The following is a 56,596-nucleotide window of genomic DNA, read 5'->3' on the forward strand; positions in this document are numbered from 1 at the left end:
CCGAACATTTCGTGTCAGCTGGATGATCGCCTGATACTCCGGACTCAAGAGGGAAATATCTTGGTATTCCGACGTCACGGAGGAAACCAGCGCCTCCATGGCGAACTTCATCCGCGGAGCGGTCCGCCCCCCGGTCACGGCATAGGGCCGTACCAGAGAGCTCGGCTTCTGCGGACGGGGCGCCGACGGATGCGGCGGAGTGCTATCACCAGCCCAACCCTGACCTGACACCATGATCTCCTGTCACCGCCCGGCTAGCGGGGGCGGGCCGCCTGCAGCTCCGCCCGTACGGCGGGCGTCAGCACCTGACCGGCCCGCTCCACGAGGAGCGTCATCTGGTAGGCCACCAGGCCCATGTCGCAGTCGGGCGAGGCGAGCACCGCCAGACACGATCCATCACTGATCGACATGATCATCAAAAGGCCGCGTTGCATCTCGATCACCGTCTGGGTGACCATGCCGCCCTCGAAGACGCGGGCCGCGCCCTGGGTCAAGCTGATCACACCGGAGGCGACCGCGGCGAGCTGGTCGGCCCGGTCCTTGGGGAACCCCTCGGAGAAGGCCAGCGGCAGACCGTCCGACGACACGACAACGGTGTGCGCCACACCGGGCACGTTGTTGACGAAATCGGTGATCAGCCAGCTGATGCCACGCGCTCCCTGGCTCAGTTCTCTCATTCCTTCTCCTTCAGATCCTCACGGCCCTGCCGTACACCCTGCTGGAAGCTGGAGAGCCTGCTGCGCAGGCGCTCGGGTGAGATCGGCGGTGCCGGTGACGTCAATGGGGGCTCGGCGGAGCCCGCCGTGCCCGGCACCAGGTTGGCCTTGGGCACCCGCCGCGGCAGGCCCGAGGCGGTGGTACCGCCCCTGGCGGGCTCGGCGGCGGCCTGCGCGGCCTGGAAACCGCTGTCGGCCGGGGAGGTCCAGGAAGCGCCGGCGCCGGACTGTCCCGGCCTGCGCTGCGGCAGCCCGGACTTGCCGACGCCACCCGCCTGCCCGGACCCGGCAGCACCCGCACCCCCGGCACCCGCACCGGGCCCACCGGCACCCGGACCACCCGCGCCGGGACCACCCGCGCCAGGACCCGCATGACCGGAACCCGCACCCGCGTAGCCGGGGCCCGCGTGGCCGGAACCCGTGTGACCGGAACCCGCGTTGCCGGGGCCTCCATAGCCGGAACCGGCGTTGCCGGAGCCCGGCTGACCGGGGCCGCCGTGGCCGGAGCCGCCATAGCCTGCGCCACCGTGGCCGGAGCCGCCGTGGCCCGGGCCGCCGTGGCCGGAGCCAGGGGCGCCCGCGCCCGCGTAGTCCTGGCCAGGGGCTCCTGAACCCGCGTAGTCCTGGCCGGGTCCGCCGGGGTAGTCGGAGGAGCCGCCGGGGCCCGGGTAGCCGGGCTGGCCGCCTGAGTCCCCGTGGCCGCCCTGACCGGCTCCCGCGTAACCGCCCTGGGAGTCCGCGTGGCCGCCGGGGCCTGCGCCCTGGCCGTAGCCCTGGCTCTGGCCGTAACCGGAGACCGGCGGGGGGCCGTCGGCCGAGATGACCGGGTGGGGCATGGTCGGGGGCGAGTCGGCCTCGAAGGAGTCGTAGGCGGGGCTGTTGCCGACCGCGCCGAACGCGCCCGTCCCCGGACCGTTGAAGCCGTCGGAGGAGGAACCCTGAGCGCCGGCGTACCCGCCCTGTCCCACCGGTCCGAACGCGCCGGTCGAAGGACCGGGCAGCTCGGGATCGGCGGGCGGCTCCTGGGCCTTCAGCGGGTCGGGCTCGGGCCGGCGGAACCAGTCGGAGCCCACCGACGAGAAGATCGGCAGGAAGTCCTCGCCCTCGGACTCCATGGGCGAGCTGTCGACCACGGGCAGCGGACCGGTGAGGTCCTGCGAGGCGTAGTCGGTGTTGTAGGGCGTGAACAGCCCGTTGCCCGAGCCGTTGCCGTTGGGGGCCGAGGAGGCGACCGACGGCCAGTTCGACTCTTCGCCGAAGGACGGCCACCGCTGGTCGACCTCAAGCGGCGGCGGCTCCTCCGCGAAGGAGGGCCAGCGCTGGTCGGCCGGGAGCGGCGGCGGCTGCTCGGCGAACGACGGCCAGCTCGCCTCGGGCGACTGCTCGGCGAAAGGCGACTCACCGGCGAAGGGGGACTGGCCGTCAAAGGGCTGGCCGTCGAAGGACTGACCGGCGAACGGCTGGCCGGCCGAAGGCTGCTGGTCGGCGAAGGGCTGTTGCTCACCGAAGCGGGGCTGGTCGGCGAAGGGCGGCTGTTCACCGAAGGCGGCGGGCGCCTGGTCGCCGGGCGCGTCCGCGTAAGGCGGCTGACCGGGCTGGGACGGCTCCTCGCCGTACGGGTTCCAGCCGCCCGTGTCCGGCACCGGCATCGAACCCGGCCACTGGGTGTCGGCCAGCGACTCGTGGGCGCGTACCTCGGGAGTGTCGGGGTTGGCGTACGGCGGCGAGCCCAGCATGGCCGGGTCGAAGGTGGTGAAGCTGTCGTACTGCCCGCGCTGCTGCGGCACCATGCCGTTGGCGGCGGCGACGAGCATGTCGGGCAGCATGACCAGCGCGCTGAGCCCGCCGGTCTCCCGCATGCGTAGCTGGACCCGGATGCCGTGGCGCAGGGCCAGGCGGCCGACCACGAACAGGCCCATGCGCCGGGACACGGACACATCCACGACGGGCGGGTTGGCCAGGCGCCAGTTGGCCTCGGCCAGTTCGTCGCCGCTCATGCCGATGCCCAGGTCGCTGATGGTGACGACGAAGCCGCCGTCGGCGGCCGCGCTGGTGACGCTGACCCGGCTCTCGCGCGGCGAGAAGGAGATCGCGTTCTCGATCAGCTCGGCGAGCAGGTGGACGGCGTCGGTGACGGCCGGGCCGACGATCTGGATGTCGGACGGGATCTGGATCTGGACCCGCTCGTAGTTCTCGACCTCCGACAGCGAGGCGCGGGCGATGTCGACCAGCGGGACGGGCTCGCTCCACTTGCGCGCGGCCTCCTGGCCGGCGAGGACCAGGAGGTTCTCGCTGTTGCGGCGCATGCGGGTGGCCAGGTGGTCGAGGCGGAAGAGGTTGGCGAGCCGGTTCTCGTCCTCCTCGCCCTGCTCCAGGCCTTCGATGAGCTGCAGCTGGCGTTCGACGAGCGTCTGCGAGCGGCGCGAGAGGTTGACGAACATGGAGTTGACGTTGGCGCGCAGCTTGGCCTCGTCGCCGGCCAGCCGGATCGCCTCGCGGTGGACCTCGTCGAAGGCCCGTGCCACTTCCCCGATCTCGTCCCGGGTGTTGACGCCGACGGAGGGGACCTCCGGCGTGGCGGCGCCGTCTCCGGACTCGCGCAGCACGCGGACGGTCTCCGGCAGCCTGGTCGTGGCCACCTGGAGCGCCTCGGCGCGCAGCCGGCGCAGCGGGCGTACCAGCGAACCGGCCACGCGGGTGGTGATCACCAGGACGAGGAGCAGCAGCACGAGGATGAGCGCGCCGGAGATGATGGCGTTGCGCTGCTCGGCGTCGCTCAGCTCGCGGGTCTTGGTCACGACGGCCGTGGCGAGCGAGTCTTCCACCTTGCGCATGGCGTTGACGGTCAGCGTGGTGCTGTCGTACCAGAAGAGCAGCTCACGGCGCGGGGTGGCGGTGATGTCGAGGTCGCGGATCTCCTTGTACTCACGCAGCTGGGCCAGGGCGCGCTGGCGCATGGCGTCGGCGCGGTCGATGGCCGGGCCCTTGAGCGTGTCGGTGTACAGGGAGGTGTACTTGGCCTGGGCCTCCTGCTCGAAGATGGCCAGTTCTGCCTGCTGGGCGTTCCAGGAGCCGAGGAAGTCCGACAGGTCGTCGTAGTCCAGCTTCCGCTCGACCAGCGCGACGATCAGGATGCCCTGCTGGCGGGCGACCTGCTCCTTGCCGCGCTGGAGAGCGCCGAGGGCGGCCACGTCCTTGATCAGGCTGTCGTCGTCGCCCACCTGGCCGAGCTCGTCCTGGAGGTTCTCCAGGACGTCGATCATCGTCGAGTAGGTGCGGATCGCGGCTCGGGGCGGGACGCTCTCGCCCAGGATCGACTCGCGCAGGCCGTCGAGGCCGATGAGCCAGCGGCGCATGCTCTCGACTTCCTGCCGCACGCGCGGCGCGTGCGCGTCGTCGATGGCGGCCGTGCTGTCGAGCACCTTGGTCTTGGCGCCGTCCACGACGGCGCGCTGCGTGCGCAGTTGCGCCATCCGGCTGGGCCGCCGCTGGTCGGCGATGTACCAGGCGGTGAGCGTGCGCTCCTTGGCCATCTCGTGGGAGAGCGCGCCGATGCGCTGGACCAGCTCGGCGACCTGGGTGAGCCGCCGGTACTCGGCGCTGGTGCCGATCGCGTTGGCAAGCTGAATACCGGCCAGGAGCACACCGACGATGGTGGGGATGAGGATCAGGGCCACCAACCTAGAGCGCACACGCCAGTTAGCCAGCCGGAACCGTCCGCCTGTGTACTCCCCTGGCGTCGCGTGCCTGGGGTTTTCCGTCCTCACTGACTCTCGCTACCTCTCGCGCTACGTGCTCGAAAAATCTGACACGCGTGCGGCGCATGGGATTCCGCGGGCGTGGGTAATTGGAACACAACCCGTACCAGATCGGCCAACCGTGCATTTCCCATCAAACGCGACCAAACGTGTCATTTCGGTCGGTTTCGCCTTCAGCTTTCAGGCCGGCCGGAAAGAGTCCCGCTCGGCCGGGGCAGCGTGTTTGATCATCAGGTGACGGGTCACCGAGTACTCCTGAACGGCCTCCTGGCTCATGTCCTTGCCGAATCCGCTGCCCTTGACGCCGCCGTGCGGGGCCTCGCTGGCGATCGGAAGATGGTCGTTTACCCAGGTCACACCCACGTCCAGGCGATGCGACACCCTCATGGCCCGCGCCACGTCCCGCGACCAGACCGATGAGGCCAGGCCGTAGCGGGTGTCGTTGGCCAGCCGTACCGCATCGTCCTCGTGATCGAACGGAAGCACCACAAGGACCGGACCGAAAAGTTCACCTTGCACGATTTCACTGTCCTGCGCCACGCCGGTGACGAGCGTCGGCGGGTAGTAGAACCCGGGGCCGTCGATCGGCGTCCCGCCGTGCACCACCCGGGCGCCCGCCCGCTCGACGAAGCCGTGCACCCGCTCGCGATGGGCCGCCGAGACCAGCGGGCCGATGTCCGTGGCCGCGTCCCAGGGGTCGCCTACGGTGATCTTGGCGAGGGTCGCCCGAAGAGCCTCGACCGTGTCGTCGAAGACCGTCCTGGCGACGTAGACGCGCGTGGCGGCGGTGCAGTCCTGGCCGGTGTTGTAGGTGGCGCCCATGGCCACGCCGCGCGCCGCCTCCTCCAGGTCGGCGTCCTCGAACACCAGAGCCGGGGCCTTGCCGCCGAGCTCCAGGTGGACCCGCTTGAGCGTGCGGGCCGCGCCGGTCATGACCGCGCGGCCGGTCTCGGTGGAGCCCGTCACGCTGACCATGTCCACGCCGGGGTCGGTCACCAGCGCCTCGCCCACGGCCCCGTCGCCGAGCACCACCTGCACGAGCCCCTCGGGCGCGCCGGCCCGCGCGAACAGCTCCGCCAGCCGCAGCGTGGAACGAGGGGTCTGCGGCGCGGGCTTGATGACGACCGCGTTTCCAGCCGCGACCGCAGGCCCCACCTTCCATACGGCCATGATGAACGGAAAGTTCCACGGCGCGATCGACCCGACCACCCCGACCGGGCGGCGCAGCAGCACCGAGGTGTACCCGGCGCTGAGCACACCGGCTCCGGTGCCGTCCAGCGAGCGCGCGGCCCCGGCGAAGAAGCGCAGGTTGTCGACGGCGAACGGCAGCTCGCCGTCGCGGAAGACCGCGGCCGGCTTGCCCGTCTCCTCGACCTCCAGCCTGGTCAGCTCCTCGGCGTCGGCCTCCACGAGGTCGGCCAGGCGCAGCAGCAGCCGCGCCCGCTCGGCCGGAGTGGTCTGCGACCACTCCTCGAAAGCCCGCCGGGCCTTGCGTACGGCTACCGCCACCTCCCCCACCGGAGTGTCGGGAAGATCGGCGAAGGGCTGCCCGGTGGCCGGGTTGATCAGTTGGCGCATGGGGTTCTTTCCTTGGATGACCCGGTACGGCCCAGCGGTGCGGGCCGTACCGGCGGATTACTTCAGGCCGAGCTGCTCGATGAGGTCGGCGGCCTTGCGCAGGCCGTCGCGCTCGCGGATCTCCTCGCCGGTGGCGGCCAGCTCGGCACGCAGTTCGGCGTCGCCGAGCAGGCGCTCCAGGGCGCCCTTCAGCTCCTCGTCGGTGAAGGTGTAGGTCGACAGCCGCACGCCGTAGCCGAGCTCGTCCACGCGCTGGGCGTTGTCGTACTGGTCCCAGAACAGCGGCAGCAGGATCATCGGCTTGCCGAAGTGCAGGGCCTCGACGGTGGTGTTGTTGCCGCCGTGGGTGATCACCAGGTCACAGAGCGGGATGATCTTCGTCTGGGGGAGGAACTCCGCGCCGTACATGTTGTCGGCCAGCTTGATCTCCTCGTGCAGCGGGCCCTTGGAGACGATGAACTGGTGCGGGGTGGTGGCCAGCACGTCGATCACCCGCTGCATGAGCTCCACGTCGGAGGAGCCGAGCGAGCCCAGCGAGAAGTAGACCAGCGCGCCCTCGCCCCGCTGGAAGGGCAGCTCGAAGGCCTCCTCGGTCTCGCGCACGGAGGAGTCGAGCCGGTGCCACGACGGGCCCAGCGGGCGGGCGTTGGTGTAGTCGAGCACCTCGGGGTACACGTAGAGGTTCAGGTCGCCCTCGTGGATGAAGTCCAGGTCGGGCAGCGGGCTCGTGCCCTGCTCGACGCACCAGGCGTTGAAGGCGGTCCAGATCTCGCGGTGGGTGCGCTCGTACTCGGCGCGGAAGGCGTCCCAGCCGGCGCGGTCGTCGGCGGGCAGGCCGGAGAAGACCGGCGCGATGTTCTCGCCGCGCACCTCCAGCGGGTTGCACGACACGATGCGCGCGAACTTCTTGCCCGCGGTCAGCAGCGCCGGGAAGGTGATCACGTTGTCCTCGACGATGACATCGGGGTTCACGCGCTCGATGATGGCCTTGAGCTGCGGCTCGCAGTACTTGGCACCGTCGATGAGGGAGTCCCAGATCGGCTTGGTGACGGTCGCGAGCTGCTCCAGGGTGGTCTTGCGGTACTCCGGCGCGGTCTCGCGGATGAAGTCCTTCCAGAACTGGCCGGGGTCCTGCTCCTCGGCGTCCTCTGCCGGGGGAGCCAGGTCGACCAGGTCCTCCTCGAAGCCGAGCGCTTCGAGCTTGCCCTTCCAGGACGCCTCGGCCGCGAAGACGACCCGGTGTCCGCGGCGGCGCAGGATGTCGCCGATGCCGATGCTGTTGTTCGTCGGCCCGTACGCGCTCTCGGGCATGAACAGGATGGTGAGAGCCATGTGGTCACTCCGGGGGGAACGTCAATCTGAACGGGAATTCAAATGCTGATCTAGCGCAAAGGTCAACTTCGCGGCACTATGGTGACGGATTTGCTGAACTGTGGTGCATCGGGGGTGGGCGTGGCCCAGCGCAAGAGTCGCACGGATCGCCGTATCGATCTGATCGAGGCGGCGCGACGAGCCATCATCCGGCATGGCGTCGACGGAGTGCAGCTCTCGCACGTGGCCGAGGAGGCCGGTCTGACCTCCGGTGCCGTGCTCTACCACTACCCCGACCTCAACGAGCTGCTCGTCGAGGCCCAGCACGCGGGCATGGAGCGCTTCTACGAGCAGCGCCTGCGGCAGATCGCCGCCGTCATGGACCCGGTGGAGAAGCTGGTCATGACGATCCGCTCCGGCCTGCCGACCGGGCCGCTCGACCCGGACGTGCGCCTGCTCAACGAGCTCGGCGGGGCCGCGGGCCGCAACCGGATGTACGGCGTGCTGCTCACCTCGCTCTACGACCGCCAGGTGTCGATGTACCAGTCGATCCTGGACACCGGGGCCGCGCTCGGCGTGTTCACGCTGAGCGCGGACGCGCTGACGATCTCGCGCAACCTGGTGGCTCTGGAGGACGCCTACGGCTACCGCATCACCGCCAGGCACCCGGTGATCGGCCCGGCGGAGGCGGTGGAGCTGATCCTCTCCTACGCGCGCGCGGCGACCGGCAACGACCTCGCTCATTGAACCGCCGGGAGCAGGACCGCGTCCCGCTCCCCCCACTGCAGCCCGACCTCGGCGCCGGGCTTCACCGCGCTGGCGCCCTGCACGGCCACGAGCACGGGCTTGGCCTGGCCGGGCACCTCGACGGAGATGTGCGAGACGCCGCCGTAGAAGCTGACGTCGAGGACGCTGCCCTTCAGCGGGCCCTCCTCGGTCAGTTCCAGCTTCTCCGGCCGTACGGCCAGCAGCGCCGCCGCCCCTTCCGGCACCTGGTCGACGGCCGTGCCGCGCAGGGTGCCGAAGTTCTCGGTGCGCAGGGTGCCGTCGGCGCCGGCCGTACCGGCGAAGAGGTTGTTGGCGCCGACGAAGTCGGCCACGAAGCGGGAGCGGGGCCGCTCGTAGAGCTCGACGGGGCGGTCCACCTGGCGCACGCGGCCGGTGTCGAAGACCGCGATGCGGTCGGCCAGCGACATGGCCTCCTCCTGGTCGTGGGTGACGACCACGAAGGTGATGCCGACCTCGTGCTGCAGCCGCTTGAGCTCCAGCTGCATGTCCGCGCGGACCTTCTTGTCCAGGGCCGACAGGGGCTCGTCGAGCAGGAGCAGCCGGGGGCGCTTGACGATGGCCCTGGCCAGGGCGACGCGCTGGCGCTGGCCACCGGACAGCTGCTGCGGCTTCCTGTTCGCCTGGGCGGACAGGCCGACGGTCTCCAGCACCTCGCCGACGCGCTTCTTGACCTCGCCGCGGGGCAGTTTCTCGCGCTCCAGGCCGTAGGCGACGTTCTTGGCGACGCTCATGTGCGGGAACAGCGCGTAGGACTGGAACATGAGGTTGATCGGCCGCTTGTTGGGCGCCAGCGTGAGCAGGTCGGCGCCGTCGAGCGAGACCGAGCCGCCGTCGGGCGTCTCGAAGCCGGCCAGGATGCGCAGGAGCGTCGTCTTGCCGCAGCCCGAGGGGCCGAGCAGCGCGAAGAACTCGCCCTGGCCGATCTCCAGCGAGACCCCGTCGAGCGCGGTGACCTCGCCGAACCGGCGCGTGATGCCGTCAATCTTGAGCACGGGACTCCCCGATCTTCGTCAGCCGCTGCCCCGCGATCACCGCGGTGAAGCTCACCAGCAGGAGGATCGAGGCCAGGGCGTTGATCTCCGGGGTCACCCCGAATCGGATCATTGAGTAGATGATGATCGGCAGCGTCGGGTCGGCGTTGCCGATCGTGAAGAAGGCGATGACGAACTCGTCGAGCGAGAGCGTGAACGCCAGCAGCGCCCCTGCGACGATGCCGGGCGTGAGCTGCGGCAGCGTGACCTTCACGAAGGTGGTCACCGGGCCCGCGCCCAGGTCGCGGCTGGCCTCTTCCAGCGAGGTGTCGGCGCCCGTGAGCCTGGTGCGCACGACCGCCGCCACGAACGCCGTCGAGAACACCGCGTGCGCCAGGATCACCGAGTGGTGGCCGAGCGTCTGGTTGAGCGTGATGAACAACATCAGCAGCCCGATCCCGAGCACCAGGTCGGGCAGAACGGCCGGCATCAGGGCCACCGCGTCCAAGATCTTGGAGCGCGTGTAGCGGGCCAGGCCGACGGCCAGCAGGGTACCGAGGACCGTGGCGATCGCGGTCGAGCTCACCGCCACGATCAGCGTGTTGACCAGGCCCGAGATGACCCGTTCGTCGGCGAGCAACTCGCCGTACCACTTCAGGCTGAAGCCCTCGTAGGTGTAGGCCGACTCACCGGAGTTGAACGACATCGCGACCAGGACCGCGATCGGCAGGTAGAGGAAGACGATCGTCGCCCAGAACGGGACGGAGAGGAGCTTCGGCCTACGCACGGCGGGCCGCCCAGGACTGCACCATGAGCAGCACGATCAGAACGGCGATCAGCGCGAGTGTCAGCGTGGCGCCGAAGGGCTCGTCGCGCGCCTGCAGGAACTGCGTCCTGATCAGGTTGCCGACCATGATGGACTTGCCGCCGCCGAGCAGGTCGGGGATGACGAAGTTGCCGAAGCTCGGCACGAACACGAACAGGCACCCGGTCAGCACACCCGGGATCGTCAGCGGCAGGGTCACCTTGCGGAAGGTGGTGAAGGCGGAGGCGCCCAGGTTGGCCGAGGCCTCGCGCAGCTGCGGGTCGAGCCTCTCGATCGCCGCGTACAGCGGCAGCACCATCAGCGGAATGTAGGAGTAGAGCAGGCCGACGACGATCGCGCCGTCCTTGTAGAGCAGCTCCAGCTTGGTGCCGAGCACCGAGTTCACGATGCCGGGACCGCTCAGCAAGATGATCCACGCGTAGATGCGGATGATGAAGTTCGTCCAGAACGGCAGCACGATGGCCACCAGCGCGATGGTCTTCCAGTTGCGGGGCAGCTGCGCGATGAAGTACGCCGTGGGGTAGCCGATCAGCAGCGCGAGCAGCGTGGTGATCCCGGCGATCTTCAGCGAGTTGCCGAGCACGCTCAGGTACAGCGGGTCGATCAGCCGGGTGAAGTTCTCGGTGGTGAACTCGTAGACGATGCCGCCGAACCGGCCCCGCCGGAAGAACGCGGCGCTCAGCACCAGCGCCAGCGGCACCAGCAGCAGCACGATCAGGTAGGTCAGTCCCGGCGACAGGAAAGCGAACGCCGCGAAACGGCGCCCCCGTGCAGGGGACGCCGGCCGGGTCTTGGTCTGGCTCGTCACGTCGGCTTACTGCGCCTGGACCTCGGTCGACAGGCGGGTGTACTTCGTCGACGCCTCGCCCAGGTCACGAATGGACTCGCCGTTGAGCAGCTCGGCGGGCTTGATGCCCAGCAGCGAGCCCTCGGGCACCTTGACGGCGTCCATGGCGGCCTTGTTCGGGACCTTGTAGTTGATGTTCTCGGCGGCCCAGCCGTGGATCTTCGGGTCCAGGATGTAGTTGATCAGGGCGTGCGCGGCCTCCTTGTTCTTGGAGGACTTCATGATCACCATGGTGTCCACCCAGAGGTCGCTGCCCTCCTTCGGGACCACGAACTTGATGTTCTTCTTCGGGTCGGTGGTCGGGCACCAGCCGTCCCACGCCTCGACCATCACGGCCGCGCCGGACTTGAGCTTGTCGCCGAACGTGGTGTCGTCGTACTGGAGCAGGTTCGGCTTGGCGGCGACGAGCAGTTCCTTGGCCTTGGCGATCTCGTCGTCCTTGTCGGTGTTGACCGAGTAGCCGAGCGCCTTGAGGGCGGGCAGGGCCAGCCAGCGCTCGGTGGTCATCATCGTGACCTTCTTCTGCGCCCAGGCCGGCGGCTTGAGGATGTCGTTCCAGCTGGTGGGCTCGGCCTTCACCAGGTCGGAGCGGTAGCAGATGCCCGTGGTGCCCCAGGTGTAGGGCACGGAGTACTTGTTGCCCTTGTCGTAGGACAGCTGGGTGGCCTCGGGGTAGAGGTTGCTCAGGTTCGGGATCAGCTCGGGGTGGATCGGCTCCAGAAGCCCCTGCTCCCACAGTGCCTGCGCGTACTGGCCCGACACGAACGCCACGTCGATGCCGCTGTCACCGGGGACGGTCAGCTTCTTCATGGCCGTCTCGTTGGTGTCGTGCAGGTTGATCTTGACGTTGGAGACCTTGAGGTCCTGCTTGACCTTGTCGGGTAGCTCCTTGGGCGTGTAACCGTCCCAGACCGTGACCTCGAGCGACTGCTTGGACAGGTCGGCGTTGGCGTTGAGCTGGGCCGCACTGGCGCTGGGCGCGGCCTGTGCGCCGGTGCTGGTCGACTCACCACCGCCGCACGCTGCAGCGGCGAGCGCGAGGCCGGCAACCGCGACGGCGGCCGGAAGACGACGGGTGAACCGGGTACGGAACACGGTCGCTACTCCTTCAGGAATTCGGGGAAGAGGTCGCGCAACCATCCAGGCACGCCAGACCAGGAGAGGAGTGTTGCAGTAGAAATCAACATGAGCAAGACTTTTCCGGACATTGCCACCTGGAAGTTTGGTCTGCCTGTTGAACTCGGATTCAATATGGGAGCGGTTGCTCTCTGTGGGTGAGAATCCCCTTACCGAACGGGATCACGGCCTCACCGCCGCGCTCCTCGCCGCGCTGGCGTCGCAGCCGCCGGCGCCGTTCGCCGTGCGCCGCTTCCAGCCGCTGCCCACTCTGTCGTACGGCGAAGCTGATCAGGGCACCGGGGTGGCGCTTGAACGCGGCTTCGGCGAGCACGTGGACATGACCAACCACTCGGTCGTCGTGGCCGAATCGGTGGTCGTCAAATGGCTCACGCCGCCCGTTCCGCTCCCCCACCCGACGCCCGAGATCTTCGCCCACCTCGTTGACGCCGGCTTCAACGAAACAGCTCCTCCTTACGCGGCTCTGACACGCTCCGACGGGAAGTCGGAGCTCCTGCTCGCCCTGGTCACGGGCTACCTTCCGGACGCCACGGACGGGTGGGAGTGGTGCGTGGACGCCTGCCGTTCAGCCGACATCTCCTTCGCGACGCCGCTCGGCCACCTGGCCGCCAACCTTCACACCGCGCTGTCCACCCTTCCCCCGCCCGCAGACCCGGATCCCGGGCTGCTGACGCGGGCGCTGGACGCCCTGGAAGAGGCGCTGGCCGTGACCGGCGGGACGGACGGCGCGTGGCTGGCCGCCCGAGCCGGCAGGATGCGCGCGGAACTGGCCCCGCTCGGCGCCCCGGCTGCCGGGCCGAGGATCAGGATCCACGGCGACCTGCACGTGGGCCAGATCCTGCGCTGGCGCGACGGCTACGCGGTCATCGACTTCGACGGCAACCCCACGGTGGCGGACGCGGCGCCGTACCAGCCGCCGGCCAGGGACCTCGCGCAACTGACCACGAGCCTGGAGCACGTCGCCCAGGTGGCGATCAGACGCCGCGGCACCGCGCCCGCCGAGGCCGCCGAGTGGGTACGGCGAGCGAAGCGCGAGATGCTGGCCGCCTACACCGGCGCCTGCGACCTGCTCGACCCCGCCCTGATCCGGCCGTTCGAGGTCGAGCAGGAGTGCCGCGAGCTGATCTACGCCGCCCGCCACCTGCCCCGCTGGCGCTACGCCCCGATGGGCGTGCTGCGCACCTGGTACGACGAGAAAGAGGACCCCGCGTGAACCCCGAGCTGTTCCTGGCCGACCTGGAGGCCAAGCCCGAGGCCCTGGCCAAGCTGGCTGAGTCGCTGTCGGATGACCCGTTCGCGGCGATCCCCGGCGACGTCGATCGCGTGGTGTTCCTGGGCATGGGCAGCTCCCGCTACGCCGCGGGCGTGGCGGCGCTGCGGCTGCGGGCGGCCGGGGTGAACGCGGTGGCCGAGTACGCCTCCGCGCGGGCCTCGTTCCCGGCGGCGCGCGGCACGCTCGTGGTGCCGATCTCGGCGACCGGAGGCAGCAGGGAGACCCTGGACGCCGTCGCCCGTTACCGGGGCGGGCAGGCGTTCGTCGCCGCGCTCACCAACGACCCCGGCTCGGCGGTGGCCGAGGGCGCCGACGCGGTCGTGGACATGCTGGCGGGCGAGGAGCGGGGCGGGGTGGCCTGCCGTACCTTCCAGCACACGCTCGCGCTCCTGCTCGCCCTGGAGGCGCGGCTGAGCCGCGGCCACCGCGGCGTGGCCGGGACGGTGTGGCAGGCGGCCGAGGCCACCGCGGACCTGCTGGACCGGCGCGAGGAGTGGCTGCCGCGCGCCATCGAGCTCCTGGACGGCCCGCACGGCGTCTACACGATCGCCCCCGCCGAGCACCTGTCGTCGGCGGAGCAGTCGGCGCTGATGTTCCGCGAGGGGCCGCGCCGCGCGGCCGACGCGTGCGAGACCGGCGACTGGTCGCACGTGGACGTGTACCTGACCAAGACCCTCGACTACCGCGCCATCCTCTTCCCCGGCTCCGCCTACGACGCGCAGGCGATGGAGTGGGTGGAGCAGCGCGGCTCGACGGTGCTCGCCGTCGGCGCCGGGCTGCCGGGCGCGGCGGCGTCCGTCCGCTACACGCACGACACCGACCCGGACGTCGCGCTGCTGACGGAGACGCTGGTCGCCGAGCTGATCGCCGCCCACTGGTGGTCAATCTGACCGCCCTCCGGTCCTGACCGCTCTGCGGGCGTGCTTTTCTCCGGTACTGCGGCGCGGGCCGTACCGGAGATCAGCTCGTGTGGAAGCGGCGGTGCAGCGCGCGGATCTCGGCGGTCAGCGCGGGGGCGGGGCCGTCGACCACGGCGCCCGGCACCACGGCGCCGATGGGCAGCGTGGCGACCGGCGGCGCGGGCACCCCCAGCTCCCCGAGCCACTCGCCGAGCTGCTCCGACGAGGCGGCGTACACGATGCGGCCGAGCCCGACCCAGCCGTGGGCGGCCGCGCACATCGGGCAGTGCTCCCCCGAGGTGTACACGGTCGCCGCCGCCCGCTCCCGCGGCGTCAGGTTGGCCGCCGCCCAGCGGGCGATCTCGAACTCCGGGTGCCGGGTGTGGTCGCCGCCCGCCACGTGGTTGTGGTCCTCGAACAGCACCGCGCCCTCGCCGGACACCAGCACGGAGCCGAACGGCTGGTCGCCCTTGTCCAGCGCCAGCGCCGCCAGCTCCACGCAGCGCCGCAGGTGCAGCAGGTCCCTGTCGTCCATGTCGCCTCCCCCGATCACGGCAACCTATCCCTGGTGCCGGTAGAAGGGCGTGGGGATCGGGTCGAGCGGCGTGTTGCCGAGGATCAGGTCGGCGGACTTCTCGGCGAGCATCATGACGGGCGCGTAGATGTTGCCGTTCGTCACGTACGGCATGGCCGAGGCGTCGACCACCCTCAGCCCCTCCAGCCCGTGCACGCGCATCGTCTCCGGGTCCAGGACCGACATCTCGTCCACGCCCATCCTGGCGGTGCACGAGGGGTGCAGGGCGGTCTCGCCGTCCTTGCGCACCCAGTCGAGGATCTGCTCGTCGGTCTCGACCTCGGGCCCGGGGGAGATCTCACCGCCGTTCAGCCCCTCCCAGGCGGGCTGGGCCAGGATGGCGCGGGCGTGGCGGATCGCCTCCACCCACTCCCTGCGGTCCTGGTCGGTGGACAGGTAGTTGAAGCGCAGCTGGGGCTTGACCCGTACGTCCGGCGAGGTGACGCGGACCGAGCCGCGGGCGTCGGAGTACATGGGGCCGATGTGCACCTGGTAGCCGTGCCCGCCGGCCGGGGCCGAGCCGTCGTAGCGGACCGCGATCGGCAGGAAGTGGAACATCAGGTTGGGGTAGGCGACCTCGTCGTTGGAGCGGATGAAGCCGCCGGCCTCGAAGTGGTTGGTGGCGCCCGGCCCGCGGCGCAGGAACAGCCAGTTCGCGCCGATGAACGGCCGGCGCCACATGGCCAGCGACGGCTGCATCGAGACCGGCTTCAGGCAGGCGTGCTGGACGTAGACCTCCAGGTGGTCCTGCAGGTGCTCGCCGACGCCCGGCAGGTCGTGCACGACGGGCACGCCGGCCCGCTCCAGCACCGCCTTGGGGCCGACGCCGGAGACCTGGAGCAGTTGCGGGGTGTTGATCGCGCCGCCGCAGAGGATGATCTCCTTGGCCGCGATCCGCTCGCCGTCGCAGATGACGCCGGCCGCCCTGGTGCCCTCGAAGACGACCTTCTCGACGAAGGCCCGGGTGCGGACGGTCAGGTTGGGGCGGCGCCGTACCGGATGGAGGTAGGCGCGGGCGGCGCTCAGACGGCGGCCGCGGTGGAGGTTGCGGTCGAAGGCGGCGAAACCCTCCTGCCGGAAGCCGTTCACGTCGTCGGTGAGCGGGTGACCCGCCTCCTGGACCGCCTTGAAGAACGCCTCGAACAGCGGCCCTTCGGCGCGGCCCCGCTCCAGCTTGAGCGGGCCGTCGCCGCCGCGCCACTGGCCGCCGGGGTCGGCCAGGCAGTTCTCCATCTTCTTGAAGTACGGCAGGCAGTGGGCGTAGTCCCAGGACTTCATGCCCGGGTCGGCCGCCCAGCGCTCGTAGTCCAGCGGGTTGCCGCGCTGGAAGATCATGCCGTTGATGCTGCTGGAGCCGCCGAGCACCTTGCCGCGGGCGTGGTAGACGCGGCGGTCGTTCATGTGCGGCTCGGGCTCCGACTCGTACTTCCAGTCGTAGAAGCGGCTGCCGATGGGGAACATGAGCGCCGCCGGCATGTGGATGAACACGTCCCACGGGTAGTCGGGCCGGCCCGCCTCCAGCACCAGCACGCTGACCGAGGGGTCGGCGCTGAGCCGGTTGGCGAGCGCGCAGCCCGCCGACCCCCCTCCCACGATGACGAAATCGTAGCTCACCTGGGGATCCAGTCCTTCCACACGATCTTGTTCTCGTCGACCCACTTCTTGGCGGCCTGCTCGGCGGTCATCTTCTCGTTGACCATGTCACTGGCGACCTTGTTCTGGTGGTCGTTGGTCCAGTTGAAGTTGCGGACCAGCTCGTAGGCCTTGCCGCCGGTGCGGGCGAAGTCCGCGCTGACGATCTTGTCCAGGAGGTAGGGCGGGTAGTCGCAGGCCACCGTCTCGGTGTCGGCGTCGCACCCGATCGCGTACGCGGGCAGGTTGATCTTGACGAGTTTGATCTTGGTGAACAGCCACTGGGGTTCGTAGAAATACATCAGCAGCGGCTTCTTCTTGGCGGTCGCCTGCTGGGCCGCCTTGATGAGCGCGTCCTCGCTGCCGGAGTAGACGACCTTGAAATTGAGGCCGAGGTTGCGGATGATCGCCTCGTCGTTCGTGACGAAGGTCGGATCGCCCGCCAAGAACTGCCCGGCATTTCCCGACTTGGTGGTCTTGAAGAGCGCGGCGTACTTGTTCAAATTTCTATAATTGGTGATGTCTGGATATCTCCTGACCATCCACTCAGGGACATACCATCCGATCACCCCTTTGTTCCCCGTCAAACCGGCGGGGACTGCCGCCTTCTTCTCCTCGATCCACTCCTTCTTCTCCGCGGGGTGGCCCCAATTCTCGACGATCACGTCCACCTTGCCGGCGGCGAAATCGGGCCACGACTTGTCCTCTGTGATCTTTCGCGTCTCCACCTTGTAGCCGAGCTCGTGCTCCAGCAGATAGGCGAGCACGCCCGCGGTCGCCTCGTACCCGACCCAGGCGTGCATGTCGATCTTCACGGTGCCCTGCGTGCCGGGGGCGGCCTTGGGCTCCTCACCGGTGCAGGCGGACAGCAGCAGGACCGCGACCAGCAGCCCCGCGAGCGGTTTGGTTGGCATCACAGGTCCTCGTGGCCGCGGCCCGCGAGGGGCCGCGGCCTGCCGGGGGTCACTTGGGAATCCAGGCCTGCCACTTGGCGGTGTTGGCCTCGACCCACTTCTTGGCCGCGTCCTCGCCCGACATGCCGTTGTTGGTCATGTCGTCGGCCACGGCGTTCTGGTCCTCGTTGGTCCACGTGAAGTTCTTGACCAGGTCATAGGCCTTGCCGCCGGACGTGGCGAACTTCGTGCTGACGATCTTGTCGAGGTCCATCTCGGCGTAGTCGCAGGCCACCTTCTTGGGGTCGGCGTCGCAGCCGTCCGCGTACGGCGGCAGGTTCACCCTGGCCAGCTCCGTCTTGCTGAAGAGCCAGTGCGGGTCCCAGAAGTAGAACAGCAGCGGCTTCTTCTGCTCCTGCGCCTGCTGGGCGCCCTTGATCAGAGCCGCCTCCGAGCCGCCGGTGACGACCTTGAGGTTGAGCTTGAGGTTCTTGATCAGGGCGTCCTCGTTGGACACGTACGACGGGTCGCCGAACAGCAGCTGGCCCTTGTCACCCGACTCGGAGGTCTTGAACAGGTCGGCGTACTTGTTCAGGTTCTTGTAGTCGGTGATGCCGGGGTACTTGTCGACCATCCACTTGGGGATGTACCAGCCGATGACGCCCTTGTTGCCGGTCGAGCCGGCGACCTGGGCCACCTTCTTCTCGTCGATGTACTGCTTCTTGAGGTCCGGGTGGCCCCAGTTCTCGATGATGACGTCGACGTCGCCGGTCTCGAAGCCCTCCCAGGCGAGCTGCTCCTTGATCTCCGGCAGTTCGACCGTGTATCCGAGCTCTTTCTTCAGCAGGTAGGCCACCACGTTGGCGCTCGCCTCGTAGCCCACCCACGGGTTGATCGCGATCTTCACGGTGCCGCCGGCCGAGGACGGCGCCGCGCTCTGCGAGCCCGACGGCGCGGCGGCCGAGCTGGGCTTGTCTTCCACCTTGGCTCCGCCGCATCCCGCGACGGCCAGTCCAAGCGTCAGAAGGCCTGCAAGCAGGCGAATCTTCATATCGGCTTCCTCTTTTGGGGGGACGGACGCCTGTCGGCGCCCTGCGTGATCCGGTCGAGCATGATGCCCAGCAGCACGATGGCGATTCCGGCGGCGAAGCCCATGCCGAAGTCCGTGCGCTGGGAGAACCCCGAGACGACGTCGTAGCCGAGCGCGCCACCCCCGACCATGGCACCGAGCACCACCATGGCCAGCGTCATCACGATGCCCTGGTTGACCGCGAGCAGGATGGACTTGCGCGCCATCGGCAGCTGCACCTTGCGCAGCAGCTGGCCGGGGGTCGACCCGGCCGACAGCGCCGCCTCCACCACGGTCGGCGGCACCCCGCGCAGCCCTTCCTCCACCAGCCGGACCACCGGCGGCACCGCGTAGATCACCGAGGCGAAGATGGCGGTGAACCGGGTCGCGCCGAACAACGCCAGCGCCGGCAGCAGGTAGACGAACGAGGGCATCGTCTGGGCGGCGTCCAGCAGCGGGCGCTGGACGGCCGAGAAGCGGGGCGAGCGGGCCGCGGCGATGCCGAGCAGAAGCCCGATGGCCAGCGTGACCGTCACCGCCACGAAGACCATGGTCAGCGTCTGCATGCTGTGCTCCCACAGTCCGAGCAGGGCGATCGCCAGCAGGCAGCCGAGCGCCGTCAGCGCCGGGCGCACCCCGGCGGCCCAGAAGGCGAAGGCGAGCACGGCGGCGGCGACCAGCCACCAGGGGGCGGTGGTGAGCACCCCGTCGAGCGGGTTCAGCAGCAGCCGGGTGGTGAACTCCTTGAGCGCGTCGGTGACCGGGTACCAGGTGCGCTCGGCCCAGCGCACCGCCTCGTTCACCGGGCCGCCCATCTGCAGCTCAAGCGCGCTGGGGAACTCCGGCGGCAGCGCGTACGCCAGCCCGATGCCCACGGCGGCGATCGCGGCGGCGACGGCCAGCTTGACCCGCGACAGGCCCGCCTGGGCCCGCTGCCGGGCCGCCGCCATGGTGGTGCGGTCGAGCACCACGGCCATCACCACGATGGCGAGGCCGGCCGGGAGCATGATGCCGACGTTCTCCCTGGACAGGCCCTTGATGATGTCGGAGCCGAGCCCGGGGGCGGCGATCAAATTGGCGATGACCACCATGGACAGGGCCATCATGATCGTCTGGTTGATCGCGAGGGTCATGGTGGAGCGGGCCAGCGGCAGCCGTACCTTGAACAGGGTCTGCCAGCGGGTGGCGCCGAGCGAGGCGGAGGCCTCGACGGCAGTGGGCGAGACCTGCTCGATCGCGAGCGCGGTGATGCGGATCGCGGGCGGGATCGCGTAGATGATCGTGGCCGCGACGCCCGCGGGCGCGCCGATCTGGAAGAACAACACCATCGGCGCGAGGTACGCGAACGTCGGCATGATCTGCATGTAGTCGAGCACCGGCGTGATCGCCCGGCGCAACCGCGGCGAGCGGCCCACCCAGACGCCCAGGGGCAGCCCGGCCAGCAGCGACAGCAGAACGGCCGTGGCGACCAGGGCGAGGGTGTCGACGCTGTGCTCCCACACGCCCAGCACGCCGAACGAGGCGAACCCGGCCACGCCCAGCAGCGCGATCCGCCAGCCGCCGGCCAGCCAGCCGATGCCGCCCATCACGCCGAGCAGGCCGGGCCAGCCGAGCGCGTGCAGCACGGTCTCGAAGGCCTGGAACAGGCCGTCGATGAACAGCCGGATGTAGTTGATGAAGTAGAGGAAGACCGGGTTGGCGTTCTTGTTGTCGTCCACCCACTCGCGCGCGTCGGTGAGCGCGACGAACGTGCCCGCCTCGTCATCGTGTGGGAGCGTTCCCACCCCACGGAAGACGACATAGCCCACCGCGAACGCGACCGCCACCGCTGCCGGCACGGCCCACCTGGGCATCTTCACGCGGGGCTGAGCGCCGACCGCGGTCGCGCTCATGCCCCGGCCCGTACGGCAGGCGTCTCGTGCCCGGCCAGGAAGGAGAGCATGTCCACCCGGTCCACGACGCCCACCAGCTCGTCGCCGTCCATGACCCGGATCGGGTGGCCGGAGCCGGAGGAGACCTCGATGGCGTCCTTGACCACGGTCGTTGCGGGCAGGGCGGGCCCGTCAAGTGCCTCACCGGGCTCGGGCGGACGGGCGATCCAGCGCAGCGTCAGCACGTGGCTGCGCGGCACGTCGCGGACGAAGTCGGCCACGTAGTCGTCGGCCGGCGCGCCGACCAGGTCCTCGGGGGTGCCGAGCTGCACGATCGAGCCGGAACGCATGATGGCGATGCGCTCGCCGAGCTTGAGCGCCTCGGACAGGTCGTGGGTGATGAAGACCATGGTCTTGCCGACCTCGCGGTGGAGCCTGATCACCTCGGCCTGCATGTCGCGGCGGATGAGCGGGTCCAGGGCGCTGAAGGGCTCGTCGAAGAGCATGACCTCGGGGTCCACGGCGAGGGCGCGGGCCAGGCCGACGCGCTGCTGCATGCCGCCGGAGAGCTGGTCGGGGTAGGCGTCGCCGTGCCCGTCGAGGCCGACCAGGGAGAGGATCTCGCGGGCCCGCTCGTGCCTGGCGGCCTTGGTGGCGCCCTGGACCTCCAGGCCGTAGGCGACGTTGTCGATGACGCGGCGGTGGGGCAGCAACCCGAAGTGCTGGAAGACCATGCTGACGCGGTGACGGCGGATCTCGCGCAGGCGCGCGGGGCTCGCGCGGCCGATGTCCTCGCCGCCGATGGAAATCTCGCCGGCGCTCGGTTCGATCAATCGGGTCAGGCAGCGGACCAGTGTGGATTTGCCGCTTCCGGACAGGCCCATAACGACGAAGACCTCGCCGGGCCGTACCGTGAAGCTCACGTCCCGCACGGCGGCCGTGCAGCCGGTCTTCTCGCGGAGGGGGGCGGCTTCGAGGTGCTTGTCTTCACTGTTCAGCACCTTTTCGGCGGCGGACCCGAAGATCTTCCAGAGACCCTTGACCTCGATGGCCGCGCTCTCGGGAGCAAGCCCCATTTTGCCTCCCGTAGGTAGCTAGGACGGGGGCCAACATATGTGGTGAATAGCGCAAATCACAACGTCGTGACCGTCCAGATACCGGGGCGCTTCCCATGCGTTACTGCCTTGGAACGGGACAATCGCCTATAGGCGGACAGTCGCCACCTTCCGTGGTTATTTCCGGCCGAAAGATGGAGCCCCAGCTTCTCGCCTCATGCGACCCATCTCTCGAATTCTGGCGCGTAATGTTCGATTGGCCGCAACAGTCGGCATGTGTTCCAATTACCCCCACTTGCTGGATTTCCCAAGGGCCCGCACGGCCTTCCATATACGCCGATATGGGCGGCGAGAGGTTGCGTTCGGTGAGCACACAGTTAGGCGAAAGGCAGGCAAGAGCCGCCGACGAGGGAGGCTGGCGGCTACGCAATTGGCGTGTCCGGGCGCGGCTTGTCTCGTTGATCCTCATTCCCACCGCCGCCGCCGTCCTGCTCGGCGGCGTGCAGATGTTCGCCTCCACCGGCGCCGCCTCCGACTACGAACGCACCAACCAGCTCGCCCGCCTGTCCGACCAGATCAGTGAACTCACCCACCAGGTGGCCCGCGAGCGCGCCGTCGCCGCCTGGTTCATCGCCAGAGGCCGCCCGGACAACGGCGTCGAGACGCTCACCCAGCAGGTCCGCGAGACCGGCGGCGCCGCCGCCACCGTCAAGTCCAGCGCCGAGAACCTGTCCGGCGAGGTCGCCGGCCGTACCGCCGACGAGCTGGACGCCACCCTCGCCAGGCTCGACGACCTGACCGGTCTACGCGAGCAGACCAGCAAGGGCGACCTGCTGCCCGGCCCTTCCATCGAGCTCTACACGACCGTCATCAGCGACCTGATCTCCGTGCACGACGAGCTCAGCAAGGGCACCGACGACGACGAGCTGTTCCGCCAGTCGCAGCTGCTCGTCGCGCTGGCCAGGGCCAAGGAGGCCGTCTCCCGGCAGCAGGCGTGGATCACCATCGCGCTGCAGGCGGGCCGCTTCGAACAGGAGCAGCTCAAGGCCGTCTTCGGCGAGCAGGCCCGCGAGACCAACGAGCGCCGGGCCTTCACCGCCGAGGCCACCGCCGACGAGCGGCGCGTCTTCGACGAGAACGTCAACGCGGCCGGCACCGAGCGCATGCTGTTCCTGCGCGAACTCGTGCTCAGCCGGGCCGCCAACAACCAGCCGCTCAAGGGCCTCGACCTGGCCAAGCGCGACGACGCCCGCGAGTGGTACGAGGCGGCCAGCGTGATGGTCGACTCCATGCGCGCCGTGGAGCGCCGCCAGTCCGCCGGCATCGTGACCCGCAGCGAGCAGCTCACCTCCGCCGAGCGCCAGCGCGCCTACCTCATCGCCGGCGCCGTGCTCGCGCTGCTCATCGCGGTCCTGCTGATCACCACGGGCGTGGCCCGCTCTCTGGTACGGCCCCTGCGCAGGCTGCGCGGCGAGGCCCTGGAGATCGCCGGCCGGCGGCTGCCGGAGTTCGTCCAGCGGCTGCGCGAGTCGCGCGACGGCGGCGCCGACGTCGAGATCCCGCCCATCGGCATCTTCTCCAAGGACGAGGTCGGCGAGGTCGCGCGGGCCTTCGACGAGGTGCACCGCGAAGCCGTACGGCTGGCCGGAGACGAGGCGCGGCTGCGCTCCAACGTCAACGCCATGTTCGTCAACCTCTCCCGCAGGTCGCAGACGCTCGTCGAACGGCAGCTCACCCTCATCGAACGGCTGGAGCGCGGCGAACGCGACGACACCAGGCTCGGCGACCTCTTCAAGCTCGACCACCTCGCCACCCGCATGCGGCGCAACTCCGAGAACCTCCTGGTCCTGGCCGGGCAGGAGGCGGCGCGCAAGTGGAGTGAGGCGGTCGAGCTCCTGGACATCGTCCGGGCCGCGCTCGGCGAGGTGGAGAGCTACGACCGGGTCAGCATCCAGGTGCAGTCGGCGGCGGCGATCGCCGGGCAGGCGGTCAGCGACGTGGTGCACCTGCTGGCCGAGCTGGTGGAGAACGCGGTCTCCTTCTCCTCGCGCGACACCAAGGTGATCATCAGCAGCAGCCGGATCGACGGCGGCGGGCTCATGGTGTCGGTCACCGACCAGGGCATCGGCATGACCCCGGAAGAGCTGGCCCAGGCCAACTGGCGGCTGGCCAACCCGCCCGTCGTGGACGTGTCGGTGTCGCGGCGGATGGGCCTGTTCGTGGTCGGGCGGCTGGCGCTGCGGCACAACATCCGGGTCCAGCTACGCCGCCAGGACATCGGCGGGCTGACCGCGATGGTGCTGATACCGGAGGCGCTGCTGTCGGCGGTGACCGAGCAGATGCCGGAGCCGGGCGGGCAGGCCTTCGACTCCTTCGACGTGGCACCCGCCGGATCGGGAGCGCCGTTCGACTCCTTCGACGCTCCGGCGGCGCCGCCGTTCGACACGGGCCCTTCGCCCTTCGACACCGGATCTCCCTTCGACACGGGCTCCTCGCCCTTCGAGCCGGCTGCCTCGCCGTTCGCCGGAGGACCACCGGGCGGACCCGCGCACGGCGTGCCCGCGGGGAACCCGCCCATGGGTGGCCCGCCCGTCAGCTCGCTCCTTCCCCGATCACACGGCGCGGGACCGCACGGCGCGGCGCCGCACGGCGCGGGACCGCACGCGGAAGGCCCGCCGGGGGGACCGCCCGGAGGCCCGCCCGCCGGGGGCCCACCCTCCTTCGACGCCACGCCCTCGCACACGCCCTCCTACGACTCCGGGCCGCCCTCCTACGACGCCAGGCCGCAGCACCCGTCGCTCGACGTGCCGCTGCCCGAGGCCGAGCCGCGCTCCTGGTTCTCCGCGGCCACGCCGTCGATCGAGATGACCAGCCCCATCCCCAAGGTCGACGAGTACCTGCCGATCTTCGCGGCGGTCGAGAACGAGTCGAGCTGGTTCACCAAGTCCTCCCCCACCCCCGACCAGCGCACCGACTGGCAGTCGCCCGCCGACACCGCGTGGCAGGCCGCCCGCTCGACCGGGGAGCCGGAACACGGTGGTACGACCTCTTCGGGATTGCCGAAACGCACGCCAAGAGCGAACCTTGTTCCGGGCTCTGCCACGCCGGCGGCCCCACCGCCACCCCCGCCGCCGGTCGAGCCAGACAGGCTGCGAAGCAGGCTCTCCAGCTACCAGCAGGGCGTCCGTAAAGGGCGCTCAGAGCTTGAGGAGAACCCATGAGAAATCTGAGCCAGGCGGCCAGGGACGTGAACTGGCTGGTCACCGGCTTCGTCGAACAGGTGCCCGGCGTGGCCCACGCGGTGGTCGTCTCCGCCGACGGCCTGCCGATGGCGTTCTCGCGAGGCTTCCCGCAGGACCGCGCCGACCAGCTGGCCGCCATCACGGCGGGCCTGATCAGCCTCACCACGGGCGCGGCCCGCGTGTTCGAAGGCGGCGGCGTCAACCAGACACTGGTCGAGATGGAGCACGGGCTCCTGCTCGCGATGTCGATCAGCGACGGGTCCAGCCTGGCCGTACTGGCCGCACCCGACTGCGACATGGGCCTTGTCGCCTACCAAATGACCATCCTCGTGGAGCGCGCGGGGCAGGTGCTGACGCCCGCCGTACGCGCCGAGCTCTCCGCAGCGCGCCCCTGGTGATCGGAGTCGACTGTGGCATCGTGGCATGACGGCCCGCCGGAGGCGGAGCGCAGCTCGCTGGTACGCATGTATGCGGTCACCGGCGGGCGTACCGCTCCGCGCAGCGGCCTGGCGATGGAGGCGCTCGTCTCCTCGGCGACCTCGGCGCAGCTGGGCATGGCCTACACACGGGAGTACCGTGCCATCAGCGAGCTGTGCCGCCAGGTCAGGTCGGTGGCGGAGGTCTCTGCATTGCTGAGCATCCCCCTCGGCGTGGCCCGCGTACTGATCGCGGACATGGAGGCGGAAGGGCTGGTACGGATTTACCAGCCGCAGTTGGACGCAGGCCTGCCGGACAGGAGCCTGCTGGAAAGGGTGCTCAGTGGACTACGCAGGCTCTAACTCGGGCCTCACCTCGACCAAGATCGTGGTCGCCGGTGGTTTCGGTGTCGGGAAGACCACGTTCGTCGGGTCGGTATCGGAAATCATGCCTTTGACGACGGAAGCGGTGATGACGGATGCCTCCGCGGGGATCGACGACCTGGGGCTGATCCCCGGCAAGTCGACCACCACGGTGGCCATGGACTTCGGGCGGCTCTCCTTAGACCGGGAGCTGATCCTCTACTTGTTCGGCACGCCGGGCCAGCACCGCTTCTGGTTCATGTGGGACGACCTGGTGAAGGGCGCGATCGGCGCCGTCGTGCTGGTGGACAGCCGCCGCCTGGCCGACAGCTTCCCCGCCGTCGACTACTTCGAGAACGCCGACATCCCCTTCGTTATCGGGCTCAACGGATGGCACGGGCAGTTCCCCCACGTCGAGCACGAGGTGCGCGAAGCCCTCACGCTCTCGCCGCACGTCCCGATCGTCCGCACGGACGCCCGGCACCGCGACGCGGTCAAGTCCACGCTCATCGCGCTGGTCGAGCATGCGCTCTCCACCACCGCGGCGTGATCTTTCCCGGCCGTACGGTGTACCGTACAGATCGTGACCATCGAGTACACCGGAAAGGGCGACCCGGCGCGCAGCCTCGCGCTGCTCTGGCGGACCAGCGACCGCGTCAGCCGTAAGGGCAAGCCGGACCTCAGCGTCGAGCGGATCGTCCGCGCGGCGATCGAGGTGGCCGACTCCGACGGGCTGCAGGCGCTGTCCATGCGGCGGGTCGCCGAGAAGCTGGGCGTGGGGACGATGTCGCTCTACACCTACGTGCCCGGCAAGCCGGAACTGCTCGACGTCATGCTCGACACCGTCTACGGGGAGGTCGAGCGGCCCGAGGACCCTCAGGGCGGCTGGCGCGAACGGCTGTCGCGCATCGCCAGGGAGAACTGGCGGCTCTACCTGCGCCACCCCTGGCTGCTCCAGGTCGCCACCTCCCGGCCGGTGCTGGGCCCCAACGTCACCGCCAAGTACGACTTCGAACTGCGGGCGCTGGACGGCATCGGGCTCACCGACGTCGAGATGGACGCGGTGCTCACGCTCGTCAACGGGTTCGTCCACGGCACCGCCAGAGGGGCGGTGGAGGCCGCGCAGGCCGAGTCGCAGACCGGGATGAGCGACGAGCAGTGGTGGGCCGCCCACGCGCCCTTCCTGGCCCGCATCGGCGACGCCGCCCGCTTCCCCACGGCCGCGCGGGTGGGACAGGCGGCGGGTGAGGCGCTGGGCGGCGCCTACAGCGCGGAGCACGCCTTCGAGTTCGGGCTGGAGCGCGTGCTGGACGGCGTGGAGGCGCTGATCGGACGCCGCACGACCTGAGAAAAAGCCGGAAACGGTCGCGGAAAGCCTGAGAAGCCGGAAGCGGCCCCGCTCCGCGTGGAGAGGGGCCGCCGACCGTACCCGATGAGGGTCAGACGTGCGCGGCGCGGATGCGGACCACGTGCTCCACCAGCGCGATGAGCGTCGCCTTGACCGAGTCGCGGTGCCGGGCGTCCGTGCGGACGATCGGCACGTGCGAGGGCAGCGCCAGGGCCTCCCGCACCTCCTCCTCGCCGTGCGGGAACTGCCCGTCCCACCCGTTGACGCCCACGACGAAGGGCAGCTTGGCCTCTTCGAAGTAGTCGATCGCGGGGAAGCTGTCGGCCAGGCGCCGCGTGTCGAGCAGGACGACGGCGCCGATGGCCCCGCGTACGAGGTCGTCCCACATGAACCAGAAGCGGTGCTGACCGGGCGTGCCGAACAGGTAGAGGATGAGGTCACGGTCGAGCGAGAGCCGGCCGAAGTCCATCGCCACCGTGGTGGTCTGCTTGTTCGGTGTCATGCCGAGGTCGTCGATGCCCGCGGACGCGTCCGTCATGACCGCTTCCGTGGTGAGGGGGAGGATCTCGGACACCGCCCCCACGAACGTCGTCTTGCCCACGCCGAAGCCGCCCGCGACCACAATCTTGGTGGATGTGAGGCCTGCGTTAGAGCCTGCACTGTGTTCATAGGCGTCGTAGGCCACTGAGCACCCTTTCGAGCATGTTGAGGTCTGGCTGTCCCTGGGCGAGACGTGGCTGGTGGAGGCGGACGAGTCCTTCGTCGGACATGTCCGCCACCAGCACGCGCGCCACACCGAGCGGAACCCGGAGCAGGGCCGAGATCTCGGCGACCGACCGGAAGGTGCGGCAGAGTTGCATGATCGCATCCTGCTCGGGCGTGAGCAGGGACAACTCGTCATCAGGGATCGACATGGAGGACACCAGGGTCTCCATGGCCAGGTGGTAGCGCGGTTCGGAGCGACCGCCGGTTACCGCGTAAGGGCGGAACAGGGGCTCGTCGTCCCCGTCACTGCCATACACGGGCCTGTCCCATCGATTTCATCGCATCACCGCGTCCTGGCTGCCTGGAGTTCCGCGCGCAGGGACGGCGTGAGTGCCTGGCCGGCGCGGTCGACGAGCAGCGTCATCTGGTAGGCCACCAACCCCATGTCGCAGTCGGGGGCGGCCAGCACGGTGAGCACGGAACCGTCGCTGATCGCCATGACCAGCAGCAGCCCGCGCTGCATCTCCACGACCGTCTGGGTGACGGCGCCGCCCTCGAAGACCCGGGAGGCGCCCACCGTCAGGCTGAGCAGCCCGGCGGACACGGCGGCGAGCTGATCGGCGCGGTCCGGCGGGAAGCCTTCTGAGCTGGCCAGGCACAGCCCATCGGCGGAGACGACGACGGCGTGCGCGACCCCGGGAGTGTTCCTCACGAAGTCGGTGATCAGCCAGTCGAACCGGTGCGCCTCGTGGCTAAGGGTAGTCACGCTACCTCCCTAGCGGCAGGACGCTCGCTCACTCTTGTTCCTCCTGTTCACGTACTTCCGCACGACCGCGGCGCACACCCTGCTGGTAGCTGGCCATCCGGCTGCGGATACGATCCGCGGACACCGGCGGCATCGGTGACAGCGGCTGGGCCTGCTGGCCCGCCGTGCCCGGCACCAGGTTGGCCTTGGGCGTGCGCTTGGGCAGACCGGCGGAGGTGAGTCCGCCGAGACTGGGGTCGCTGGCGGCCGCCGCCGCACGCCATCCGGCGTCGGCGGGGGTTCGCCACGTTTCCTCCCCAGAGGGTACGGCCTGCGGGGGTGCGGCCTCATCCCTCCTGGGCAACTCCTGAGCCTCCGGCGCCCGCTCGCCCTGCGCCTGAGTCCCCTGCGCCTGGCTCCCCGGCGTCTGGGTACCCGGTGCCTGCTCCCTCGGCGCCTGCTCTCCCTGCGGCCGGCGGAACCAGGCCGACTCGACGGAGGCGAAGATCGGCAGGAACTCCTCCTGCTCGGGCTCCATCGGGGAGACGTCCACCGACGGCACGTCCCTGCGCCAGTGCTCGCGGACCGGCTCCGGCGTCGCGAACTGCTGCCGCATCGGTGGCCGGCTGGCCGGCGGCGTCGGGTATCCGCCACCGGCCGGCGGCACCGGCGTCTGTGACGGGAAGGCGCCGGTGGAGGGCGGGTAGGCGGGCCGTACCTCTGCGGTGGGCTGGGAGAGGGGGAAGGCCCCCGTGTTCTCCCTGGCCGGGGCGGGCTGGTCGGCGGGACCCCGCGTCGGCAGCGGCCCGGAGTCCGCGCTGGGGTAGGACGGCTGCTCGACGCTGGGATACGCGGGCTGCTCGGCGCTCGGGTAGGAGGGCTTTTCGGCGCTCGGGTAGGAGGGCTGCTCCACGCTCGGGTACGCGGGCTGTTCCACGCTGGGGAACGCCGGTTGCTCCACGCTCGGGAAGGCGTGCTCCGCGCTGGGATAGGCGGGCTGCTCCACGCTCGGGAACGACGGGTGCTCCTGGCGGCGCTGCGGCGGCTGGGGCTGCTGCGGGCCGCTCGGGAACGACGGGAAGGTCCCGCTGTCCTGCCGGAAGGCGCCGCCGTCGGTGTCGGCGGTGAAGCCGGTCAGCCGTCCGCGCGAGGCCGTGAGGTCCTGCGACTCGTAGCTGCCGAAGGAGTTGAAGCTCTGCGCGGGCGCGCCGAAGGCGGGCGTGGCCGCGGTGCCGCCGCCGAAGGCGGGCCGCTGGGCGTTGGGCTGCGGCTGCGAGCCGTCGGGGATCAGCGTGGGCGGCAGCAGCACCATGGCGATCAGGCCGGCGCCCTCGCCCTTGCGCAACTGCACGCGGATGCCGTGGCGCAGCGCCAGGCGGCCGACCACGAACAGGCCCATCCGCCGCGAGACCGACACGTCCACGACCGGCGGCTCGGCCAGGCGCCGGTTGGCCTCGCCCATCTCGTCCTCGGTCATGCTGATGCCGGCGTCGCTCACCGAAAGCAGCGCGCCGCCGCCCTCGATGACGCTGCTGGAGACGATCACGTGGCTGTTCTTCGGCGAGAACTGGATCGCGTTCTCGACCAGCTCGGCGACGAGGTGGACGAGGTCGTTGGCGGCGCTGCCCACCACGGAGGTGGAACGGTGCACCTTGACCTGCACCCGCTCGTAGTCCTCGACCTCCGACAGCGCGGCGCGCACGACGTCGACGAGCTTGGCGGGCTGGCTGCGCCGGCGGGTGGGCTCGTGGCCGGCGAGGACCAGGAGGTTCTCGGAGTTGCGGCGCATGCGGGTGGCCAGGTGGTCGAGCTTGAACAGGTCGGCCAGGCGGCCGCCGTCCTGCTCGCCCTTCTCCAGGCCGTCGATCAGCGAGATCTGCCGCTCGACCAGCGTCTGGGTGCGGCGCGAGAGGTTGACGAACATCGCGCTGATGTTGCTGCGGAGCTCGGCTTCCTCGCCGGCCAGCCGTACGGCCTGGCGGTGGACCTCGTCGAAGGCCTTGGCGACCTCGCCGATCTCGTCCTGGCCCTCGATGTCGATGGGCCGCACCGCGCCCGCGGAGGTGTCACCGGTGATACGCAGCTTGCGCACCACGTCGGGCAGGCGGAAGCCGGCGATGTCGAGCGCCTCGGTGCGCAGCCGCCGCAGCGGCGAGACCATCGAGCGGGCGATGACGACGGTGAACAGCAGCACGGCCACGAGCAGCAGCAGGATGGCTACGCCGGCGACGACCGCGCTGCGCACCTCGGCGTTCTTCAGCTCCAGCACGCGGGCCGCGAGCCGCTGGGCGACCTCGTTCTCGACGCCGCCCATGGCGTCGATGACCTTGCTGTTGTCGTCGAACCAGACGTTGGGGTCCTCGATGAGGTGGTTGCTGAAGACCGCTCCGGCTTCCTTGTTTCCCGCGAGCACGATCGCGCGGGCCTTGGTCAGCTCGGTGCCGTAGTACTCGGTGGGCGGAAGCGCGTTGCGCAGCTTCATGCCGAACTCGACGCCGGCCTCGGCGCCGAAGTCGGCCTGGGCCTCAAGCTGGCGGGAGTGGGAGGCGATGAAGCGCTGGGCTTCCTGCGCGTCGACCGAGCGGTAGCGGTAGTAGCCGATAAGCAGCTGGTAGCGCTGCTGGGAGATCTCCTCCTTGGCCCGCGCGAGCGCGCTGAGGCCGCGGTGGTAGCCGATCGTCGCGGCGTCCTGCGTCAGCAGGCTCAGCTCGTCGTGCAGGCTCAGCAGGGAGTCGGTGAGGCCGCGGTAAGCGGTCGGGACCTTGTCCGCGCGGATCTTGGTCAGGTTGAGCGAGGTCCGCACCATCATGACGGCGTGCTCGACGCGGGGACCGAAGTCGGCCATGGCGGTCAGGTCGTCCTGCAGGGCCTTGACCTGGTCGTTGACTTCTTTCTGGCGGGCGGTGAAGGCGCCCTTGAGCTCTCTGCCCGCGGCCCCCGCGGTGTACATCCACGTCCCGGTGTCACGCTCCAGACCGACAGTCTGCACGAGGTCGCGGATGCGCCCGCTCTGCTCGGCGGCCGCGGCGGCGCGGTCGTAGACGTTGACACTTTCGACGGAGGTGACGACCCGGGCGCCCGCGAGAACCACGCCGGCCACCGTGGGCACGAGGATGAGCGCCGTCAGACGCCATCTCACACGCCAGTTGCGCAGGCTGAACTTGGGCAGCGACCGCCTCGCGCGGTCCCGCCTCGCGGCGAGGCCGCTCTCGGAACTCCCCGTAGTCACTGCTTTCGTTACCCCTCAATCATCCCGTCTTCAACGGGTCGTAAACCGTCCACAAAGTATCCGCAGCAACTCACGTACCAGGCAAAACGGACACAATCGTTACAAATGTGACCGCAGAATGTGTGTTGTTGGTTACCGCAGTGCTGCAAGCACGAGATCGCGGACTTGCGTCCTCTGCGCACCGTCGCTGAGGGGGCGCCCGGCACGGTCTACCACATAGAAGACGTCCACCGCCTCCGCGCCGAGAGTCTCCACTCGGGCGGCGCGTACGTCAAGCCCACATTCCCCGAAAGCCCTGCCAATCCGCCACAGAAGCCCCGGCCTGTCATGGGCTCTGACTTCCACGACGGTGGCCGTCGCCGAGGCGTCGTCCACCAACGTCACGCGGGGTGGAGCGACCGGTACGCGAGCGGGTCTCACCGACCGGGTACGGCGGGCCAGACGTTGCTCAATGTCAAGACGCCCAGCAAGGACGAGACGGAGATCGGCTTCGAGCGTCGCGGGATCCGGCGGCGAGCCGTACTCGGGAATGACCGCGAACTCGATCACGGCCGTGGCGCCCGCGGCCGCTGAGGAGGCCGAACGCACCACGAGCCGGTGCGCGGCGAGCACGCCCGCGGCGCTCCACAGCAGTCCTGGCCGGTCGGGGGCGACGACGGTGACCGCTCCCCCGTGCACGCGTACGGCCCCGCCACCGTGCCGGGCCAGCGCCACCTGCGCCTCCGACAGGCTCGGCGGCTGGGGCGGCGGCGAGCCGGAAAGCGCGGAACGCACCCTGCGCACGAGGTCGGCGACCAGCCCGGCCTTCCAGGAGTTCCACGCGGCGGGCCCGGTGGCGTGGCCGTCGGCGCCGGCCAGCGCGGCCAGCAGGTCCAGCACCTCGCGCGAGCCCACGGTCCCGGCGACCTTCTCGATCGTGACCGGGTCGTCCAGGTCGCGGCGGGTGGCGGTCTCGGGCAGCAGCAGGTGGTGGCGTACGACGGTGGCGAGGATCTCCACGTCGCGCGCGGGCAGCCCGATCCTGGCGCCGATGTCGCGGACCACGACCTCGCCCGTGGCGGAGTGGTCGCCCGGCCAGCCCTTGCCGATGTCGTGCAGCAGCGCGGAGATCAGCAGGAGGTCGGGGCGGAAGACCTCCCGGGTGTGCGCGGCGGCGTTGGCCGCCGTCTCGACCAGGTGGCGGTCGACGGTGAAGCGATGGATGGGGTTGCGCTGCGGGCGATGCCGCACGCGTTCCCAGTCGGGCAGCAGCTTGACCAGGACGCCCGCCTGGTCGAGCTCCTCCCACACCGGCACCGCGGCCCGTCCGGCGCCGAGCACCGCGACCAGCGCGTCGCGCGCCTCCTCCGGCCACGGGACCGGCATCGGCGCCGACTGCGCCGCCAGCACGCTGACCGTCGCGGGCGCCAGCGGCAGCCCCGACTCGGCCGCGGCCGCGGCCGCGCGCAGCACCAGCACCGGGTCCTTGCGCGGATCGGCGCCGCGCGCCAGCACGACCTCACCCCCGTGCTCGACCACGCCGTCGGCCAGCGGGCGGCGTCCTCGCGGGCTCGGCCCCGACACCAGCCGGTCGACCGCCCGCCAGGTCACGTCGAAGGCGTGCGCGATCGTACGGCCCGCCTCCGCGAGCCGGCGCATCAGCGCCTCCGCGTCCAGCAGGCCCAGCAGCCCCGCCACCGCGTCCTGCTCCTGAAGGACCAGCCGGTCGGCACCGCGCCCCGTTACGACGTGCAGCGCGTGGCGCACGTCCAGGATGAACTCGTAGGCCTCGCGCGCCCTCGGCCCCGGCGCGGAGGCGACCCAGGCCGCCGCGACCGCCTGCATCGCCTGCAGGTCGCGCAGCCCGCCGCGGCCGTCCTTCAGATCGGGTTCGAGCAGGAAGGCGACCTCGCCGCTGCTCTCGGCCCGCCGGTCGACCGCCACGCGCAGTTCGGCCAGGCGGCGGCGCGAGTCGGCGCGCCACTCGGCCAGCACCGCCTCCCTGGCCTTCTTGGTCAGCTCGGGGTCGCCCGCCACATGCCTGGCCTGGATCAGCCCGAGCACGGCCTTGAGGTCGTCACGGGCCACGCGCACGGCCTCGTCGACGGTACGCACGGAGTGGTCGAGCCCGACGCCCGAGTCCCACACCGGGTACCAGACACGGTCGGCGATCGCGGCGATGTCGTCGCGGCCCTCGTGCAGCAGGACCAGGTCCAGGTCGCTGCCCGGGGCCAGCTCGCGCCGCCCCAGGCTGCCGACCGCCATCAGCGCCGTGCCCGCGCCGTCGCCGGCCGTACGGAAGAGATCCTTGAGCCAGCGGTCGGTGTCGGCGGCCCGCGAACCGCGGGCCGCGGCGAAGGAGCGCGCCTGTCCCCTCACGACACCTCCATGGTTTCCCGGCGAGCTCACAGCGCCTCGGGGCCCCGCTCTCCCGTGCGTACCCGGATGACCGTGTCCACCGGGACGGACCAGACCTTGCCGTCGCCGATCTTGCCGGTCTGGGCGGCCTTGACGATGACGTCGATCACGTCCTCGGCGTCGTCCTCCTCGGCCAGCACCTCCACGCGGACCTTCGGGACCAGGTCCACCTGGTACTCGGCGCCCCGGTAGACCTCGGTGTGGCCGCGCTGCCTGCCGTACCCGCTGGCCTCGCTGACCGTCATGCCCTTGATGCCGAACTGCTCGAGCGCGGCCTTCACGTCGTCGAGCTTGAACGGCTTGATGACGGCGGTGATGAGCCTCATGCGTCCACCTTCTTCGTGGCAGGGACCGGGCCGTTGGAGGAGACCACGCCGGAGGCGTGCACGCTGCCGAGGTCGTAGCCGGTCTCGGCGTGCGTGGTGACGTCGACACCGGCGACCTCGGCCTCCTGGGAGATCCGGAAGCCCATGGTCTTGTCGATGATCTTTCCGATCACCCATGAGAGCACGAACGAGTAGAGACCCACCACGACCGGGCCGAGCACCTGCAGCCCGAGCTGGCTGAGCTGCCCGCCCTCGATCAGGATGCCCTTGTTCTGGCCGGGCAGGAACGGGTAGGCGGCCACGAAGCCCAGCGCGACCGCGCCGATCACGCCGCCGACCAGGTGCACGCCGACGACGTCGAGCGAGTCGTCGAAGCCCGCCTTGTACTTCAGGCCCACCGCGTAGCAGCAGCCGACACCGGCAAGCAGGCCGATGACCACGGCCGCCCAGGGGTCCACGAACCCGCAGGCCGGGGTGATGGCGACCAGACCGGCGACCGCGCCGGAGGCGGCGCCCAGCGTGGTGGCGTGGCCGTCGCGCAGCTTCTCCACGATGAGCCAGGCACCCGCCGCGACGGCGGTGGCGACCTGCGTGTTCATGAAGGCGAGGCCGGCGGTCTGGTCGGGGGCCAGCTCCGAGCCGGCGTTGAACCCGAACCAGCCGAACCACAGCAGGCCGGTGCCGAGCAGCACGAGCGTCAGGTTGTGCGGCCGCATCGGCTCCTTACGCCAGCCGGAGCGCTTGCCCAGCACCAGGGCCAGCGCGAGGGCCGCGGCGCCCGCGTTGATGTGGACCACGGTGCCGCCGGCGAAGTCCTCGATGCCGAGCTGGCCCAGCCAGCCGCCGCCCCACACCCAGTGCGCGACGGGGAAGTACACGACAGTGGCCCACACCAGGGAGAAGAGCACCCAGGCGCCGAACTTGGCCCGGTCGGCGATGGCCCCGCTGATCAGCGCGACGGTGATGATGGCGAAGGTGAGCTGGAAGGCGGAGAAGACCATCAGCGGGAAGTTGTCGGCCGCCGCGGCCTCGGGCGTGACGTTGCCTCCTGCCACGATGAGGTTCTCGTAGACCGCGTTGTAGACGCCGCTGAGCCCGATGTAGTCGAGGCCGCCGACGATCTTGTTGATGAACCCGGTGCCGTCTCCGGCGGTGTCGAAGGCGAGTGAGTAGCCGTAGAGCACCCAGGCGACGGTCACCACGATGATGCTGACGAACGACATCATCATCATGTTGAGGACGCTCTTGGCCCTGGTCATGCCCCCGTAGAAGAACGCGAGGCCCGGAGTCATCAGCAGCACCAGAGCGGTGCACACCAGCATCCAGGCGGTAGTGCCGCTATCGATCATCGACGCGACCTCCTTACACATTGGCGACTGACCGGAACTGTCGCCCTGCGGGGTTTCGCGGCTCGACCAGGTGTGTTTCACGTGCGTGAATCTCCACGCCGTGGTGTTTCGCCCTTGTTTCGGTCTCCGCACAGCCCGCGTTTGGGGCCGGAGGGGCGTACGCCCAAGCGGGCGCTAGGCCAAAACCTACTTTAATTATGGACAATCTCCCGTGAGGTCCATCACATTAAATTCGGACACCACGCGACTTTCCCTGCTTCGACGGCCCATCCGCCCCTGACGCTTAAGACGGCGTTCACCGCTGTTTAGATAGGTTTGTTTACAGTAGAAGGCAAGATGCCTGATGAACGGGGGGTGTTCGCCATGTCCGCGACCTTGCTCGCGCCTACGGCCCGGCCACAGCACGATTTTCTTCCCGTCCCGCCAACGGACACCGAAATTTCACTCTATTTTGGCCCGCAGCGCCGGTGGGTTCTGCTGGCCGTACCTTTGAGTCTGACCTTTACCGCCGGAACATTATTCCTCTTCTCCTTGCGCCACCCGATCCTGCTGCCCTTCCTGGCCGCGCTCGTGGTCAACCTGGCGGGCTGGCTGCTCTCCTACGTCGACGGCCAGCGCCAGCGCACCACCACCTGGGAGTCGCACCTGCTCCTGACCAAGGGCTGGCGCCCGGCCCGGCCGCCCGGCGTGGACGTGCTGCTGCCGACCATGGACGAACCGCTGGAGGTGCTGGACAACACCTTCGCCCACGTGGCCCGCCTTGACTGGAACGCTCCACTCACCGTCACGGTCCTGGACGACGCCGACCGTCCCGAGGTGGCCGACCTGGCCCGCTCGTACGGCTTCGCCCACACCGTCCGCCCCGACCGCGGCCACCTGAAGAAGGCCGGAAACCTCAACCACGGCCTGTCCCTGACCGGCAACGAGGTCGTGGCGGTCTTCGACGCCGACTTCGTCCCGCGCCCCGACTTCCTGCACCACCTGGTCCCCTACCTGGAGGACCCGCAGATCGCCATCGCCCAGTCGCCGCAGTTCTTCGACACCGACCAGGGCATGCCGTGGATCCAGCGGACCGCCGCCGCCTCCCAGGAGATGTTCTACCGGTGGCTGCAGCCGAGCCGCGACGCCGACGGCGGCGCCATCTGCGTCGGCACCAACGTCGTCTACCGCCGCGCCGCCCTCGACCGCATCGGCGGCTTCCCCAGGATCGACCACAGCGAGGACATCTACACCAGCGTCGCGCTCATGAAGCACGGCCTGCGCACCAAGTACGTGCCGGTCCTGCTGGCCAAGGGCCTGTCGCCGGACAACGTCGGCTCGTACGTGGCGCAGCAGTACCGCTGGGCCATGGGCTGCCTGAGCCTGCTGTTCAGCCGCGACTTCCACCGCACGCCGATGGGCTGGCGGGTGCGCCTGTCCTACTGGAGCGGCTTCCTGTCCTACTTCGTCTCGGCGCTCAACATCGCGGCCATCCCGCTGCCCGGCCTGATCATGCTCTACGCCTACCCGCAGGACGTACGCGCCTGGCACATGATCCCGTTCGTCGGCCCGCTGTGGGTGGCGCTGGTACTGCTGCCCGCGACCTCGGTCGGCCGCTACCGCTTCGAGGTCATCCGCGCCCAGACGCTCTACTCCTACTGCCACCTGTTCGCCATCGGCCATGCCCTGCGCAACCGGGTGTCGGCCTGGGTGCCCAGCGGCGGCGGCGGAGCCAGGCGCTCGCGCCTGGTGGTCACCATCACCCGCCTGGCCCTCGTCTGGCTGAGCGGAACCACGCTCGCGGTCTGGGCGGGCATCGCCTGGCGCGCCCCCGCCTATGGCTGGCACCACTACTGGGCGCTGACGCTGTTCGCCGCCGCGAGCACCTACATCGCCCTGCCGCTGATCCGCGACCTGTGGAGGTTCTCCCGATGAACCACCGTCAGCGCTGGCCGGAGACACTGGCCATCACCACCCTGCTGGTCCTGGCCATCGTGCTGGCCACGGGCTGGGCCGTCCTGCCTCCCGTGATCCCGTGACCGGGCACCGCAAGGACGTCGACGGCCTGCGCGCGGTCGCCGTCCTTTTCGTCCTGGCCTTCCACGCCTCCGTACCCGGTCTGGGCGGCGGGTTCGTCGGCGTCGACGTCTTCTTCGTCATCTCCGGCTTCCTGATCACCGGCCTGATCGTGCGCGACCTGGCCGCGGGGACCTTCTCCCTCGCCGACTTCTACGCCCGCCGGGCCCGCCGCATCCTTCCGGCCGCGGGCACGGTCCTGGTGGCGAGCGCGCTGGCGGCCTGGCTGCTGCTGCCACCGCTGCGCGCCGCCGACGTGGCCGCCGACGTCTTCACCGCCGCCCTCTACGTGGCCAACTGGCGCTTCATCGCCCAGGAGACCGACTACCTGGCCGCCGACCGCGACCCGAGCCCGCTGCTGCACTTCTGGTCACTCGCGGTGGAGGAACAGTTCTACCTGGTGTGGGCGCCCTTGCTGCTGGCCGCGTTCTGGCTGGCCGGACGCCGGGCCGTGGCCGCCGCCGCGGTGCTGGTCACGGCCGGGTCGTTCGCGCTGTCGCTGTCCTGGGACGGGCCCGCCGCCTACCTGGCCTCGCCGGCGCGGGCCTGGCAGTTCGGGGTGGGGGCGCTGGCCGCGCTGGCTCTGCCGTACCTCTCCCGCACGCCCCGCCTCCTGGCCGCACTCCTGGGTACGGCGGGAGCCGCGGCGCTGGCCTGGTCCCTGACGCTCGACGAGAGCGGCTATCCAGGACTGCAGGCCCTCGTTCCCACGCTGGGGACGGCGGCGCTGATCCTTTTCCGCTCGCCGGTATCGGCGCTGCTGAGCCACGGCTGGATGGGGGCGGTGGGGCGGCTGTCGTTCGCCTGGTACCTGTGGCACTGGCCGGTCGTCGTGTTGTTCGGCGACGGGCGGTCGTGGCCGGTCAAGCTCGCTCTGGTGATCGGCGCCGCGCTGCCCGCATGGCTGACGATGCGGCTGGTGGAGCGGCCGGTGCGCTTCTCCAAGGTCGTGGCCGAGCTGCCGCGGCGCGGGCTGGCGGTGGGCACGGCGGCGATGACGGTCCCGGTGACGGCCGCGCTGCTGCTGGGCGGGGCGAGCGTGCCGCGTGCCGAGGTGGCCACCGCGGTGGTCGAGACGGCGCCGACCGTCGACGCGGCGGCGGCGCGTACCGACTATCCGCCCTCGGAGGGGTGTGAGGTGGCGCTGACGGCGACCACGAGCCCGCCGTGCCTGTTCACGCCCAGCGGGTCCGGGCGCGCGGGGGCGGTGCCCGGCAACGACCGCGTCGTGCTGCTCGGCGACTCGCACGCCGGGCAGTGGTTCACGATGGCGCGGCGGGTGGCGCACCGGCGCGGCTGGACGCTGGAGGTACTGACCAAGCCGGGGTGCCCGCCGGCCGCGCTGAAGATCGTGGATCCGCGCCTGGGCAGGGAGTACCGCGAGTGCGACCAGTGGCGCGAGAACACCCTGACCAGGCTGGAGGGCGAGACGCCGCCGCGGCTCATCCTGCTGGCCTCGCTGTCGGCCTACGCCGACGCGAAGGCCACGCTGAAGGGCTGGCGGCCCACGCTGGAGCGGTTGTCGCGGCTGGGGGCGCCGCTGGTGTACCTGCGTGACACGCCGCTGCCCGGCATCGACGTGCCGGCGTGCCTGTCCGGCAAGCCCGCCGCGTCCTGCGCCTTCCCCCGCTCTCGCGGGCTCGCGCCGGACCCCCTCGCGGCGGGCAAGAGGCCGGGCCTGTGGACGCTGGACGTCAGCGACCTGCTCTGCCCAGGCAGCGGCCCCACGTGCCCGGCGGCGCTCGACGGCGTCGTGCTCTACCGCGACGACTCCCACCTGACCAACACGCTCGTCCAGCGGCTCGCTCCACGCCTGGAGCAGCAACTGGAGGAGCTCGACCTGATCCCGACGGTCCTTTGACATCCTTCCCCCTCGCAACGAGGGGGATTCCCACGGTCACCCGCGGGCCTTCCTGCTTCGCCGCCGGTCGCCCGTCCGAGAGGATTCTCGTTGAGGTCTTACACCAGCTCCACAGGCGTTTCAGCTCTCCGCCAGCCCGGCGGCGAGCACGTTCTTGGCCGCGTTCACATCCCGGTCATGGACCGCACCACAGGCGCACTCCCAGGCCCGGACGCTCAGCGGCATCGCCTCTTGCCGGGTGCCGCACGCCGAGCACAGCTTGGAGGAGGGAAACCAGCGATCCACCACCATCAGCGTGCGCCCATACCACTGCGCCTTGTACTCCAGCATCGAGCGCAGTTCCCGCCACGAGGCGTCACTGATGGCACGCGCCAGCTTGCCGTTCTTGACCAGGTTGCGCACCGTCAGGTCCTCCACCGTGACCGCTTGATTCTCGCGAACCAGCCGTGTCGTGACCTTGTGCAGATAGTCCCTTCTCCGGTCGGCGATCCGGGCATACACCCTGGCCACGCGCAGCCGTGCCTTGCCCCGATTCGCCGAACCCTTGGCTTTGCGGGCCAGCGCGCGCTGCGCCCCGGCCAGCCTGCGCCGCTCCCGCCGCTCGTGACCCGGGTTGACGATCTTCTCACCGGTGGACAGAGTGGCCAGCGCCGCGATCCCGGCGTCAACCCCTACAGCCGCCGCCACCGGCTGCAGCGCGCTGATCTCCTCCTCGACCAGGATCGACACGAACCAACGTCCCGCCGCGTCCCTGCTCACCGTCACCGTGGACGGCTCCGCACCCTCCGGCAAAGGACGCGACCACACAATCGCCAGTGGCGCGTCCATCTTCGCCAACGTCAACCGGCCCGCACGCCAGCGGAACGCCGACCGGGTGTATTCAGCCGATGCCCGCACCTTCTTCTTGCTCTCGAACACCGGATGCTTAGCGCGTTTGGCGAAGAAGTTCGCGAACGCCGCCTGCAAGTGGCGCAGCGCCTGCTGCAGCGGAACCGACGACACCTCCGACAGGAAACCGAACGCATCACTACGTTTCCACTCGGTCAGCAGGGCGGACGACTCCCCATAGGAGACGCGACGCCCCTCCGCATAGGCACGGGTCCGCTCTTCCAGAGCCTTGTTATAGACCAGACGCACACAACCGAACGTCCGAGCCAGCTCGTCGGCCTGTCCGGACGTCGGGTAGAAGCGGTACTTGTAAGCCCGCTTCACGATCCGCGCCACACCGCACAGACTATCGTGCAGACAGGCGACTATCGAGTATGTGTTCCCGTGCCACGGCCTGGTGAGGACATTACACGTCCCCGGCTCCGCCTCCTCGGAGGTTCTCGATGAGAATCCTCATCTCCCTCCTGCTGGTCTGTGTCCTCGCCGCGTGCGGCGGCGGCACGGACCGGCGGGAGGTCTTCCGCGACGACTTCGACGGCGCCACGCTCGACGCCGGGCGCTGGCGGCACGAGACCGGCCCGCCGGAACGCTGGGGCACCGGCGAGATCGAGACGATGACCGCCTCCCCCGCCAACGTCGCCCTCGACGGCAAGGGCCACCTGGCCATCACCCCTCGCCTGGAGGGCGGCCGGTGGACCTCCGGCCGGGTCAGGACCCAGCGCGCCGACTTCGCCGTCCCGCTCGGCGGCACGCTGCGGGTGGAGGCCCGCCTCGCGCTGCCCGCCGTCTCGCCCGCCGACGGCGCGGGGTACTGGCCGGCGTTCTGGATGCTGGGCGGGGAGACCGGCTGGCCGGCCGTGGGCGAGATCGACATCATGGAGGCGGTGAACGGCCGGCCTTCTGTCACCGGCGCCATGCACTGCGGCACCATGCCGGGCGGCCCGTGCCAGGAGCCGAAGGGCCTGGTCACGCCCGAGCAGCCCTGTCCCGGCTGCCACGGCTCCTTCCACACCTACGCGGTCGAGGTGACCGAGAAGTCCACGACCTGGCTGCTGGACGGCCGGCCGTACTTCACCTTGGACAGGAGCCTGCCGCGGGCCTTCTTCGTGATACTCAACGTGGCGGTCGGCGGCGGACTGCCCGGCCCGCCCAACGCGGCGACCATCCCCGGCAGGCCGATGCTGGTGGACTATGTCAGCGTCACTACACTTAGGGTCGCCTAACCTAATTGACCAAGGAATCCCATGCGCCTGCCCGTGGCGATCGCCGCACTGCTGCCCGTCCTCGCCTTCGCCGCCTGCGGAAACTCCGCGGACCCGGCCCAGGGCACCGGCTCCACCCGTACGGTCAAGCACGCCATGGGCGAGACCAAGGTCCCCGAGACGCCCAAGCGCGTCGTGGTCCTCGACACGGACAAGCTCGACACCATGGTCTCCCTGGGCCTCGCCCCCGTCGGCGCGGCCCAGGCGGCCGAGAACCAGAAGTGGCCCGCCTACCTCGGCGACGCGCTCAAGGACACCAAGTCCGTCGGCACCCTCCAGCAGCCCAATCTGGAGGCGATCATCGCGCTGAAGCCGGACCTCATCCTCGGCACCAAGTTCCGCCAGGCCGCCTTCTACGACAAGCTCAGCAAGATCGCCCCGACGGTCTTCACCGAGAAGGTCGGCGTGACCTGGAAGGAGAACTTCACGCTCGACGCCGAGGCGCTCGGCAAGCCCGCCGAGGCGGCCAAGCTCCTGTCGGACTACGAGACGCGCGCCAAGACGGTCGGACGGAAGTTCGCCGAGCTCAAGCTGAGCATCGTGCGCTTCATGCCCACCGAGATCCGCATGTACGGCCCCGAGTCCTTCAGCGGCATCGTCGTCGGCGACGCCGGCGTCGGCCGCCCCGAGGTCCAGATGCTCGCCGGCCAGGAGGACAAGCGGTTCGGCAAGCTGAGCCAGGAGAACATCGCCCAGGCCGACGCCGACGCCCTCTTCTACAGCGCCTACGGCGAGGCCGCCGCCGCGTCGCAGGCCGAGGTCACCGGCGGGCCGCTGTGGAAGAAGCTCAAGGCGGTCACCTCCGGCCACGCCCACGCGGTGGACGACGAGGTCTGGATGCTCGGCATCGGGGTCAGGGCGGCCAACGGCATCCTGGACGACCTGGACAAGTACCTCACCGCGCCGGCGTGAGCCGTACCTCGTCTCCCACCCGCACGTCGCCGGGCCGCAGGACCCGGGCGTAGACCCCGGCGCACGGCTGCGCGCCCATGTCGAAGACCTCGACGCGGTTGTGGCGGGCCACCGTGCGCAGCGCGTCGGTGTCGCGCGGCAGCCCGCCGTGCGCGAGCGTGGGTACGGCGCAGCGCGGGCTGGCCACGATGACCTCCAGCTCCGCCGCCCCGAGGCGCAGCCGGGCGCCCGCCCACGCGTTCTCGGGGAAGCCGTCGCCGGGCGTGTCGATCACGACGTTGGGGCGGTAGCGGACCGCCTCCATGTGCCCGCGCGCGCTCAGTTCGCCGATGCGCCGCACGGTCGAGGTGGTGATGAGGTGGAGCGGGGCGAAGTCGAAGAACGTCCCGGGCGCGGCGGCGGCCAGGTAGGTGATGGTGTGGCCGACCTCCTGCTCGATGCCCCGTTCGAGCACCTCTTCCGGGATCGAGCGCTCCAGTTCGGCCGCCGGGGGCGGGGTGTCGGCGAGCCGTACCTCGCGGCCGAACAGCCTGGACAGCTCGGCGTCGCCGGGCGGCGCGACGCCGTCGAGCGTGAGCAGGTCCCGCCACAGCCTGGGGTTCTTGGCACTGGCGACCTTGCCCGTGGAAACGTCGACGACGGCGCGCACCCGGTCTCCGGAGAGCCCTCGCTCAGTGATCTCGCCGGTGTCGAGGTCTTCCCCGAGCATCGACTTGACCGGATAGCGGCGCAATGCCCCCACAACACCGACAAGATCACTCATTTCATGATCTTACGGCGTGTGCGGAGCTTTTGCCGGTTTCCACAGCGATCCATCGAGCACCAGCGGCGCGCGCCGGGCCGTGAGGTGTCGAGAAACAGCAGGTAGCAGCGCTCGCCGCCGCACATACGCACGCGTTCGACACGATCGCCGGAAAACAACTCGATCGCGTCTCGCGCCACCGCCGACAGGAACTGCGACCCGGTCACCGGGTACGCCCACTCCCTGACCCGGCCGGCCCCCATGACGGGCACGGGCGGCGGCGCGGCGGCCAGCTCGTTCAGGATCGTGTGCGGCCGCGGTGGGTCCGCGTCGATCCTGACCTCCGCCACACCGGCGACCTTGAAGCCGGGGGCGTCGTCCTTCACCGCCTCCATGGCGAGCGACAGGATCGCGCCGCGCAGCCGTTTGGCGTCGGCCAGCTCGTCCGCGTCCGCCCGCGCGGGCCCGTCCACGCCGAGCCTCGACACGGCGATCCACTCGGCCAGATCGGCGGGCGCGTGCAGCCGTTCCCAGGGGTTCACCGCCCCGCTGAGCAGGAATTCCAGGCACAGCGTGCCCGCGTCGAACCTGAACCGCTGACCGTCGCCTCCGGTCAGCACCATCGTGCTTGCGCTCTCCACAGGAGCAGTGTAACACTGGACACCAGTTAAACCGGTGTAATCGGAGGAGACGAGAATGAACGAGATCATCGAGCTGACCGAGCGTTCGTGGGAAGCCAACAGGAACGGCGACGCCGCCTTCTTCGACCGCTTCCTCACCGCCGAACCGGTGAGCGTCTCCCCCTGGGGCGTCATCACCGACCGGGAGGCGATCCTCAAGGGCTTCGCCGAGAACCGCAACCCCTACACCCGCACCGAGCAGTCCGGCCACCGCGTCGTCCGGCTGACCGAGGACAGCCTCGTCCACATCAGCCTGGTCGAGATCGACGTACTCCTGAACGGCACCGAGAAGCAGACCGTGCTCTATCACGCCGCGACGACCCTGGTCCGCCAGGACGGGGAGTGGAAGGCCGCCGTCTTCCAGGTCACCCCCGCCGGAGCCTAGGGATCCAGCCGGGCACCGCCCGCCGGTAGTCCTCGTACTCCTGCCCGAAGGTACGGCGCAGCGTCGGCTCCTCGTAGAAGCGCACGAACAACCACGTGACGATCCCGACGAGCGCCGCGTACCAGAGCAGGCTCAGCCGTCCGAGCAGCAGGGCCTGCCCGGCGATGGCCAGTTCGACGGCCACGTACATGGGGTTGCGGACGTAGCGATAGAAGCCCCCCACCACGAGGCGGCTCGGCGCGGCCACCGGCATCGGCGTGCCCAGCCCCTCGACCACGAAGCGGACGAACGCCGGCACGATCACCACCGCCCCCGCCACGACCATGAGACCGCCGAGCCCTCGCAGCGGCGGCCACATCGGCCCGAAGTGCCAGCCAGTGATCAGCCACGGCGCCACCCCGGCCACCAGCCCCGGCCCGAGGACGAAGAACAACGACGTCACCGTCGCCGCCACCGGCTTCCGCATCCGTGTCACCCCCAGAAGCGCCGAAGATGAGGTACGAGCTCGGCGGCCCGCTCGTCGGGGAAGAAGAGCCGGCCACCGTCGATCTCGACGACCTCCCGCACGCCCGGGATAGTGTCGCGCAGCCAGCGCGCCCATTCCACGCCGAAGAAGACGTCACCCGTACCCCACACCACAAGCGTTGGCACGGCAAGCACCGTCAACTGCGGCTCGATGGCCACCATCTCCTTGGCGTCGATCCCGGCCAGGAGACGCTCGAAGGCCCGCCCGCCGCCGGGCTTGGCGAACATCGGCCGCAGGTACGCGTCCACGAGGGCCTCGGGGTCGTCGATCCGCTCGTAGCCGTCGCCGTACACGCTCTGGCCGATCAGGCCGGGGTGCTGGATCAGCGCCTCGACCAGGGGGACGAGTTCGCCCTTGGCGGCCAGTTCGACGGTGGGACGGAAGGCCTCGGGCGGGGTGTTGTCGTGGACGTCGCAGTTGGTGAGGGTGAGGGAACGGAGCCTGTCCGGATGGCGCACCGCGAAGATCTGCGCGATCGCGCCGCCGGTGTCGTTGGCGACCATGTCGACCCGGTCGAGTCCGAGGTCGTCGCAGAACCCGGCCAGCGCTTCCGCCAGTCCGGGCAGCGTGAGGTCGTCGGTGATCGGGCTGCCGCCGTGGACGGGCAGATCGGGTGCGACACAGCGTCGTTCGCCGCGTAGCCCGGCGATGACGTTGCGCCAGAGGTAGGAACTCGTGCCCACGCCATGTACGAACAGCGTGGCCGGCCCCTGGCCCTCGTCGATGTGGTTGAGCATGAACGCCTCCAAACAAACCGACTGTCGGTCTGGAAAATACCCGACTGCCGGTCGGTATGTCTAGAGTTGGTTCATGAACCTCAAGGCAGAGCGGGGCGCGGCCACCCGCGACCGGGTCCTCATGGTCGCGCGACGCCTGTTCGCCGAGCAGGGCTACGAGGGCACCTCCATCGAAACCGTCCTGCAGGAGACGGGACTGAGCCGTGGGGCCCTGTACCACCACTACTCAGGCAAGGACGCCCTGTTCGAGGCGGTACTCGAGCAGGTGGAGACATCGGTGGGAGTGCGCCTGATGGAGTCGGTGAAGGGAATCGCCGACCCCGCCGAGGCTCTCGTGGCGGGATGTCTGGCATGGGTAAGAATGGCCCGCGACCCGGCCACCCGCCGCATCGTGCTGATCGACGCACCTGCCGTACTGGGATGGGAGAGATGGCGAGCCCTGGAGGAACGGCACGCGTTCGGCATGCTGAAGTCGGCCCTGAGGGCGACGGGAAGAGTGCCGAAAGAGGCCCTGGACGTGTACGCGCACATGTTGCTGGCCGCGATCAACGAGAGCGTGTTGCTGGTGGCGAGGGGCAATGAACTGGAAGGCGCGGAGAGAGCGGTAGAAGACTTCCTTCACCGCCTCCTACGCCCCTGAAGGCAAGGTCATCGCACTGTTGGCGCTCAGGCGTTTCTCCAGCCGCCTACCACCCCGGCGGCAAGTACTTCACTGACTCATGGATCATCGTGCGCTAGATGCACCCGGGGGAGGGGCGCGTGAAGCGCTCCTCCCCCTTGCCATGCCGACGCCGGTTCCCCAGGCTCGCCGCCCGGGCGGGCGGACGGGAAGATCCACAATGCTCGGCGGTCCGCCCGACCGCGCCTCCTAGGTCGTGGTGTCGGTTGCGTACTCCGGGCGACCGGTGGGCCGGTAGACCTGGATCGTTATGCCATCTGAGGTGGCTTGGGAGTCGATCAGTTCCAGCGCCGTGTCCGGGCCGGCATCGGGGAACAGCCGCCTGCCCTGGCCGACGACCACGGGATACGTGATCAGGGTGATCTCGTCGACAAGCTGGTTGGCGAACAGCCAGCGGACCAGTTCGCCGCTGCCGTGTACCTGCAACTCGCCTCCGGGTTTGGCCTTCAGCTCGCGGATGGCGGCCGCCACGTCTTCGGACAGGACGGTTGTATTCGTCCATTGCGGGTCGCTGAGCGTCGTCGAGACCACGTACTTGGGCCGCGAGTTCAGGGCCGCCGAGATCGGGTTGTCGCCCTGTTCTGCTCCCCAGGAGCCGCTTCCCCACGAGCCGGCGAAGATCTCGTAGGTCCGCCGGCCGAACAGGAACGCGTCGGCGCGCTGGTAGACCGCGCCGACGAACGCCTCGGCCTCGTCACCGAAGAGCGGCAGCGCCCATCCGCCACGCTCGAATCCGCCCCTGCGGTCCTCATCCGATCCGCCGAGGCCTTGCATCACGCCGTCGACCGAGACGTTCATGATGGTCGTCAGTTTCATAGTCGCAATTTCCTTCTCGTTGGATTGGGCGTCGACTGTTCTGACCCGGCGAGCGCACCGAACTCATCGATCGGCCCCCGTGCGATCTGCGCGGCCACTTTGGTTCCCGTCCTGTGAGCCGCCGGGATCTCGCCTGACCAGGCCGGGTTGACAGGTTCGGGAACATGTGGAAATACTAACGGCGTTAGATGATCTAACGTCGTTAGGAGTTCGTGGTGGGGAAGCGGGAAGAGGTACGTCAGCGGACGTTCGCCGAGATCCTGGAGACGGCCGGCCGGATGGCGGAGGCAGAAGGCTGGCGGGCGGTGACCATCCGGCGGATCGCCGCCGAGATCGGCTACAGCGCGCCGGTGATCTACCAGCACTTCCCCGGCAAGGACGCCGTCCTGCACACGCTGCTGCACCGGGTCAACGGTGAGCTGGCGGAGCGGATGCGGGCCGCGGTAGCCGGTGAACCGGCGGCACGGGGCCCACACCTGGCGGCAGCCGCGTACCTGGAATTCGCCCGGTCGCGGCCCGGCCTCTACCAGCTCATGTCGGGCGCGCCCGGCACGGACGTCGACGCCTCCACCCGCCGCGCCGCCGCAGCCGACGTGATCACCTTCACCCGGCAGCTCATCGGCGCGTGGGCGGCCGACACCGCAGCCGAGCCCATCGACATCGACGACGCCTGCGACCTGCTGTGGGGCACACTGCACGGCCTCGCCTCCATCGGCTCGATCCAGGACATCGGCTTCGACCGCGCCCTGAACCTGGCCGACCAGGCGGTGACCGCGCTGCTCGGCTACTGGTCAGCCCCGGCCGCGAACCCCGAAAGCCACTCGCACACCATCAGGAGAGAGAAATGATCTACCACCACAACCGCTTCACCTTCAAGCAGACCGCCACCGCCCAGCAGCGGGAGGAAGCCCTCGCCAGCCTGCGCAACCAGGGCGAGTCGATCGACGCGGTCTCGCGGTACGTCGTCGGCAAGGACATCGGCGGCGAGTTCGAGTACGGCGCCGTCTTCGTCATCGAAGACCTCGACGGATACTGGGAGTACCTGATGGCGCCCTCACACGCCCACACCGACCGGATCGGCCTGCCACTGCTGGAGTCCTTCGTCTCCTACGACACCACCGACAGCGACGACCCCGGCATCGCCCAGAAGATCGCCGACCTCCACGCGCGACGCTACGCCGGCAACCCGGCCCTCACCAAGCTGGTGGCCGACCTCCCCTCCTACACCGGCAGCAGCGCGCCGACCCCCACCAACCAGCCCGCCGCCGGCCCTGTCACCCGGTAGCCGTGAGGTAGCGGGTGAGCATGGCCACCAGTTCGTTCTCGAAGCGGGGGATGTCGATGGGGTCGGGGGCGGCGATGAGCTGGTGCACGACCAGTTCGACGGTGCTGACGGCGAGCCGGGCGGCGGTTTCGGTGTCGCCGACCCGGACCTGCGGGTGGCGGTCGAACAGCTCTCGCAGGTAGGCGACGCGCTCCTGCTCATACCGGGAGATCTTCTCCAGCAGTGTGTGGGAGCGGGGCGCCTGTTCCATCATGACGCGCAGGAGCTGCGGGTCGTCGTGGTGGTTCTCGATCGCGGTCCGTACGTAGAGGCGGACGACCTCCTCCAGTGAGCCGGGCGGCCCGGTCTCCTCCCCGCGGGCGAGACCGGACACGCCGGCGTCGAGGTGCCGGACGAGCAGCTCGACGAGGATCGCGTCCTTGTTCGGATAGTACTGATACAGCGAGCCGATCGAGATCCGTGCCCGCTCGGCGATCCGGTTGGTGGTGCCGGCGGCGTAGCCGTACTCGGTGAAAACGTGAGCAGCGGCCGTGAGGATGCGTTGCCGGGTGAGCTCGGCGCGCACCTGGCGCGGCTGTTTACGTGGCTGAAGCCGGCGCTTGTCCGATGTCATGGCACCCCTGGGGACGGCAGCGTGAAAGCGAGTAGCGCACGAACTGAATAATTGCTCATAATTGTGGCATGACCTGCGCCGATGTGGCGAACGCCGACCGCGCGGGCGCGCTTGATGCGGAGGCGGAACCCCCGGGAGAAGGAGTCTTTGATGACGTATGCCCCAACGCGGCCACGGCGGGTGCCACAGGAGGAGGTTCTCGCCCTGCTCGGGGAGCCCGAGCCCATGACCAAGGCCAAGATCTTCGACCGCGTCGACCAGCACTCCCGGCGCTTCATCGCCCACTCCCCCTTCCTGACGATGGCCACGGCGGACGCGGCCGGACGCGCCGACTGCTCGCCGCGCGGCGACTACCCGGGGTTCGTGAAGGTCCTCGACGACCGTACGCTCGCGATACCCGACCGGCCCGGCAACAAGCTCGCCGACTCCTTCCGCAATCTCGCGGAGAACGACGGGGTCGGACTGCTGTTCCTCATCCCCGGAGTGCGCGAGACGCTGCGGGTCAACGGCCGCGCCTACCCCACCGACGAACCCGATGTGCTCGCACGGATGCAGACCGAGGCCAGGCAACCGGTGCTGGCGCTCATCGTCGACGTGGCCGCGGTCTACCTGCACTGCGGCCGCGCGCTCATCCGCTCGCGGCTATGGGACCCCGCCAGCCAGGCCCTCGCCGCGGAGATTCCCTCGGCCGGTGAGATCGCCATCGGCCAGCTCGGGCTCGACCTCGACCCGGAACTCGTCGACCGCAAGCTCGAAGCCGGCTACCGCGAACTGTTCTGACCCCGATCCCAAGGTGACCTTCCGATGCAACTGACGATTCTCGATCGTATGGACCGGGTCGCCGACGGCGTCCTGTCCCTGACCCTGCGGAGCGCCGCCGGCCCGCTGGCGCCCTGGGAGCCGGGCGCCCACGTCGATCTGGCGCTGCCGAACTGGCTGACCCGCCAGTACTCGCTGTGCGGGGACCCGGCCGAGCGGGACCGCTACCGCATCGCCGTACGACATGAGCCGCTGAGCCGGGGAGGCTCGGAGTACGTCCACCTGTTCCTGCGCCCGGGCCGCACCCTGGAGGTCTCCTCACCGCGCAACACCTTCCCCCTGCTGGCCGCGCCGGACTACCTCTTCCTCGCCGGCGGCATCGGCATCACCCCCATCCTCCCGATGCTGCGGGCCGCCATCCGGGCGGGCGCCACGGCCAGGCTCGTGTACGCCGGGAGGTCGGCCGCGACCATGCCCTTCGCCGACGACCTGCGCTCCTCCTACGGCGAGCGGGTCCACGTCCTCGCCCAGGACGAACAGGGCATGCCCGACCTCACCGCCCTGGCGGCCGAGCTGAGCCCCCACACGCTGGTGTACTGCTGCGGCCCCGCACCGATGCTCGCCGCGGCCGAGGCCGCCTTCCCCGCCGAACGCCTGCACCTCGAACGTTTCCGCCCGACCACCAGGACGTTCCCGCCCAACACCGCCTTCGAAGTGGTGTGCGCCCGATCGGGCCAGACGGTTTCCGTCTCCCCTGAGGAATCGATGCTGGACGCCCTGACCTACGCCGGGCACCCCGTGCCCTCCGGCTGCCGCGAAGGCGTGTGCGGAAGCTGCGAACTCACCGTCATCGACGGGGAACCCGAGCACCGCGACGACATCGGCGCTCCGGCGGGCCGCATGTACGCCTGCGTGTCGCGGGCACGCTCACCCCGCCTCGTCGTGGACCTCTGACGTGCTCATCCCTCGTCGAGGGTTCATCTGGATGTTGGTGGCGCCGTCGCCCGTGGAGATGATCCCGCTGTTGTCACCACTGACGACGACCGACCGCTCCCCGCCACCGGCCGGAGGATCCGGTTCGGCGACGGAGGGCCGGGTCAGCCAGAACGCGACCAGCGCGCCGGCCGCGGCCAGCGCCACAGCGACACCGGTCCACCCCCAGCTCCATCCGGCATCGGTGAGCACCTGGTTGCCGGCCACCGCCGTACCCACCCCGAGCGGTACCGACAACACAAGCAAGATCCGCCTGCCCCACACCCGTGCACGTCCGCGCATACCGGCATCTTCGACCCCCGGCCAAAGCCGCGCAACGCGTTCACGTATCACCCATCATCCTCAAGCCGGAGCCATTCGAGCGATCCGCCGTTACGGCTGCGTGGCGTGGGTCGGCGAGGTCGTGGGCGGAGCGGGTCAGCCAGATCAGGCTCAGCGCACCGGCGAGCGCCGTGACCGTGCCGGGGACGTTGCCGACACCTTCCAGCAGCCGGTCCAGGAGCGAGGAGGTCAACATCAGGACCAGGGCGGCGATGCCGTACACCACAGTGGAGGTTTGCCAGCGGCGGTCATTTCGCTGCGCCCGCAGGAGCAGCATCGTCCAGAGCAGTCCCGCCAGCCCGCCTATCGTGATCAGGAAGTCGCCCACGGGCATGCCGAGCAAGTCGAGCACCTCGGAGACCGCGACGCTTCCGTACGCCACGATGCCGAAAGACCGCATATGGTCGCCATATTTCAGGCCACGCGTCAGCACCGGGTGGTACAGCCACACCACCGCCAGCATCACCGCGGCGTCGAGCAGGCTCATCCACCACGACCAGGACGTCACGAGGGGATAGACGAGCCAGGACGCCGCCGCGACGTACAGTGCGATCCGTAGTCGCGTCGTGTCCCGATCCATCGCGTACGGCGGGCCCACCAGCGGCCCGCGCAGTCCTTGCCACAGCGCCCACGCCCACATCGCGCCGACCAGCCCCACGATGAGCACGCCGCGCCCTGTCACCGCGAGGCCTTCATCCAGTTCGGGCACCAACGTCAGCCGCAACATCGCGCTCAGATCGCCCGAGATCAGGGCGAGCGCTCCGACGATCGCCAGTGCGATGACGTAACCGCCCACGACGAGTAGGGCGAGAAGGCTTAATCGGTAACGACGCGACACGTGGCACTTCCAGGGGGTGAATGCGATCGAACGCCCCACCTTAGCGAGCCTCCAACCCCCAGTCGATCAAGCATGTCCCTGGAACCATGCGGAGGTGGCCGGCGGTGGCCCAGCACCCTCCGGAAGAAGTTCACGGCGCCGGCGGTGAAGATGAGCGTCTGCAGCCAGAGGATGACGAGCGTCGCCCGAGCGGTGGCGGGCAAGGCCGTGTCCATGGGCGCCTCCAGGATGTTGGGCTGGCATGAGGTGTTGATCAGACCGCGTACCGGCTGGGGCCCCACTCCGGCACTGCACGCCACCCGGCTACCGCAAGCTAGCCCCGCCCGATCGGGACCGGTCCCGATCCCCGACCGGCGGCGGTTGAGGACGATCGCTCACCCGAGCAGAGAGTCTCCGCTCGCCCATCCTTGCGCTGTCACCCACAGCGCTGCCGGCGGGGGCGGGATCGCCAGCCGAGCCGTGTCGGAGCCGATCCGCCTGCTCGCTGTCAGCGGCATGGGAGGGCGTTGGGCAATGCACACGCCCGGTCCCGGCTGCGACGTTCCGACTGGGCTTGATTGCCGATGAGGGGAGCCCTGCCGATCCTGCTCAGCGGACCGTCGGAGCTCGCGGCGTGACCGCCTCGCGCAGTTCGGCGGCGGCCTGGGCGATGAGCTCGGACAAGGTCGCGTCCGGATCGGCCAGCCAGCGGGACGTGGCACGCCGGGAGATCGCGATCGCCACGTCGATGATGAAGCGTGCCTCGCCGGACTCGACGCCGCGGCGCTCCAGCGCCCCCACCAGTGCGCCGGCGATGTCGGCGAGCTTGATCAGGTCGCGTTCGGCCAGTGCCGGGCTGGCGGCGATCACCCCGACGCGGCGCAGCAGGAACTCGCGCGAGCGAAAGACCTCGTCGGCGGTCCCCAGCGCGACCAGCAGCGCCTCGAACGGCGTGAGGCCCGGGGCGGCCGCCTCGACCTGGGCGACGAGGTGGGCCTCAAGCTCGTTGCCGGCGAAAAGGACTTCCCGCTTGTCGGGGAAGTAGCGGTAGAAGGAGCGCTCGGTCAGACCGGCGGCACGCGCGATCTGCGCGACCGTGGTGCGCTCGAACCCCTGCGTCTCGAACAGCTCGAGCGCCGCGCGCTCGAGCCGGCCCTGTGCGTCGGACTCCCATCTCGGCATACCGGCCAGGATACGACAACAGATGCTGTCATCACCGTGCTACGGTCGATGACAACAGATGCTGTCATCACAGAGGAGATTGTCATGAAGGCTCTGCAGTTCGACCGGTTCGGTTCCCCGGACGGGATCGTGCTCCGTGACGTTCCGAAGCCGGAGCCGGGACCCGGCCAGATCCGGATCGCCGTGCGGGCGTGCGGCCTGAACCCGGCCGACTGGGCGGTGGTCGACGGCCTCCTCGCCGACCGGTTGCCGCCGCTGCCGCGTGGGCTCGGCTTCGAGGTCGCGGGCACCGTCGACGCGTTCGGTGAGGGCGTCACCGGCGTCGAGGTCGGCGACCGCGTGTTCGGCCCGGCGACCTTCGACGGCCCGACGGCCGGGGCCGCCGAGTACGCGCTGATGGTGGCTTGGGCGCGCATTCCCGAGAGCGTCACCGCCGAGCAGGCTGCCGCGCTGCCGATGGCGGCCGAGACGGCGTGGCACGCGCTCGACGACCTCGGCGTCCAGCCGGGTGAGTTGCTGCTCGTCCACGGCGCGGGCTCCACGGTCGGCGAGGCCGCGGTGCGCTTCGCGCTGCACCGGGGTACCCGGGTGATCGCCACCGCCGGGCCCGCACGGGCCGCCGCCCTGGAAGAGATCGGCGCCCAGGTGACCGGCTACGGCGACGGCATGACCGAACGCGTCGCCGCCCTGGCCGGAGGCCGCGTCGACCGTGCCCTGGACACGGCCCCGACCGGCGGCCGGATCGACCGCCCCGACCAGACCAGCCCGGCCGGCGGCTCACTGCCCACCCTCATCAAGCTGACCGGCGACCCCGACCGCGTCCTCACCGTCTCCGACTTCGCCGCCGCGGCCGAACTGGGCACCCGGGTCACCCACATCGAAATGCGCTACGACCGGCTGGACGAGTTCGCCCGGCTGGCCGGCGAAGGTGTCCTGGCCGTATCGGTCGCTCGCACCTACACCCTCGACCAGATCCACCAGGCCGCCAAGCTCAGCCAGTCCCGTCGTCCCGGCGGCAAACTCACGCTGGTCCTGTGATCGCCTCATCGCCTGCGCAGGCGATCCCGCAACCGAACAAGCACTGAGCTACCCAATAACCACAACAACACGAGCGGCGGCGACGATGATCAACTCCCGCCTCCCGGCATTACAGACCCTGCGCGGTGCCGGATCGAGATGCTTGGCGATATCGCGCGGTACGCGAAGAGCTCACCAGAGTGCTTCGAGGACTGCTGATAGGTCAGGGCCGTACACCTCGGGGGAGAATGTGGCCTTCCCAGATCCATGTCCGGGTTGTCCGCTCAGAAAGGCGGTGTCAACCGGCTCGCATCCGTCGCGGGACACACTGCGGGCCTACCCCAGGCAAGGAGTGCGTTCATGCGGATGCCCCTGATCTCGATCGCCATGCTCACCCTCGCGTGCGCCGCCTGCTCATCCCCCGGTACGGCAGGCCTCCCGGCACCGGCGCCCGCCACGACCACCACCTCACCGTCCAGCCCTACCCCGGCTCCCCCTGCGCCGTCCCCGACCCCCTCACCAGAACCCCCGGAACCGCCGGCCGCGAGAGCGAAGATCCCCGACGTCGTCGGCATGAACCTGCAAGCCGCCCAGGACACCATGCAGGCCGCCGGCTTCTACTTCCTCGACGACCAGGACGCCACCGGGCAGGACCGGCTGCAGATCTACGACCGCAACTGGGTCGTCACCAGGCAGACACCTGCCGCGGGCCGCAAGGCAGACCCGGCGACCCGCATCACCCTGTGGGCCAAGAAACACGGCGAATAGGCTCACTGATGCCACCGAAAAAAGATAACTCTCCGTAATCAAGCTTAGGGTGATCGGCGCAGTTCAGCGCCTTTGCGGCAGGCGGCCGGGTCGGCTTCGGTGGCCAGACGGGCGGAGGTCTCCTCGCCGAGGCGGACGTAGCGGCCGAGGCTGGCCAGGTGCTGGTGGCGGGATTTGGCCTGGAACTCGGGCGCACTATGCCCGGCCTCGGCGAGGTGCAGCAGGGCGGCTGTGGCGCAGTTGGTGGAGCGTCCAGCCTTTCTGGTGCGTGTCGAGTTCGGCGTTGGCCTGTCTGAACGGGTATTCGGCGCGCGGGCAGGACAAGCGGCCCCGTCCTGTTGCCGGGCAGATGTCGGTGACCGCGAGCATCCGGGAGCCGGCGGAGGGGCCAGTGCACGTACTCGATCGCGCCGCCCTTGGACACCACGTGGGCGCGGCGGAACTCCAGGTCCAGATCCTCGATGTTCAAGATGAGGATCTCCTCGGCGCGAGCGGCCGTCTCATACAGCATCCGCCACAGCAGGCGCTCACGCAGGGCGTGGGAGGAGTCGGTGAACAGGGTCTCCAGCGCGGACAGGTGACGGCCGCCGCGGTGTTCCAGTGCTCCATCACCGGGCGTAGTCCTCGGGCGCCAGTTCCCTGGTGGGCCGGGGTCGGCCAGCGCGGTCAGGCGGGTGAGGGTGGCGGCGTAGTCGGCGCGAATGGCGGCGGCCTGCACCTGGTCGAGGAAGGACAGGAAGCCCTCGTACTGCTCGTCGCTGTCGGCGCAGGCGCTGACAATGCGCGGGTTGAGCAACACGATCGGCTCGGCATCCACACCGGGCCAAGCCCGTGCCCTTACCGACTACATGGTGCTCGTGCACCCGCTGCAGCACGGCGAACAGGGCGTCGATCACCTCCCCGAGCGGCGAGCACCGGTCACGATCATGGGCCCACCGAGGTCGCCATCCGCCTTTCTCGTGTGCCACTCACTTTTCGGGAGCACCGCAGGGCGACGATATCAAGCGACATATTCTCCGCTATATAACACCTATATACCTGGATGCTGACAACGTTGAGGCGAAGTGCGTATGCGCAGGTGGGAGCCGAGTTTATATAAAGCTTCGTATGGAGTTATTTGCGTATGGAGCTTTTTGGGCGCTAGCCTCGAAGGGTCGGTTCGCGAAATTTGCGAACCATTCTCCGCTCGCCAATGAAAGGGCACACATATGTCTGCTACCCATTCCGAGACGGCCGGCCGCGCCGTACCCGGATGGTTCGACGAGGCAAAGCTCGGCGTCATGATCGTGTGGACCCCGGCGGCGGTCCCGGCGTTCGCACCGCTGTTCCCCGCGGCCGAGGCCTGGGAGCAGATGACCGAGGACGAGGCCGCCGTCCTGCTGCGCGACGGCCTGCCGTTCGCGGAGATGTACCTGAACCAGATGCACGTCCCGACCAGCGCCGTGGCCGCCCATCACGCCGAGCGCCACGCGGGCGTCTCCTACGACGACTTCGCCGCCGAGTTCAGGGCCGGGATGCACCGGTGGGACCCGCACTCGTGGGTGGAACTCTTCGCCGCCGCCGGCATCCGGTACGTGGTGCTGACGGTCAAGCACCAGGACGGCTTCCTGCTGTGGCCCAGCGCCACCCCGAACCCGCACAAGAAGGACTGGCAGGCCGAGCGGGACCTCGTCGGCGAACTGGCCGAGGCGGTGCGCGCGGCCGGGATGAAGTTCGGGGTGCTCTACAGCGGCGGCCTCGACTTCACCTTCACCCCGCCGCCCGCTGCCGAGGACTACGAGAACCTGCCCGCCGCCATCGCCGACAACCCCGGCTACGCCGCCTACGCCGACGCGCACTGGCGGGAGCTCATCGAGCGCTACCGGCCGTCGGTGCTGTGGAACGACGCCGGCTACCCGGCCGCCGCCCGCATGGACGAGATGGTGTCCTGGTACCGCGAGCAGGTGCCCGGCGGGGTGATCAACGACCGCTTCGGCCCC

At 69.8% G+C, this 56,596-nt stretch carries 53 protein-coding genes and 1 pseudogene (2 of these 54 running past the window's edge); 21 read left to right on the forward strand and 33 right to left on the reverse strand.

Annotation, left to right across the window (positions count from 1 at the left end):
- The 5 genes from ACFWY5_RS21800 to ACFWY5_RS21820 all read right to left on the reverse strand — a co-directional run.
- Positions 1-234, reverse strand: partial view of a DUF742 domain-containing protein gene (locus ACFWY5_RS21800; protein ID WP_214641576.1) — the 5' portion only. Its footprint begins 171 nt before the window's first position; the window shows 234 of its 405 coding nt (coding positions 1-234); the start codon lies at positions 232-234; its stop codon lies off the left edge, out of view.
- Positions 235-254: 20 nt separating this feature from the next.
- Complete coding sequence (locus ACFWY5_RS21805; RefSeq protein ID WP_157250067.1) at positions 255-677, reverse strand: roadblock/LC7 domain-containing protein; 423 nt, start codon at positions 675-677, stop codon at positions 255-257.
- Positions 674-4,393, reverse strand: a complete 3,720-nt coding sequence (locus ACFWY5_RS21810) for a nitrate- and nitrite sensing domain-containing protein (protein WP_379633880.1) — start codon at positions 4,391-4,393, stop codon at positions 674-676. The genes ACFWY5_RS21805 and ACFWY5_RS21810 overlap by 4 nt, the downstream gene beginning before the upstream one ends.
- Positions 4,394-4,654: 261 nt before the next feature.
- Complete coding sequence (locus tag ACFWY5_RS21815; RefSeq protein WP_379620461.1) at positions 4,655-6,070, reverse strand: aminobutyraldehyde dehydrogenase; 1,416 nt, start codon at positions 6,068-6,070, stop codon at positions 4,655-4,657.
- 39 nt (positions 6,071-6,109) lie between these two features.
- Positions 6,110-7,384: a glycosyltransferase gene (locus tag ACFWY5_RS21820; RefSeq protein WP_379633882.1), complete on the reverse strand. Its 1,275-nt coding sequence runs from the start codon at positions 7,382-7,384 to the stop codon at positions 6,110-6,112.
- A 120-nt stretch (positions 7,385-7,504) separates the two neighbouring features.
- On the opposite strand from ACFWY5_RS21820, the gene ACFWY5_RS21825 reads away from it, so the two are divergent.
- Positions 7,505-8,110, forward strand: coding sequence for a TetR/AcrR family transcriptional regulator (locus ACFWY5_RS21825; protein ID WP_379620300.1), 606 nt, complete (start codon positions 7,505-7,507; stop codon positions 8,108-8,110).
- Here the strand turns inward: ACFWY5_RS21825 and ACFWY5_RS21830 are convergent.
- The 4 genes from ACFWY5_RS21830 to ACFWY5_RS21845 are packed head-to-tail and all read right to left on the reverse strand — an operon-like array spanning position 8,104 to position 11,891.
- Positions 8,104-9,144: an ABC transporter ATP-binding protein gene (locus ACFWY5_RS21830; RefSeq protein ID WP_379633885.1), complete on the reverse strand. Its 1,041-nt coding sequence runs from the start codon at positions 9,142-9,144 to the stop codon at positions 8,104-8,106. The genes ACFWY5_RS21825 and ACFWY5_RS21830 overlap by 7 nt on opposite strands.
- Complete coding sequence (locus ACFWY5_RS21835) at positions 9,131-9,910, reverse strand: ABC transporter permease (RefSeq protein ID WP_379633887.1); 780 nt, start codon at positions 9,908-9,910, stop codon at positions 9,131-9,133. Before ACFWY5_RS21835 ends, ACFWY5_RS21830 begins: the two co-directional genes overlap by 14 nt.
- On the reverse strand, positions 9,903-10,757 hold the full coding sequence (locus ACFWY5_RS21840; RefSeq protein ID WP_379620294.1) for an ABC transporter permease: 855 nt from the start codon (positions 10,755-10,757) through the stop codon (positions 9,903-9,905). The genes ACFWY5_RS21835 and ACFWY5_RS21840 overlap by 8 nt, the downstream gene beginning before the upstream one ends.
- A 6-nt stretch (positions 10,758-10,763) precedes the next feature.
- Positions 10,764-11,891, reverse strand: coding sequence for a spermidine/putrescine ABC transporter substrate-binding protein (locus ACFWY5_RS21845; protein WP_379620292.1), 1,128 nt, complete (start codon positions 11,889-11,891; stop codon positions 10,764-10,766).
- A gap of 175 nt (positions 11,892-12,066) precedes the next feature.
- On the opposite strand from ACFWY5_RS21845, the gene ACFWY5_RS21850 reads away from it, so the two are divergent.
- Complete coding sequence (locus ACFWY5_RS21850; protein WP_379620290.1) at positions 12,067-13,146, forward strand: phosphotransferase; 1,080 nt, start codon at positions 12,067-12,069, stop codon at positions 13,144-13,146.
- Positions 13,143-14,096 (forward strand): SIS domain-containing protein, encoded by a 954-nt coding sequence (locus ACFWY5_RS21855; protein WP_379620288.1) that lies wholly within the window; start codon positions 13,143-13,145, stop codon positions 14,094-14,096. Before ACFWY5_RS21850 ends, ACFWY5_RS21855 begins: the two co-directional genes overlap by 4 nt.
- Before the next feature lie 70 nt (positions 14,097-14,166).
- Here ACFWY5_RS21855 and ACFWY5_RS21860 read toward each other — a convergent pair whose 3' ends face one another.
- The 6 genes from ACFWY5_RS21860 to ACFWY5_RS21885 all read right to left on the reverse strand — a co-directional run bounded on the left by ACFWY5_RS21860 (position 14,167) and on the right by ACFWY5_RS21885 (position 21,220).
- A complete protein-coding gene (locus ACFWY5_RS21860; protein WP_379620286.1) occupies positions 14,167-14,640 on the reverse strand; it encodes a nucleoside deaminase in 474 nt (157 codons plus the stop codon).
- 24 nt (positions 14,641-14,664) lie between these two features.
- Complete coding sequence (gene betA, locus ACFWY5_RS21865) at positions 14,665-16,293, reverse strand: choline dehydrogenase (RefSeq protein ID WP_379620284.1); 1,629 nt, start codon at positions 16,291-16,293, stop codon at positions 14,665-14,667.
- The gene (locus tag ACFWY5_RS21870) at positions 16,290-17,225 is read right to left on the reverse strand and encodes an ABC transporter substrate-binding protein (RefSeq protein ID WP_379633889.1); all 936 of its coding nucleotides are present in this window, start codon (positions 17,223-17,225) and stop codon (positions 16,290-16,292) included. The genes betA and ACFWY5_RS21870 overlap by 4 nt, the downstream gene beginning before the upstream one ends.
- A gap of 49 nt (positions 17,226-17,274) precedes the next feature.
- Positions 17,275-18,186, reverse strand: coding sequence for an ABC transporter substrate-binding protein (locus tag ACFWY5_RS21875; RefSeq protein WP_379620280.1), 912 nt, complete (start codon positions 18,184-18,186; stop codon positions 17,275-17,277).
- Positions 18,187-18,251: 65 nt separating this feature from the next.
- On the reverse strand, positions 18,252-20,165 hold the full coding sequence (locus tag ACFWY5_RS21880) for an ABC transporter permease (RefSeq protein ID WP_379620278.1): 1,914 nt from the start codon (positions 20,163-20,165) through the stop codon (positions 18,252-18,254).
- On the reverse strand, positions 20,162-21,220 hold the full coding sequence (locus tag ACFWY5_RS21885; RefSeq protein WP_379620276.1) for a glycine betaine/L-proline ABC transporter ATP-binding protein: 1,059 nt from the start codon (positions 21,218-21,220) through the stop codon (positions 20,162-20,164). The genes ACFWY5_RS21880 and ACFWY5_RS21885 overlap by 4 nt, the downstream gene beginning before the upstream one ends.
- A gap of 437 nt (positions 21,221-21,657) precedes the next feature.
- Here ACFWY5_RS21885 and ACFWY5_RS21890 point away from each other — a divergent pair, with 437 nt between their 5' ends.
- From ACFWY5_RS21890 to ACFWY5_RS21910, 5 genes are all read left to right on the forward strand, one after another.
- Positions 21,658-24,420, forward strand: a complete 2,763-nt coding sequence (locus ACFWY5_RS21890) for a nitrate- and nitrite sensing domain-containing protein (RefSeq protein ID WP_379633891.1) — start codon at positions 21,658-21,660, stop codon at positions 24,418-24,420.
- A 5-nt stretch (positions 24,421-24,425) separates the two neighbouring features.
- Positions 24,426-24,839, forward strand: coding sequence for a roadblock/LC7 domain-containing protein (locus ACFWY5_RS21895; RefSeq protein WP_379620459.1), 414 nt, complete (start codon positions 24,426-24,428; stop codon positions 24,837-24,839).
- A gap of 66 nt (positions 24,840-24,905) precedes the next feature.
- Positions 24,906-25,220, forward strand: coding sequence for a DUF742 domain-containing protein (locus tag ACFWY5_RS21900; protein ID WP_221340875.1), 315 nt, complete (start codon positions 24,906-24,908; stop codon positions 25,218-25,220).
- Entirely contained in the window at positions 25,201-25,770 is a 570-nt protein-coding gene (locus tag ACFWY5_RS21905; RefSeq protein ID WP_379620272.1) for an ATP/GTP-binding protein, read from the forward strand. The genes ACFWY5_RS21900 and ACFWY5_RS21905 overlap by 20 nt, the downstream gene beginning before the upstream one ends.
- A gap of 33 nt (positions 25,771-25,803) precedes the next feature.
- Positions 25,804-26,568 (forward strand): TetR/AcrR family transcriptional regulator, encoded by a 765-nt coding sequence (locus ACFWY5_RS21910; RefSeq protein WP_379633894.1) that lies wholly within the window; start codon positions 25,804-25,806, stop codon positions 26,566-26,568.
- Positions 26,569-26,659: 91 nt separating this feature from the next.
- Here the strand turns inward: ACFWY5_RS21910 and ACFWY5_RS21915 are convergent, their stop codons facing one another.
- The 7 genes from ACFWY5_RS21915 to ACFWY5_RS21945 all read right to left on the reverse strand — a co-directional run bounded on the left by ACFWY5_RS21915 (position 26,660) and on the right by ACFWY5_RS21945 (position 35,319).
- Entirely contained in the window at positions 26,660-27,190 is a 531-nt protein-coding gene (locus tag ACFWY5_RS21915; protein ID WP_379620268.1) for an ATP/GTP-binding protein, read from the reverse strand.
- 43 nt (positions 27,191-27,233) lie between these two features.
- Positions 27,234-27,590 (reverse strand): DUF742 domain-containing protein, encoded by a 357-nt coding sequence (locus ACFWY5_RS21920; protein ID WP_184965629.1) that lies wholly within the window; start codon positions 27,588-27,590, stop codon positions 27,234-27,236.
- Positions 27,591-27,616: 26 nt separating this feature from the next.
- The gene (locus ACFWY5_RS21925; RefSeq protein ID WP_184965631.1) at positions 27,617-28,039 is read right to left on the reverse strand and encodes a roadblock/LC7 domain-containing protein; all 423 of its coding nucleotides are present in this window, start codon (positions 28,037-28,039) and stop codon (positions 27,617-27,619) included.
- Between the two features lie 28 nt (positions 28,040-28,067).
- Positions 28,068-31,157: a nitrate- and nitrite sensing domain-containing protein gene (locus tag ACFWY5_RS21930; RefSeq protein ID WP_379633896.1), complete on the reverse strand. Its 3,090-nt coding sequence runs from the start codon at positions 31,155-31,157 to the stop codon at positions 28,068-28,070.
- A gap of 222 nt (positions 31,158-31,379) precedes the next feature.
- Complete coding sequence (locus ACFWY5_RS21935) at positions 31,380-33,605, reverse strand: [protein-PII] uridylyltransferase (protein ID WP_379633898.1); 2,226 nt, start codon at positions 33,603-33,605, stop codon at positions 31,380-31,382.
- Positions 33,606-33,631: 26 nt separating this feature from the next.
- Positions 33,632-33,970, reverse strand: a complete 339-nt coding sequence (locus ACFWY5_RS21940; protein ID WP_157250041.1) for a P-II family nitrogen regulator — start codon at positions 33,968-33,970, stop codon at positions 33,632-33,634.
- On the reverse strand, positions 33,967-35,319 hold the full coding sequence (locus ACFWY5_RS21945; protein WP_379609297.1) for an ammonium transporter: 1,353 nt from the start codon (positions 35,317-35,319) through the stop codon (positions 33,967-33,969). Before ACFWY5_RS21945 ends, ACFWY5_RS21940 begins: the two co-directional genes overlap by 4 nt.
- A gap of 531 nt (positions 35,320-35,850) precedes the next feature.
- Between ACFWY5_RS21945 and ACFWY5_RS21950 the strand changes: the two genes are divergently transcribed.
- Together ACFWY5_RS21950 and ACFWY5_RS21955 are read left to right on the forward strand one after the other, a co-directional pair.
- Positions 35,851-37,233 (forward strand): glycosyltransferase, encoded by a 1,383-nt coding sequence (locus tag ACFWY5_RS21950; protein ID WP_379633900.1) that lies wholly within the window; start codon positions 35,851-35,853, stop codon positions 37,231-37,233.
- Positions 37,234-37,333: 100 nt separating this feature from the next.
- Positions 37,334-39,235, forward strand: coding sequence for an acyltransferase family protein (locus ACFWY5_RS21955; protein WP_379633902.1), 1,902 nt, complete (start codon positions 37,334-37,336; stop codon positions 39,233-39,235).
- Between the two features lie 34 nt (positions 39,236-39,269).
- Here ACFWY5_RS21955 and ACFWY5_RS21960 read toward each other — a convergent pair.
- Positions 39,270-40,459 (reverse strand): annotated as a pseudogene (locus ACFWY5_RS21960) (RNA-guided endonuclease InsQ/TnpB family protein); the annotation flags it as partial.
- Between the two features lie 107 nt (positions 40,460-40,566).
- Between ACFWY5_RS21960 and ACFWY5_RS21965 the strand changes: the two are divergent.
- Together ACFWY5_RS21965 and ACFWY5_RS21970 are read left to right on the forward strand one after the other, a co-directional pair.
- Positions 40,567-41,346, forward strand: a complete 780-nt coding sequence (locus tag ACFWY5_RS21965) for a family 16 glycosylhydrolase (protein WP_379633904.1) — start codon at positions 40,567-40,569, stop codon at positions 41,344-41,346.
- 21 nt (positions 41,347-41,367) lie between these two features.
- Entirely contained in the window at positions 41,368-42,297 is a 930-nt protein-coding gene (locus ACFWY5_RS21970) for an ABC transporter substrate-binding protein (protein ID WP_379633906.1), read from the forward strand.
- On the opposite strand, the gene ACFWY5_RS21975 is transcribed toward ACFWY5_RS21970, so the two are convergent.
- Complete coding sequence (locus ACFWY5_RS21975) at positions 42,281-43,060, reverse strand: MOSC domain-containing protein (RefSeq protein ID WP_379609289.1); 780 nt, start codon at positions 43,058-43,060, stop codon at positions 42,281-42,283. The two genes, ACFWY5_RS21970 and ACFWY5_RS21975, sit on opposite strands and share 17 nt — an antisense overlap.
- Positions 43,057-43,680, reverse strand: a complete 624-nt coding sequence (locus ACFWY5_RS21980; RefSeq protein ID WP_379633908.1) for a CGNR zinc finger domain-containing protein — start codon at positions 43,678-43,680, stop codon at positions 43,057-43,059. Before ACFWY5_RS21980 ends, ACFWY5_RS21975 begins: the two co-directional genes overlap by 4 nt.
- Before the next feature lie 55 nt (positions 43,681-43,735).
- Here ACFWY5_RS21980 and ACFWY5_RS21985 point away from each other — a divergent pair, with 55 nt between their 5' ends.
- A complete protein-coding gene (locus ACFWY5_RS21985) occupies positions 43,736-44,104 on the forward strand; it encodes a nuclear transport factor 2 family protein (RefSeq protein WP_379609287.1) in 369 nt (122 codons plus the stop codon).
- Here ACFWY5_RS21985 and ACFWY5_RS21990 read toward each other — a convergent pair.
- Positions 44,085-44,570 (reverse strand): methyltransferase family protein, encoded by a 486-nt coding sequence (locus tag ACFWY5_RS21990; protein WP_379609286.1) that lies wholly within the window; start codon positions 44,568-44,570, stop codon positions 44,085-44,087. The two genes, ACFWY5_RS21985 and ACFWY5_RS21990, sit on opposite strands and share 20 nt — an antisense overlap.
- A gap of 5 nt (positions 44,571-44,575) precedes the next feature.
- Complete coding sequence (locus tag ACFWY5_RS21995) at positions 44,576-45,367, reverse strand: alpha/beta fold hydrolase (protein WP_379609285.1); 792 nt, start codon at positions 45,365-45,367, stop codon at positions 44,576-44,578.
- A gap of 73 nt (positions 45,368-45,440) precedes the next feature.
- Between ACFWY5_RS21995 and ACFWY5_RS22000 the strand changes: the two genes are divergently transcribed.
- Positions 45,441-46,007, forward strand: coding sequence for a TetR/AcrR family transcriptional regulator (locus ACFWY5_RS22000; protein WP_379633910.1), 567 nt, complete (start codon positions 45,441-45,443; stop codon positions 46,005-46,007).
- 228 nt (positions 46,008-46,235) lie between these two features.
- Here ACFWY5_RS22000 and ACFWY5_RS22005 read toward each other — a convergent pair whose 3' ends face one another.
- Positions 46,236-46,862, reverse strand: a complete 627-nt coding sequence (locus tag ACFWY5_RS22005) for a dihydrofolate reductase family protein (protein WP_379633912.1) — start codon at positions 46,860-46,862, stop codon at positions 46,236-46,238.
- Between the two features lie 215 nt (positions 46,863-47,077).
- On the opposite strand from ACFWY5_RS22005, the gene ACFWY5_RS22010 reads away from it, so the two are divergent.
- A complete protein-coding gene (locus ACFWY5_RS22010; protein WP_379633914.1) occupies positions 47,078-47,710 on the forward strand; it encodes a TetR/AcrR family transcriptional regulator in 633 nt (210 codons plus the stop codon).
- Positions 47,707-48,147, forward strand: a complete 441-nt coding sequence (locus ACFWY5_RS22015; protein WP_379633916.1) for a Dabb family protein — start codon at positions 47,707-47,709, stop codon at positions 48,145-48,147. Before ACFWY5_RS22010 ends, ACFWY5_RS22015 begins: the two co-directional genes overlap by 4 nt.
- Here the strand turns inward: ACFWY5_RS22015 and ACFWY5_RS22020 are convergent.
- Positions 48,137-48,760, reverse strand: coding sequence for a TetR/AcrR family transcriptional regulator (locus ACFWY5_RS22020; RefSeq protein WP_379633918.1), 624 nt, complete (start codon positions 48,758-48,760; stop codon positions 48,137-48,139). The genes ACFWY5_RS22015 and ACFWY5_RS22020 overlap by 11 nt on opposite strands.
- A gap of 150 nt (positions 48,761-48,910) precedes the next feature.
- Here ACFWY5_RS22020 and ACFWY5_RS22025 point away from each other — a divergent pair, with 150 nt between their 5' ends.
- Both ACFWY5_RS22025 and ACFWY5_RS22030 read left to right on the forward strand, forming a co-directional pair.
- Positions 48,911-49,540, forward strand: coding sequence for an MSMEG_1061 family FMN-dependent PPOX-type flavoprotein (locus ACFWY5_RS22025; RefSeq protein ID WP_379633920.1), 630 nt, complete (start codon positions 48,911-48,913; stop codon positions 49,538-49,540).
- Between the two features lie 24 nt (positions 49,541-49,564).
- Positions 49,565-50,473: a PDR/VanB family oxidoreductase gene (locus ACFWY5_RS22030; protein WP_379633922.1), complete on the forward strand. Its 909-nt coding sequence runs from the start codon at positions 49,565-49,567 to the stop codon at positions 50,471-50,473.
- Here ACFWY5_RS22030 and ACFWY5_RS22035 read toward each other — a convergent pair.
- The 3 genes from ACFWY5_RS22035 to ACFWY5_RS22045 all read right to left on the reverse strand — a co-directional run bounded on the left by ACFWY5_RS22035 (position 50,447) and on the right by ACFWY5_RS22045 (position 52,832).
- Positions 50,447-50,794 carry a hypothetical protein gene (locus ACFWY5_RS22035; RefSeq protein WP_379633924.1) on the reverse strand — a complete coding sequence of 116 codons (348 nt, stop codon included), beginning with the start codon at positions 50,792-50,794 and terminating at the stop codon, positions 50,447-50,449. The two genes, ACFWY5_RS22030 and ACFWY5_RS22035, sit on opposite strands and share 27 nt — an antisense overlap.
- 40 nt (positions 50,795-50,834) lie before the next feature.
- Positions 50,835-51,710: a hypothetical protein gene (locus tag ACFWY5_RS22040; protein WP_379633926.1), complete on the reverse strand. Its 876-nt coding sequence runs from the start codon at positions 51,708-51,710 to the stop codon at positions 50,835-50,837.
- 549 nt (positions 51,711-52,259) lie between these two features.
- Positions 52,260-52,832: a TetR/AcrR family transcriptional regulator gene (locus ACFWY5_RS22045; protein ID WP_379633928.1), complete on the reverse strand. Its 573-nt coding sequence runs from the start codon at positions 52,830-52,832 to the stop codon at positions 52,260-52,262.
- Positions 52,833-52,916: 84 nt separating this feature from the next.
- Here ACFWY5_RS22045 and ACFWY5_RS22050 point away from each other — a divergent pair, with 84 nt between their 5' ends.
- Positions 52,917-53,870, forward strand: coding sequence for an NADP-dependent oxidoreductase (locus ACFWY5_RS22050; protein ID WP_379633930.1), 954 nt, complete (start codon positions 52,917-52,919; stop codon positions 53,868-53,870).
- 339 nt (positions 53,871-54,209) lie between these two features.
- Positions 54,210-54,617 carry a PASTA domain-containing protein gene (locus ACFWY5_RS22055; protein WP_379633932.1) on the forward strand — a complete coding sequence of 136 codons (408 nt, stop codon included), beginning with the start codon at positions 54,210-54,212 and terminating at the stop codon, positions 54,615-54,617.
- On the opposite strand, the gene ACFWY5_RS22060 is transcribed toward ACFWY5_RS22055, so the two are convergent.
- On the reverse strand, positions 54,586-55,434 hold the full coding sequence (locus tag ACFWY5_RS22060; RefSeq protein WP_379633934.1) for a hypothetical protein: 849 nt from the start codon (positions 55,432-55,434) through the stop codon (positions 54,586-54,588). The genes ACFWY5_RS22055 and ACFWY5_RS22060 overlap by 32 nt on opposite strands.
- A 391-nt stretch (positions 55,435-55,825) precedes the next feature.
- Between ACFWY5_RS22060 and ACFWY5_RS22065 the strand changes: the two genes are divergently transcribed.
- On the forward strand, positions 55,826-56,596 hold the 5' portion of the coding sequence (locus ACFWY5_RS22065; RefSeq protein ID WP_379633936.1) for an alpha-L-fucosidase. 648 nt of this gene lie beyond the right edge of the window; only the first 771 of its 1,419 coding nucleotides appear in the window; its start codon is at positions 55,826-55,828; its stop codon lies off the right edge, out of view.

Source organism: Nonomuraea sp. NPDC059007 (assembly GCF_042740555.1).
GTDB lineage: Bacteria > Actinomycetota > Actinomycetes > Streptosporangiales > Streptosporangiaceae > Nonomuraea.

What these genes read in the sequence shown, in the direction of transcription:
- ACFWY5_RS21880 (WP_379620278.1), bottom strand. Translation starts at nt 20,165, where the DNA reads ATGAGCGCGACCGCGGTCGGCGCTCAGCCCCGCGTGAAGATGCCCAGG.
- ACFWY5_RS21975 (WP_379609289.1), bottom strand. Translation starts at nt 43,060, where the DNA reads ATGAGTGATCTTGTCGGTGTTGTGGGGGCATTGCGCCGCTATCCGGTC.
- ACFWY5_RS22035 (WP_379633924.1), bottom strand. Translation starts at nt 50,794, where the DNA reads ATGCGCGGACGTGCACGGGTGTGGGGCAGGCGGATCTTGCTTGTGTTG.
- ACFWY5_RS21900 (WP_221340875.1), top strand. Translation starts at nt 24,906, where the DNA reads ATGTATGCGGTCACCGGCGGGCGTACCGCTCCGCGCAGCGGCCTGGCG.
- ACFWY5_RS21945 (WP_379609297.1), bottom strand. Translation starts at nt 35,319, where the DNA reads ATGATCGATAGCGGCACTACCGCCTGGATGCTGGTGTGCACCGCTCTG.
- ACFWY5_RS21870 (WP_379633889.1), bottom strand. Translation starts at nt 17,225, where the DNA reads ATGCCAACCAAACCGCTCGCGGGGCTGCTGGTCGCGGTCCTGCTGCTG.
- ACFWY5_RS22050 (WP_379633930.1), top strand. Translation starts at nt 52,917, where the DNA reads ATGAAGGCTCTGCAGTTCGACCGGTTCGGTTCCCCGGACGGGATCGTG.
- ACFWY5_RS21860 (WP_379620286.1), bottom strand. Translation starts at nt 14,640, where the DNA reads ATGGACGACAGGGACCTGCTGCACCTGCGGCGCTGCGTGGAGCTGGCG.
- ACFWY5_RS22000 (WP_379633910.1), top strand. Translation starts at nt 45,441, where the DNA reads ATGAACCTCAAGGCAGAGCGGGGCGCGGCCACCCGCGACCGGGTCCTC.
- ACFWY5_RS21985 (WP_379609287.1), top strand. Translation starts at nt 43,736, where the DNA reads ATGAACGAGATCATCGAGCTGACCGAGCGTTCGTGGGAAGCCAACAGG.
- ACFWY5_RS22025 (WP_379633920.1), top strand. Translation starts at nt 48,911, where the DNA reads ATGACGTATGCCCCAACGCGGCCACGGCGGGTGCCACAGGAGGAGGTT.
- ACFWY5_RS22045 (WP_379633928.1), bottom strand. Translation starts at nt 52,832, where the DNA reads ATGCCGAGATGGGAGTCCGACGCACAGGGCCGGCTCGAGCGCGCGGCG.
- ACFWY5_RS22055 (WP_379633932.1), top strand. Translation starts at nt 54,210, where the DNA reads ATGCGGATGCCCCTGATCTCGATCGCCATGCTCACCCTCGCGTGCGCC.
- ACFWY5_RS21885 (WP_379620276.1), bottom strand. Translation starts at nt 21,220, where the DNA reads ATGGGGCTTGCTCCCGAGAGCGCGGCCATCGAGGTCAAGGGTCTCTGG.
- ACFWY5_RS22005 (WP_379633912.1), bottom strand. Translation starts at nt 46,862, where the DNA reads ATGAAACTGACGACCATCATGAACGTCTCGGTCGACGGCGTGATGCAA.
- ACFWY5_RS22015 (WP_379633916.1), top strand. Translation starts at nt 47,707, where the DNA reads ATGATCTACCACCACAACCGCTTCACCTTCAAGCAGACCGCCACCGCC.
- ACFWY5_RS21995 (WP_379609285.1), bottom strand. Translation starts at nt 45,367, where the DNA reads ATGCTCAACCACATCGACGAGGGCCAGGGGCCGGCCACGCTGTTCGTA.
- ACFWY5_RS21805 (WP_157250067.1), bottom strand. Translation starts at nt 677, where the DNA reads ATGAGAGAACTGAGCCAGGGAGCGCGTGGCATCAGCTGGCTGATCACC.
- ACFWY5_RS21965 (WP_379633904.1), top strand. Translation starts at nt 40,567, where the DNA reads ATGAGAATCCTCATCTCCCTCCTGCTGGTCTGTGTCCTCGCCGCGTGC.
- ACFWY5_RS22020 (WP_379633918.1), bottom strand. Translation starts at nt 48,760, where the DNA reads ATGACATCGGACAAGCGCCGGCTTCAGCCACGTAAACAGCCGCGCCAG.
- ACFWY5_RS22030 (WP_379633922.1), top strand. Translation starts at nt 49,565, where the DNA reads ATGCAACTGACGATTCTCGATCGTATGGACCGGGTCGCCGACGGCGTC.
- ACFWY5_RS21940 (WP_157250041.1), bottom strand. Translation starts at nt 33,970, where the DNA reads ATGAGGCTCATCACCGCCGTCATCAAGCCGTTCAAGCTCGACGACGTG.
- ACFWY5_RS21820 (WP_379633882.1), bottom strand. Translation starts at nt 7,384, where the DNA reads ATGGCTCTCACCATCCTGTTCATGCCCGAGAGCGCGTACGGGCCGACG.
- ACFWY5_RS21970 (WP_379633906.1), top strand. Translation starts at nt 41,368, where the DNA reads ATGCGCCTGCCCGTGGCGATCGCCGCACTGCTGCCCGTCCTCGCCTTC.
- ACFWY5_RS21990 (WP_379609286.1), bottom strand. Translation starts at nt 44,570, where the DNA reads ATGCGGAAGCCGGTGGCGGCGACGGTGACGTCGTTGTTCTTCGTCCTC.